Source organism: Rhizobium sp. BK456 (genome assembly GCF_014194045.1).
Taxonomy (GTDB): Bacteria; Pseudomonadota; Alphaproteobacteria; order Rhizobiales; family Rhizobiaceae; genus Rhizobium; species Rhizobium redzepovicii.
Genome location: NZ_JACIAO010000017.1, coordinates 56672 through 104673, shown reverse-complemented (window position 1 = coordinate 104673; position 48002 = coordinate 56672). Strand labels below are relative to the sequence as shown.

Sequence of the window (48002 nt, the reverse complement as noted above, 5' to 3'; positions counted from 1 at the left end):
CGCAACGAAGTGGAGGACGGCAAAGCCGTTGCCGGCGGCGCGAGCCTGGCAGGACCAAAAGCCGGGGCAGGACGAGATGGCCGCAATCAAAGGGGGAGGTTCAGACGGAGGCGGACATGGCAAGCGAGCCGGCGTCACGCCGAGAAGAACGCTTCGACGGCTCACATGTGCATCGGGTAGCTGGTCAATGTCTTTCATCTGTGCCTCCAGGCGGTTGACTGCTTGCTGGCGGAAGTGCCAGCACCTCGTCCGGGTTGATCTGGGATCACGTCTCTACTTTATTCACGGCTCCTCATATTCGCTCGAAGTCCCCCAGCGGCCAGGATCGGTCGAAGTAGCTCTCGGTCGGCTGGTAGAATCGAAAGTACGAGAACCAGTTCTTTCCCGGCACGGTCGGGATCCAGTTGTTCTCGTAGCCGGGCGGCGCCGTTGGCCGGCAGAAGATGTCGACGGATCCGTCCCCGTTCTTGCGCAGATCCAGCCGCGACGAGCGGTCCGCGATCTTCTGGTCGTTGAGAATGAGGGCGCGGGTATCGACGTCGTAGAGCGTCACCGACCAGAACAGCTTGATTGGCGGGTTTGGGGGGACACGCAGGCGATAGGAGACGCCGCCATCGAGCCATTCGCCTGCCCTGTCCTTGTAGGCGCTGAGATAGGCGGACGAAGGTCCAGGCTTCTTCGGCGCCATCGCTGGGCCAGCGCCAACGGCCTCGTAGAACCAGGATGCCCGTTCGTCGAGCAGGTTCCAGAACGCGTTCGGGTCGTCGGCGTCGAGCATGAGCGCGTAGTCCCAGTGCGTGTTGGGCCGATACTTCCCGTCCTTGAATCGCCGGTCCGCGGAATTCGCCTTCGCTATCGCCTCCCCGACCTGGGCGGCGTCGGTGAAAATCTTCGTCTGTCGAGCGTCCGGTGCGAATGCCCTGCCCTTCTCGATCCCGAGCGGCCGCAGCATGGCGTGGAAGAACGTGTCGCGCGCTTCCATGGGTTCGACCTGAATGACTTCGTCGACCCTGCGCCAGTAGTTCATGCCCCGCGGCGGCAGCCCGCTCCAGGTCTTCGATCCGATGTCGAGGATATCCATGCTCGGAGGGCTCTTCCGCTGCGCATACGGATACATTCGCAACTGCGACAGCGCCTGGCGTGCGGCCCCTGGATCGGTGTCCGTCAGACGCACGCCGAGAAACACGTTGACCGTTGAGGAATGACGCACCGTGTAGCCGGCGACGTCGCGCGGGGTCTTCGACCCCGGCGGCAGAACCAGGTATTTGCCGGGCTCCTCGGTGCCGGGGATGGTATTCTGCCACGCGTCGCTGATCGCACCCTGGACGCCCCGTTCGGGCATCTCCAGCACAAGTGGCCCGTCGCTCAGATCGGCGAAGCCCAGATAGTAGGGCGTCGTGGCGTTGGCGGTAAGGATTCCACGCCTGGCCTCATAAGAAAGGATGGCGACGATCTGACCGTTCTTTGCGCCGAGCTGTTCGTTGATGCCGATCTGCCACGACCTGAAGGAGACGGCAGGCAAGGCCCAGAGGTAGACTTGGCAGGCCCGCTGGAAGTCCCGCTCGTCATAAAGCTTGTCGATCGTGGCGTCGGTCGGATACCCGTTCTCGAAGTCGTGAGTGAACTCGAGCACGCCGATGCGGCTGTCGATCTTCTGCAGCCCTGTACAGTCGTGATCAAACACAGCCTGGTTGATCCGGATCGCTACGTCGGCACGATTTCTGTCGTGACTGCGTCAACGGTGCAAGTGAACATGCCTTACGCCACCGCCCGGCCGGAGCGCCGTGCCCTTGCGCGCGGCGCCGTCGGCGACTTCGTGTTCGTGGACTGCGAGCTGGTCAAGCTCCTTGGAAGATTGGTCGAAGTCAAACTACCGGACGCAGAGCGACTGACTGTCGAGCCGACTCTGGGCACGCAGCCCGAACCTCACCCGGTCGGCAGGGTGCAACTGCTGGCCTCGGTAGATCAGCGACAGAACAAACCATGCGCGGCATCCGCCACCATCCTCGCGTCGGCGATGCTGTCTACCTGGCTGATCCATCCATGTTCGGCGAACTGATGGCAAATTCACTGGTGGCGAGCGGCGCGAGCGCCCTCGACATCGGCACGCTAGATGCGGGCAGCGGCGTGCATTTGCGCCTGCCGCCTGAAAAGCTCTTCGGCCGCCACTGCGGCGTATTCGGCGCGACGGGCGGCGGCAAGAGCTGGACCTTAGCCACCATCCTCCAGCAGATCAAAGCCGCTGGCGGTAAATGTATTCTCTTCGATCCCACCGGTGAATTTGCAGACATCCCCGCCATATCGGCGCACTATGCCTTCGACAACGAAGAAGCCGGCAGCCAGCAGGTCCATTTCCCCTACCAGTTCATGACGGAAGACGACCTGTTCGCCCTGTTTCGCCCATCGGAACAAAGCCAGGGGCCTAAACTCCGCGAAGCGATCAAGAGTCTGAAGCTTGTCAAGAAAAGTGGGGGACAGCTTGAAGGCGTGGCGATCTATGAAAAGAAGCTGCTCACGAAAAGGCAAAAGGACCGCCGCCCGTTTCTGAAAGCTTTGGAACTTCACAGCGACGTCATTCACAGCCCGCTTTGCCAGTTCGACATCGAAAATCTTCCCGATCAGGTGCAGCAGGAATGCGTTCAGCCGACGAATTGGGACAACCCGAGCCACTGGGGTAACGTCCATGAACAAGCAGTAGGCTACTGCGAAAGCCTGATCGCGCGCATGCGCACGTTAATCCATTCCCCTGAGCTTGAATGCCTGTTCGGTAATGGTGGACAGTCGTTAGTAACGGTTCTGGAAGCATTCTTTGCGTCCGAAAGCCAGGACATCCTGCGAATATCCTTCAAAAACGTCCGGTTCGAGCACAACTCGCGCGAAATCCTTATGAATGTCATCGGGCGCTTTCTCTTGGCCCGCGCCCGGCAGAACACCTTTCGCGACAAGCCGATGATCACGCTGCTGGATGAGGCCCATCAATTCCTGGGGCGAGCCATTGGCGACGAATATGCCAGCGTGAAACTTGAAGCGTTTGGGCTTATCGCCAAAGAAGGGCGCAAATACGGACTGACCACGATCCTTGCCACACAGCGCTCCCCGCGATATTCCGGCCGATGTTCTCAGCCAACTTGGCACACTGATTGTGCATCGCCTGACCAACGAAGAAGATCGCAGTGCGGTCGAGAAAGCCTGCGGCGATCTTGATCGCAACGCCGCTCTGTTTATCCCGACTCTAGCGCCTGGCGAAGCCGTAATCGTCGGGCCAGACCTTCCCGCGCCGGTGCCTGTTTTGATTCACGAGCCCCCGTCGCCGCCCGATTCCAAAGGCCCAAAATACACGTCGTACTGGGCCAGTCGTCAGCCAAGGCGGACTAAGAGCGATGGGGTGAAAGCATCCTTACAAATCTCAATCACCCAAAGAAGATGCGGAAGACCGCGCCTGCTGTCCAGGAAGCGAATCATCTCAACACGCCCAATCGGCCTGGGCGAAATGCCGCAGAGCGAACATTTACCAATGAGATCAAAAAGCAAAGTGATGCTACCTAAGGCCGATAATCTTCCATTGCACGCAACCGTCCTTCATGTAAATTATCTATACTGGATATTGGGGGAAGTCTTGCCATCAACAACAATTATTTGGAATCCCGACGACTGGGAGATATTTGCGCTTGGCCTCCTGAATTGTCGGCATGGCGTGTTAAACGTTCACAAGGTGCCCGCCAAAGATCAGGGCGACCTTGGTATCGACTATTACTGCAACAAGGATAGCGTCGCATATCAGTGTTACGCGGTAGAAGAGCCGATCGGAGTCGCTGAACGCGCGAAGAAGCAAAAAGATAAGATCACCAGGGATCTGGGTAAGCTCCAAAAAAACAATGTTATTGTATCGAAACTCTTCCTCGGCGCGCCGATAAAGAGATGGGTCTTGCTCAGCCCATTACACGATAGCAAGGACGTCAACATACACTGCGCGAACAAGACGACAGAGCTCCGATCGAAAGCACTGCCTTACCTCGACACTGACTTTGAGGTCCTTATTCATGATCAAGCATTTTTCGGCGCTGACGCCCTAACGCTGAATGCGGCGCAACTATCGTTGATCAAACTCAGCATTCCGAATCCGACAAATCCGCAGATTAGCTCTTGGGGGAAGGAGGAGGGGTCACAAGATTTGCTGTCAACGGCTCGCACGAAGCTCGCGAAGCGTACAACTCCTCAAAAGCTTGAAGATGCGGTTGCGGACGCTACTCGTTATCATCTGCAGGGCGCGGCGCTTATGAGTGCACTTCGTTCTCAGGCACCAGAGTTACATGACAATCTTGCCACGGTGATTGCTAGCCGGAGGCGCCATTTAGAGTTTGCCGGCCCCACGGCGGTTTCGGCCAGTGGCATCCTGAACGACGAGATTATGAACCTGAAGGGAGCAATCAAGGGTGCGGCGCCAAACCTATCGCCCGAGAACGTCGATCAGCTCGTGTTTGGAACCGTCTCAGAATGGATAATGCAATGCCCATTGGATTTCCCAGATGTCCCGTGAAAGCCCTTTCTTAGATATCCTTAATACATCCAAGTTCACGTTCACCGTCCGCCCAGAGCCTGTCGCCGGCGACTTGCGGATGGCCTGGGGGATGGCGATACTACTCCTAAGCGTATTTTACAGTCGAGGGAAAAAGGCGAGTTTTCAGAAACTCCAATTTCTCGCTCATAATGTGCGACTCGAGGAGGGTCGAGAGGAGGCACTAGGATTGATCGCGGGACGGTATCGACCACTCGACGTATCCGTAAGGGTCGAGCCTTGGCTGAACCGCGCGGTAGCGCTGAGCCATTCGATGGGCCTCGTTAGCGTTAACAAAGGTTCGGTGGTTGTTCTGACGGACGAAGGTCGCAAAGCAGCTGAGGCAGTCGCCAAAGATAGCGGCGTGCTTGACGCCGAGAAAGCCTTCCTTTCCGAGGTGGCGCCCAAACTAACTGATGGATTTATGAAAACGGTCTGGCGTCCGGAGAACCTTGTATGACTTTTAAACTGAGACGCCTCAGGCTTCGTGCGCTCACAGAGCGGGGCTGGTACGGAGTTGAACTCGGGTTCACCGACGGGCTAAATGTTCTTTGGGCCGACAACACCATGGGTAAATCAACCTGCCTTCAAGGGATGATTTACGTTCTTGGTTTGGAACGAATGCTGAGCCCTCGCCGAGAGATCCCTCTTCCACACGCGATGACAAGCCATCTTGTGACAGATAGTGGCGAGAGCGTGCGAGTCGTTGAATCTGACGTGATGCTTGAACTGGAAAACTCAGTCGGCACAATAGCGACGGTCCATCGCCCGGTCGTCTCAAAACTCGACGACCGCCTGATAACAGTAAATTTCGGCCCTGGTCTGTCTGAACCTGAAGGCCAGTATCGGACCCAGCAGTTCTTCGTGCGAGACCCGGGTGCTGCTCAACGTGAGGACGGTTTTCATCATTTCCTCGAGAATTTTCTTGGCTGGGAGCTTCCTGTCGTTCGAGGCTACGAGAAAGAAGACGTCAAGCTCTATCTCGAAACCGTGTTCCCGCTGTTCTGGGTGGAGCAAAAGTCTGGGTGGTCCTCCATCCCCGCAGCCATCCCGACATATTTCCGCATTCGAGAAGTCCACAAACGAGCAGTGGAGTTCATCGCGGGGCTTGAGGCCTATGAGATCGAGCGCAAACGTGAACAGCTAAATCAACGCATCAGCGTTCTTACCAGCAGATGGGAAACAAATTGGCATGACCTCAGCCAGCTGCTGAACAGATCTGCGTCACGCATTGAGGCACTTGGTACGAAGCCAATCGTTGATTTGAATGCGATCGCGAAAGCGTTCGTGTCAGTGGCAACACAAGGTGGCTGGACGCCACTTGATGAGCATCTTAGATCGCTGAAGTCCGAACTCGACACTATTTCCCAAGCCGAAGTGCCGGTCGTGTCCGACAATGTCCCCGCCATAGAAGCCAAACTCGCCGAGGTGATCGCCCACGCGGAGAGCCTCAATGTCCAGCGCCTTTCATTAAACGGCGTGAGGCAGGTAAAACTAGCAGACGTTGACGCCCTGACACGGCGTATCCAGACTCTGCGAGAAGATCTTCAAAAAAACCAGGATGTTCAAAAGCTACAGCGCTTTTCAGGCGTTCAATGGTCACTTAGCCCTGACCGGTGCCCCACCTGCGAACAAGGCTTGCAGGACACTCTACTTTCGCAAAATGCGCTAGCATCGATCATGCCAATCGAAGATAATATCTCATACATCAAATCTGAAATCAGAATGTTTGAAGACATACTTCGGCGCGAAGAAGAGGAAAATCGAGAGCGTGAAGGATTACTCTCACAACTAAATCGAGATCTCAGCGAAGCGTACACGGCAATAAGAACACTAAGAGCTGATTTAGTAGCGCCGGCGACGAGCGTTTCGGCTTCAGCGATTGAAGAGCGACTTCTAATTGAACGGAAGATTCGAGATTTTTCCGAACTGCGGTCTTTCTTTGACGATGCGGTGAGCAGTTTCAGCACCCTGTCTGAGCAGTATACGACGCTTCTTCAACAGAGAAGCGCGCTTCCTGACGACGAGCTGTCCGACAGCGATAAGGCAAAGCTCAACCGTCTGTCTGAATTGCTACGTGCACAGGCGCGGCAGTTTGGATTTAAAACCTTTCAACCCGACGATCTTGCTATCTCCCAGGATACGTATCGTCCCGAAGTTGAGGGTTTTGAGATCGGTTTTGAGACATCCGCAAGCGACGCAATAAGATTGAAATGGGCGTATCAGCTTGGGCTGCTCGAACTCGCCGCTTCTTACAGCACGAACCATCCAGGTGTTTTGGTCTTCGACGAACCGCGTCAACAATCATCTTCGAAGGTCAGCTTCGAGCAGCTTTTGCGACGAGCAGCGACATCGAAGGCTCGTGGACAACAAGTGATTTTCTCCACGAGTGAGGATTTGTCGATCCTAGAACCGATAATAGGCGAGATTGACTGCACCAAGATCATTCTTAGAGGGCACGTCCTACAACCAATTTCGACAGGTGATTGACGCGAACCTGCCATGAAGCCGGCAGGAGCCGAAGATGAACAACTTCTCTGTCGAGCGAGGTCGACGAGCGGCAGACGAGATTGACCTAGGATGACAGCTCTCAGCTTTTACGCGGCTCTCCTTGACCAGATGGATCTGGCCCTCGAACATCTCGACAAGGGCGGCGTTCATGATGCCCGGTTTGCGTTGATGCTGACCGACAATGCGGTAGAGCTAGCAATCCATAGGCTCGCTACAGAAAAGCACGCTCACTTCAAGAGCTGGCACCATTTAAAGGAGGCGTACCCCCATAAGCTGGAGTTGGCCGAGGCTGTCGGACAATCCTTCGACGCGAAGCTAAAGTTTGCACGTATCGAGAAGATGGTCACAGAGGAACAGGCGCGGATAGTTGCAATAATGCATGAGTTCCGAAACGAGCTGTACCATGTCGGCCTCCAGCACGAAGCCATACTGCCAGCCATTGCTAATTTCTACTTCTCGGTAGCCTGCGACATTCTGAAAGCGTTTCCCGGGCGTGGTCTTTACTACGGCAATAAGATGGTAATCCCGGAACGCGCGAAGAAGTATTTCAACAGCAGCAGACTCAATCCGGCCGAACTAGGTGACTTTGAGAAGGCGTGCGCAACGCTGACGGATCGGTGCCATTTTGATAGAGGCAAGACGATCGGTGCGCTCGCGGACCATATGGATTTTATCATCACTGAGAACAATGTTTACCTCGATGTCATCTCAACTGGCGTGTTTCCTAAGGGGAAGGGGATCACGCGAGATCAGGCGACAATCAATTGCCAGACATGGCGGCTGGCCTTCTCGCCTGTGGGTCACAAGTTCGCAAGCGAGAATGGCTTTTCCGGCAGATCTATCCATGACCTTGTTGATTGGCTCGCCGCCAACTACCGCCTGACGATCAACAAGGATCCCGTTCCAGGATGGAAGCGGCGGGTTCAGCGCTTGCGCTCCAAGGCCAACACACATCTGGCCGTCGCCATCTATGTCGACTTCCTGAGAGAAACCTTGCAATTCCGCGAGGATCTCGCGGAGAGTTGCGCAGCCGCCGAGGCTGAAATTGACCGTCAAATTGACGAAATTCGTGCGCGCCGTCGAAAGGATTGATCCTCCTATGCTGAGATTCACGGACCCACAAGAGCCAACGATCGCTGATCGATGTATCCGACCACTTTGTTTCGCCGCCCTTGGGGACGAACACTATGGTCTGGATGGGTTCGAGCTCACGCTGCAGGATGGCGCGGTCGCTCGCCGTTTGCTGTTTGGACTTCAGGGTAGTGCCGTTCTCTTCCCGTACCGAGGGCGACATTTCGCCGTCTTCACACGCCACCAAATAGCAACGATCGCGGGTGAAACAGCAGCGGCTTTTAAGGACCGCTTGGACTATCTGGTAGTGCTGATGGACGATGGCACCGACAGCACCAATATTCCGTTCAACACATACCTATTCTCGCCTGGTTCCACAGAGGATGAAAGTGACTATGTAATCGGTGTGGTCGAGTATGAGATGCTACCATCATACTCAGGACATCAGTTCTTCTCCGTCGAACGTCGCCACATCGGTCGCGCTGGTGATTTAGCTTTAGCCTCAGGCTTGCCAAGCCATCTCCAGCGAATGGTGATGGAGAATGGAGGGATGCGGATCCATCCGATCTGCAAGTCGGGACACCTAGAGTCCCGCAGTAACTGCGGCGTGTTGCGATATCCTGAGGACTTAGAGCCTTTGGATGGCATGAGTGGTGGAGCGGTCTTCGTTACTCGATTAGCGGGTGATGGTCATTCCTTCGAGATCTTCTTGGATGGAATTATCCAGCGGGGCGGAGGAGGTTACGTTCGCTATCTCGGTCTCGAAATCATTTTGGACCGGGTAGATGATTACATCTCTCGCCTTCGAAATGTGGCCGCGGCAGACGATGCCTGAGACCTTCGACACGGTCCGAGAGTGAAACGACGGACGTGGTCCGCGTATTGAGATTTTGGGAGAATACGAAGAGCAATGACGCTGGAAAAACTATCGTCCCCGCAATCCGGTGTCAATGCCGCGTGAATTTTCCCCAAAAGTGCCGAAGTAAAATTCCCCACTTATGCCGACGTGGACGCGAGGGAAGATTGGGTATTTTTGGGTGGCCGACCGCGCGGCTTTTGTGGTGGGGCAAACGCCGGGGGTGCGATCAGGGCTTTGGATCGGACATGTTCCGGCATCAGCTCGGCATGCTGCCGGAGCCGATAGCTGGAGCCTTCGATCTGCACGACGACAGCATGGTGAAGCAGTTTGTCGAGCAGCGCCGTTGCGACGACAGGATCGCCAAAGACATCGCCCCATTCTGCGAAGCCGCGGTTTGACGTGAGGATCATCGCACCACGTTCATATCGGGCATTGACGAGCTGAAAGAAGAGATTGCCGCCGCCTTGGACGACCGGCAGATAGCCGATCTCGTCGACAATCAGCAAGCTTGGCCTGCAGAAGAAGCGAATGCGCTCCTGCAATCTACCTTCCCGCTCGGAGCGGGCAAGTGAGCCGATCAGATCGGCGAGCGTCGTAAAATACACACTCTTTCCGGCCTTCACGGCTTCGACACCGAGCGCGGTGGCGAGGTGGCTTTTGCCTGTTCCCGGCGGGCCGAGGAAATGAACGGCCTCGTGACGATCGACAAAGCCGAGCTGCGCCAGGGTGAGTATCCGATCGCGATCGAGCGAGGGCTGGAAGGTGAAGTCGAAGCCGGCGAGCGTCTTGATCGTCGCAAGCCTGCCCATCCGCAATGCGGTCTTGATCCGGCTATTCTCGCGTAAGGTGAGTTCCTCGGAGAGAAGGATATCAATAGCTTCCAGCGCGGAAAGCTCACCGTGCTCGAGACGGCGCACGACATGGTCGAGTGCTTCCAGTGCGCGCGGCATCTTCAGGCCGACGAGATCATGACGAATCCGATCGATCATGGACGGAATGGCATCGAGGGCGGCGCTCATGGGCGGTTCTCCTGTGCCAGGACTTTGCCGACGGCGTCGTAGAAGGCGAGCGACCGCTGCAACACGGTGTCGCCGGCGGGCTTGACGACAATGGCGTCGTCGCGCGTGCTGGACCGATGTTGCGGCGCGAGTGCTCGTCGATGATCAGGATGAACCCGGCGCTGTTTGCGGCCCTCCAGGACGGGATGAGCTGCGATCAGCATGCCGTTCTCGAAGATGCGGACCTCGTCGGCGAGAGAATGGACTTCCACCATTCGGCTTCGCGTAGCATCCGGAACACTGTAGGTGTTGCCGCCGACGCTCACCATGCCTTCCCGCGACACCCGGCGCTCCAGCTTCAGAACGGATTTGAACGGGGCCAGCGGTAACGGTCGCAGGTGCTTCCGCTCCTCGGCGAAGGCTTCATTGACGACGCGCAGGGTCGTGGCGTGCTTCCTTGGATTTGCGACGGTATCCAGCCAGTGCCGAAGCTGAGCATTCAGGTCGTCAAGGTTGCGGAACGAGCGGGCCAGGAAGAAGTCTTCGCGAATATAGCGAAAGGGCCGCTCGACCTTGCCCTTCGTCTTGGCCCGATAAGGTTTGCAGGCCTTCGGGTGGAAACCGTAATGGCGCGCGAGGTCGATGAGGGCACGGTTATAGACGATGCCTTCTGTCTGACCCTCACCGATGACAGCCGTCTTCATCCGGTCGTAAAGCACTTCCCGCGGAGCGCCACCAATGGCCTCGAAAGCCGCAATATGGCAACGCAGGACGGTCGGCAGGTTCTGATGCATGACGAAGCGTGCCCAGATGAGACGGCTATGACCCAGCACCATCGAGAACAGCCAGACGATCCTCGGGGTCATCGGCTCGTCGGTGAAGACGACATGGAACTGGGCGAAGTCGACTTGGGCCTGCTCACCAGGCGGCGTCTCGAAACGAACTTCAAAGCCCTGACTTGCAACGGGGCGTACATCGCGGAGAAAATCCGTCACAGCCGTGTAGCCGCCGGTATAGCCTCGCTCACGCAGTTCTCGAAACAATCGACTGCCCGTCAGTCCGGGGTAGGATTTAACCCGCTCCCGCAGGTATGAAGCGAATGGGTCGATGACCGTCGCCCGAGGCTTTCTTGGACCATAGGCCGGAGCCTCGAGGCCCCGCTCAAGTATTTACGCACCGTCTTGCGATCGATGCCAGTTTCTCTGGAAATAGCCGACACCGTCAGCCCCTGCTGATGCAGATCCAGGATCATGATCGTCTCCCTCAGCTTGATCACCAACATCCCCCTTCCGACCATCGGAAGGAGTATCGGCGAAGACTCGCCGCCGGTCTTCCGGGGCGCGCCCCGGAAGACCGGCGGCCGCAGCACCTGGGGAAGATTCAAACGGCACTATTGGGGAGTATTGCTCCGGTGCTGACAATCCGGAACGCTGGGCGAGCTGCTGACCGTAGCAAAGCTGAACACACTCGGACTGGCCGCCTATATGAGCCCCGAAGGCGCACCTGGGCACGATGTCATTGTTGTCGTCGGTGGGCAGCCGAAATCGATCGAGGTGAAGACGCGGCAGTTCCTGCGCCGGCCGACTGAGATCACCCGCTGGCCTGTAGAGATGCACAAGAAAGGCGACGCGGACTTCTTCATCTTCATCGAACTCGATCTGAGGACGATGGCACCAACGTTCTACGTCCTGACGAACGAGCAGGCTCGCGCAGTCCACAGGAACTATGAGGGCGGAGGAAATTGCTATCCTCCAGAAGTTCGAAAGCAGATCCGGCCCAACGACTTCTCCGTGTTGGGGTCCAGCATCGCGGTTCTTGAAAGCTAAGCGCATGAGCGAGACAACAAAGAGCCGTAGCCTGCAGATCAGTCCGAAGTACACGGTCGCGTTCTGGCGCGGCCTCGAACTGGATCCCGACAATGCGAAACAGGAGGAGTGGCTGAAAGCAGCCGATGTTCTAAGGGATCGCATACAGGGCCGATTTATCAAGCCAGCGCAGACCCTGATCGATGTCGATAAATCTAACCACCAGCAAACATATGGCTTTGCGATCCTCGCCCTGGATTGCCTCGTTCTCGAAACAATTCAAGGTTTCCGTGAGGGCGTGACCAACCACACACGTCAAAGCGGTCGGCTGTTTAGAGAGTTCCTGAGCAACTGGCAGCCATTTATCAATTGTCTCGGCGCTGGCATGGTGGCGACGAAGAAGGCTGACGAGTTCTATAGCCAAGGGCGATGCGCACTCCATCACAGCGGGGCGACCGAAAAGATGACGGTCGGGGTCAGCGGCCCAATAATGCGCTTCGACAATGGTCAGATCACTGTGAACCGCACACTATTCCATACAGAATTGGAAGCGGAGTTTGATCGATATCTGGCAACCTTGGCCGACCCGCACTCTGTAGATCTTCGAAAGAAGTTTCTCCTAAAAATGAACACCATATGTGGACTATAATAGCTGCGACGGCATCCGGTCCGTCGCACCTGCCAACTTGGAACCCAAGCCATTACCGTCGTAGCATTCTCATAGACCAATCACCGGACGGTCTTTGCCGAAGCCCCAAATGAGAGTAAGGATAAGGTGTCGGAACACCTGACCTGACGTCCGAGCAGGGCTCTAGTAGCCGTTCGCAACGAGGCTCTCATACTCCGAGACAAAGTCCTTTCTCAGATAAAAGCTGAGATATGCGTCCTTTAAGGTCTCGAAATACGCCTCCTTGTCCTGAAAAGCATTCCGCACCATCAAAGGCGCGGCCGGCCCTTCGTCACTATGATAGTCGTTGTACTTTACGATATCAGCAAAGCTGAAGCCAAGCTGCTGCAGATCGCGATAAATCGCAGCCCTGCTGTCGGACTTTTGCGCGGGAGATGGATCGCGGGAGTCCTCTGCAGGTAAGAAAATTCCGTCGAGATCTTGCGAGAGCTGCTTGTAGCTGAGGTAGGTTTCCACTTCTCTGCGATCAGTCAAGGAACTGCTTCGGAGCTTAGAAGCCGCGTCAACAAAATCCTTGTAGATTGCAAAATAAGCGAGGCTGACACCTGATCGTAGAGCGAACGCAACTGTTTCCTTGGCGCTCTCGGCGCTATCATATTGCCCACCGAGGATGAAGTACCCTTTCGACCTAATTCCTGCGGCTTTGAGACGTAAGATAAGCGCACATATATCGTCATTACTGAGTGCCGTCGAAGTCTTGTTCGCTTTCAGCTTCTTCCGCTGCGTCTCATTGCCATGTTCGATCCCGAAGGCCAACATGCTACAGCCTGACCGAACAAGTTGACCGATAAAATCGGGAACCTGCTTCTCATATTCGACGAAATCCTCAAAGCGGAAGATGCCCCGCCATCCGAAGCCACAGGGCGCGCCTTCACGAATCTTGACCAAACCCGCAAGGAATTCCTTCGCCCATTTAAGATCGTGCAAAACGGCAAGCTCGCTGTCAGCAGGTCGAGCTGCGATCTGGGGGAGAAGATTGTCGTCGATGAACTGGATACGCAGGTCGCGATGCTCTTGTGCCAATGCCAGCAGTTCACTCAATACAGATCCGGTGGAGCGCCTTCTTTCGCCCCCGCTTAGACTTCTGCGCTCGGTGCAAAAAGTGCACTTCCACTCGCAGCCTCGCGACATCACGACATGCGCTTCTTTATGGGTGCGGTTTTTCTTGCGGGTGGGGGCTGGCTCGTAAGCGCCATCGGGACCTCGGAAGACGCGCCTGTCGAGTATCGCAATCGGTTCCCAGTTATCCGGCAAAGCGTTCTCGATCGATCTAGGATAAAAGTGCCATTTCCCGCAGTGTGTGTCTAAGAGTCGTTGATTCTTTGGATTTGCGATCACGTCCGCGATTTCCGGCCACGCGCCTGCACTCCCCGTCAGAGCCACCAGATCGACGAAATTCTGCTCCGCATTTCCCCTGACGACGAAATCCCAGTCAGCTTGACCTGCTCCTAAAACCGAAGTCTGCCAGACGCCCAGATTTGCGGCCGGTCCGCCTATGGCAATCATGACATCGGGGGATCGAGCTTTGATGTCCGCGACGATTTGCTGAGTGGACTTTACTGTACTCAAAACCACATTGAATCCCACCCAATCGAACTCGCCCGCGCGATCCGCCAACTCTTCGGTCAGTGATGGAAAGCGGTGACAGTCGGCAATCTCGACAAAATGTCCGGCACGACTGAGCGCGCTCGCAATGAGACCGAGGCCCAACGGAGGCGTGGTAGTGCGAGATGCATTTTTTCGTTCGGCGCTACCAGCGATCTCGATCGGCGGTAGCACGAGCAAGACTCGCCTCAGGTCTGCTGCTGCGGCTTTTCGAACATCTTCGACTTCCGGGTGGAGGCGCGCTCGAGGTGTGTCTGTCGTCCGATAAAAACTAACGCCCAGCAGTTCTCGCGACCTCGGAAAATCATTCAAGGTGAAAGGCGTGGAGCCGCCGCGCCAACCTTGCATAACCTCCTCGTGATAGAGCCTAATGAACTCGCGCTGAAGCCAGGGATGGGATCCATCGTAGCGGACAGCCGAGTCGATAATCTCGCCCAAACGCGTTGTCAGCTTCTTACCGGCTGCGAGCGGTCGGCTCTTATACGTAGCCTCGACACGTGAGCGAAACGAGCGCGAGAACGCTACATCCAGGCATGCCCAGCGAATCGTTTCGTCTTCATCGGTAGAGAACGCCTCAAGTACGCGAAGCGCTTTGTCGACCGGCAGGGCACCCAGCATTGCCGCGACCGGGAAGCGCTTGTCGCCTCGCCAACGTCGAGGAATTGAACCGGTTCCGAGCGACTCCCTGATGAAGTCCAGCGTGAAATCAGGGGAGTAGTTCCCTTGGAGGACGCTCTCGCTTGCTAGCCACAGGAACGTAGCAATGTGCTGAGGTTCGACTTCCGCAAAATTTAGCTGCTGAGCCTGAAAAGCGGTTATGACGGCAGCGAACCGAGGCAACTGGCTGTAGTAATCGCTCTGTCCCAACACGTCTAACAAAACTGAATGCTTCAGGCACAATCGGGCAAGTCGTGTCTGAAAATCGTCATCCGCCAGTCCCATGCGAATGACCTCATCGATTTTTGTGGTCACCTCATAGTCGTGGGACTGGAAATCGTTGGCAAATCTGCCGAGGTAGAAAAAGAATTCCCGTAGCAGGAAACCATCGCTGGAAATCTGCCGCCAAACATTTGGCCTGACGAGATTGATAAAGTCGTTGATCGATCCCGATACGCTCGACGCGGCCGCCAGGAAACGCCACATGACATCCAGTTCCCCCGAGCTGCGCAGGGAGAAGGTCACGGCACCTTGACTTTCCAACATTGTATCAAGCGTCAGCGACAACTGGTCCAGATATGCGAGAGCTTCAAGCCCGACTACTCCCTGTTCGATCTTTCCCCGAGCACTGAGAATGTTGAGGGCGGTACAGACGCGCTCCCATTCGGCATAGACTAAACCGTTCGCGACGATCTCCTCCGCCTGGCGTATCAGCCCGTCTTCAGTCTCAGGATCTTGCAGGGTAATCTTGGCGACTGCCTGTCTTTCCTGCCATGCCACTGATGTCGCAAGTGGCCAATCGCACGCGCTCGCAAACGCTTTCGCGCAGGCTGACCATGTATAATGCGCCCTCAAGAACGATGCAAGTTCCATGGCACCATGCTTGCGTCGACTATAGTTCCCAGCGAGGCCAAGAATCGCTTTGCTCATTGTCTCAGCATCGACGGCCTTTTCGCCCGTGAGGGAAATTTCAACCACCCCCTCGCTGCTAACACCGACATTCCCGCCCCAAACGTTAGCCTTCAAGAACTGAAAGAGGCCGGAATGGCTGGAACAGATCAGTGGTACGCCGAGACTGAGAGCTTCCCACCCGGAAAGCCCAAAGCCCTCGTGCCAAGATGGCATCAAGGCGAAATGAGAACTCGCGAGTGTCTTGAATAGACGTCCCGTGTCACCTGTGTAGGAAACCGGATCTAGTGAGATATGCTCGCCATACTCAGAGAGGTTTGCTGGCTCTGCTGTTTCGGGGCCAGCTCCAAACAAAGTTAGGCAACCTCTGTTTAGAAAACGGCTATCCCTGCCCTGATGGACCTCTTTCGCCTTTCGATAAGCAGTGGCGACCGCCGAGATTGCTAGCTGCGCATTCTTAACCCTGTCGTCCTGCTGGCCGAGACGGCCGCTCATAAAGATCTGCCACGCCGGTTCGTTATTTTCAACGGCGGGCTCTATCGGCGGCACACCGGGGATGAGCATGCTCACCCGCTTTTTGCCATTTGCGCCGTAGGAGCTCTCAGCGAGAAGTGGCCCAACCGCTAGGACGAGGTCCGCACGATCAGCCAGTTCAGTCTGCCGAGCTTCCTTCTCCCCTCGCTCTTCCGGGGAAAGTCCTTTTTGCAGGTCGTACTGCTTATAATGCATATGCTTGATGACAGCAGATCGGACCGTCGGAAGGTTGAGCCCCCTAAGATGGCCAACGGTGTCGATTGCCAAAAAACCTGTATGCACGTCATGTCCGACGACGATGACGTCGTTCTGTAAGTTGTTCGAAGCTGCGAGTGCAGCGTAGATATGGTTCGCGATGGCCTCCGAGGACCCGAGTTCTTCTCCCGTTTCGACGATAACCTGATCCTCGACCGAACTTGCCCTCGGCCCCTTCACGAGACAGTAGCACAACCCTGTCGAGCCCAGCTCCACGGCGACGGCCTTGGCAAGGTCCTGATTGAAAACGTTGATACCGCCGTGTGCGCGTCCCCAGTTCGTGGCAAGAAAAAATGCAGAGTAACTCATCGTGTACCGCCGGCACCTGAACGATCATCGGATTCGCTTTCGATCTTGATTACCACAGCCTGACTCGTGCGAAAATCCATTTGGCAACCGAGTTTAGGCCAGAAGAAGAATCGGCTCATCGCGGAAATTGTGAGTATTTGTCCTCGGGTTGATTAGGGCCTGCCTTTTTTCTGCGCTCGAGTGCATCGACAGAATTTAGCTTCATGTGGTTTTCCGAAGGCGCGGCGGAGTGGATCGAGGAGGTGCCGGACGTAGTGTCGGACATGCGGCAGTGCCAATCCTGCTGAGCACCAAGGCGTGCGCTGCGCCGTATGCGCCGTCCACGCCCCATTGATTTTTCGGTTTCCGCTACTGGGTAGTGCTGGCTGATGGCTTGATGTGAGCTCACCGGGTAGTATCTGACGAGCTTATTGTGAGGCTTTGATGCGGGCGTCATAGGCCCATGGCATCAGGGCATCGATGTCTTTGGCGAGGTGGCCGTTGGCGGCAGGAGCTTCTGGGGATGGAAGCCCTCGATCCCGTCCGGCGGTATGTGAGGATCGGTGAACAACCGTCGACGTGGGGTTACTCCCGCCGCCGGCTCTACGCGCATGACGCACTGTTCCGTGAGAACTCCGATGTCTACGAGGTCCTTCACGAATTCGACTTCGTCTACACGGCAGACAAGAGGCTGTTCTTCTTTCTGGCGATCTTTGGAGAAGAATACGGGATCGCTATGAGCGATCCCGACCCTGCCAGTTGTTTCGACTTTCTTGAACAGCAAAATGGCGGAAGCCCGTCTACCCTTCGACGGGCTAGCAGCATTTATGACGTAGATCGAGCGTTTTTCAATTATTTTGATCATGCCGACACCGCGCTTATTTTAATGCTTAGAAATGCGATCCATCACAGAGATCACGAACTGTTCTCCAGCTGGAACAATACGATGGCGCAGGATGGAGGCCCCGATCGGTTCCGCGGCGCCGAATTTTTGATCGCGAGCCACACCTTGGTAGGCGAGGCACATGTCGGACGCCAACTCTACAAGGCCGAAGATTTCCTGTTTCGCCTCGACCCCAGTCAAAATTCACCTGCTCTAGAAGGCAAAATGAGTGCTTTGAACAGAAGCAAGCTTCTGGGACAATTGAAAGCTGACCTCAGCTTCAACGAGTTTTTCTCGAAGGCACGGCGAGAGGGCTACCCTAACAAACAGCTCTATTTCAACGTTATACCTTTCTTCATATCGGCAGTTTGCCGCGTGTTTCGAAGCTTACGGGCAAGAGGCGTGCGGTTCGTGGGATACGATGCGAATGCATATGAGATGCATTTCACGGACGACCTGAAAGTAGACTTGTCATCCCTGTCCTACGCTACCATCAGGATCAACTGAGTTGATTCGACCGGGCAATCATCGGCTCAATGTGGAGTGTTATTTCGTTTAGCCACTTCGCTACGAAATCCCCCACGCTCGAAACCTCCCCCTCCCCGTCATCTCCCTCAAGCCCAGCTCCAAAACAATCCGCCGCGCCGCCTGCGGCGTGACCTCGAGCGTCTTCGCCACCACTTTCGCCGACACGAGCGGCTTCGCCATCACCAGCTCTACCAGCTCCGGCAGTTTTGAAGACGTCCGGCGCCCCTCCAGTTTTCGGTCCATCATCTTTTTCGCCAGCGCCAGCCGATCATGTTCTTTCATGCCGATCTCTGCAGCCGCCAAAAGACCATGGGCGATGGCCAGCAGCCGCGTTTCCCGGTCGCGATGCCGGCGCCGATCGACGGGAATGGTCTTGAGACCAAGGTTGATGGCAGCGAGATGAGCACCTGACGTGATGCCTGCCTGGCGCAATATCGAGGCGGCCAGCAGCCGGCCGAGCCAGGGTGCATGCTGGAGGACGGCAAGCTCGTTCCAGGCATCCAGGGCGACGATGGCCTGCAGCATCGCCGGCAAGTTTTCGGCCTGCCGCAGCACGCCGCGCCATTCCTCCAGCCGCGCGTCCTCGTCCCAATCGAGATCATAGACCAGCGGATCGGCCGGAGCCCGGCCGGGCTTTTTGGCTCGTTCGATCGCGGCGTCAGAGCGCGCGAGCAGCGCATCAATGGCGGCATAGTCGACGCCGGGCAAATTCTCCGCGTCATCACCCTCGTCCCCCTCCCCTTCCGGATCGATGGCCACCGCTGGCCGAACGACGCTGGCCGGCTCCACCGCCTCAGCGCCGACCGGATCGATGTCCGACGTCTGTCGCAAAGTTCGGATACCCTCTGCGGATAACGCCCAGCCGGGGAGATGGGCGGCAATGCGCCGGCGGGTACGCAGCACGTCGCGGGCGATTGTCAGCTCGTGGGTGGGTGTGCGAATATCCTTCGTGGCGTCGTGGAGGACGAGGTCTTCGAGGTGAACGAGTTCGCCGTCGATCCACAAAGAGGCGCAAGCATCGGTGAATTGGGAGCGTTCGAGGAAGCCCGCGCCGACCGGCGAACGAGCAATACGTTCGTCCAGACGCGCCAATTCGATACCGGCGCGAAAAGCCGGCTCCATCAGGGCTGTCATGCTGATTTTCGACAACTCGTAAGCCATTGAAATCATGGTAAATGATTTGCTAAACGAACTCTATCTCAAAGTTATCATTCCTCACTCCTTATGATGCCCTAGGCCACGCCTAACCATCGATAACTGACGTTTATCGATGGTAGTTGATCTGGAGTCGCAAATCAGAAAGAATCGGGGCAAATCATGGCCCTGGAGGCCGCCGAAACCCTCCTTTTGGAGCGCCTGTGGCCAAACCCAAAAAATCACTGACCGCCGTCGAGCGACGCGCCGAAGAACTCGACACCATCGCCGCGGTGCTGCCGATCGAGCGCCGCGACGAACTTGCCGAACTGTTGACCGACCAGGATGTCGAGACGGTGCGCCATCTCGTCAACCAGGGCATGGGCGACAATACGCTGCGCGCCCTGACTTCAGATCTCGCCTATCTCGAAGCCTGGGGCATGGCTGCCACCGGTCGCTCCCTGCCCTGGCCCGCCCCCGAGGCGTTGCTATTGAAATTCGTCGCACACCATCTTTGGGACCCGCAGCAACGGGAGAACGATGCCGACCACGGAATGCCGGCCGATGTCGACGAAGGCCTTCGGAGCCAGGGGTTTCTCAAATCTGTCGGCCCGCACGCGCCCGCGACGGTGCGCCGGCGGTTGGCGAACTGGTCGACGCTGACCAAATGGCGCGGCCTCGACGGCGCCTTCGCCTCCCCTGCCCTCAAGTCGGCCATCCGCCTGGCCGTGCGCGCGGTCCCCCGGACCCGGCGCCGCAAGAGCGCGAAAGCCGTGACCGGGGATATTTTGGCAAAACTTCTCGCCACTTGCTCAACCGACAGCCTGCGTGATGTCAGGGATCGCGCCATCCTGATGGTCGCGTTTGCCGCCGGTGGTCGCCGGCGCAGCGAGATCGCCGGGCTGCGCCGCGAGCAGCTGACCGTCGAGCCACCGATCGAGGTGTCCGACGGCCCTCCCCTCCCCTCTTTGGCCATCCATCTCGGCCGCACCAAGACGACCACCGGCGAGCAGGACGACGTTGTTTATCTCACAGGCCGACCAGTTGAGGCGTTGAGTGCCTGGCTGGTGGCGGCGAAGATCGACAAGGGCAGCGTGTTTCGGGCGATCGGCAGGTGGGGAACCGTCTCGCGCCGGGCGCTCGATCCGCAGTCGGTCAATGCGATCCTGAAGCAGCGGGCACAGATGGCAGGGTTGGAGAGTGGAGAGTTTTCGGCGCATGGCCTGCGGTCTGGATACCTCACTGAGGCCGCCAACCGCGGCGTTCCCCTCCCCGAGGCGATGGAACAGTCCCGGCATCGATCCGTGCAACAGGCATCGAGTTACTACAACAACGCGACCCGGCGCAGCGGCCGGGCAGCACGCCTCCTTTGATGGCCGGAGTCGGCCCAAAGCAGACCTCTTTGATCCGTCAACCAGTGGGCAAATGCAGTCGCGGCTCGCTGGTCCTGAACCAGGCTTTCGCGATCTTGCTGTCCTTGATCTCGTAGATGCAGAGCACGTCGATTTCCCCCTTTCCTTGAGGAAAGGTTCGTCGGACTGCACACGCCGGCCACGGTGTGCCGGCGGCTGGTGAACTGGTCGACACTCACGAAATGACGCGGCCTCGACGGTGCCTTCGTCCGCAGCCGGTCAATGCCATCATCAAGCAGCGGGCGGGGGTGGCGGGGCCGGAGCCTAGGGAGTTTTCGGCTCATGGGTTACGCTCGGGATATCTCACCGAGGCAGCGGACTGTGGCGTGCCCCTCCCCGAAACGATAGAGCAGTCGCGCCACCGTTCCGTTCAACAAGCGTCTAGCTACTACAACGGCGCCACCCGACGCACTGGATGGAACGCATGACTAATTTCATAAATACCATAGCAGGATTGCCGCCACTGCTTTCAAGATTCGGCGATCCAGAAGACGGCGTTTGGAGCAGTCATTGAGATAGCCGTCGAATTCCATGAGGCTACACACCCGCTACGTCGCGTGTTTCTGATCCACCCCGTCGACTGAGTCGCAAAAGCCGGGCACGTAAATGTGCCGAATTATCAACGTCGATTGGCTGGATGGCAGCTACCCTGGCACGGTGTGTAAAGATTCCAGTTGATGGATTCGGGCCATTTTGTTTCCGCGGCGGCACTAACACTCTGTTTTCAAACCACATACCGGCCGCGAAGTGTGCTTTCCAGGCGCGGGCTTTAAGGTTTTGTTAACCCTAAATAGCTTGCCAGTCTGTTAGAATCGATGCTTATTGTCAGCAGCGGAGTGATTAGGAAATTCCGCTCAAAAGCGCTATTTCAAGAAATCAGGTCCGGGGATGCCCAAAATCGCTGAAAAATTACCGCCAAAAGATGAAGACCTGATGGGGTTGATTGAGCGCCATTCTCGTTCTTTGTCGGCGCAACTGCAAGATCATCAGCTCGCGACCTTTCCCCCCACCGCGGAAAAAGGCATTCGCACGTTTCAGCCGGCAGAGGCGGCAAAACTGGTCGGCGTGAAAGAAGTATATCTTCGTCAGCTCGCAAACGAGCTTGAGGGTCTGCAGGTCAGCACCAGTCCTACCGGCCGTCGGTCGTATTCCGTCCAAGACATGCACAAGATCCGGAAGCATCTCGACCAGGTGGGCCGTGGCAATCGCCGCTATCTTCCACACCGCCGCGACGATGAAGCGTTGCAGGTTATCTCGGTCATGAATTTCAAGGGCGGGTCCGGCAAAACCACGACAGCTGCTCATTTGTCCCAATATCTCGCGCTTCGCGGCTACCGCACGCTCGCAATCGATCTTGACCCGCAGGCGAGCCTGTCCACACTCTTTGGCAACCAGCCAGAAACCGATGTCGGCGAAAACGAGACGCTTTATGGTGCGATTCGATACGACGACGCTCGCCCAATGGCCGAAATTGTTCGCGCGACCTACATTCCTGATCTTCATCTTATCCCCGGCAACCTCGAGCTTATGGAGTTCGAACACGATACGCCGCGGGCGCTGATGAAGCGGAAGATCGGCGATACCATGTTCTTCCACCGGATCAGCGAGGTGCTTGACCAAGTGGCGCCCAATTACGACGTTGTGGTAATCGACTGCCCGCCACAGCTCGGCTACCTCACCCTGTCTGCGCTGACCGCAGCAACGTCTGTTTTGATTACCGTGCATCCGCAGATGCTCGACGTAATGTCGATGAACCAGTTTTTGTCGATGACATCCGACTTACTTCGGGAGATCTCCTCGCACGGTGCGCGCTTCGACTATAACTGGATGCGTTATCTCATCACTCGTTTCGAGCCGAGTGACGGGCCACAGAACCAGATGGTCGGGTATCTCAGGGCGATTTTCGGAGAAAATGTTCTGAACTTCCCAATGCTGAAGACAACGGCCGTTTCCGATGCAGGTCTCACGAACCAGACCCTTTTCGAGGTTGAGAGAGGCCAATTCACCCGGGCGACCTACGATCGCGCGCTGGAGGCGATGAACAACGTCAACGAAGAGATCGAGTCGCTGATCAAGAAAGCATGGGGAAGAAAATCATGAGCAGGAAGGACATCCTCCGCACCCCAAAGCCAACCGCTGCCGTCGAGGTGCCGGTTGAAAGACCGATTAAGAGCCGAACGATTCTTCCGCTCCTGGGCTCCCACCCAGCGGAAGGGGCGACGCCGACATCTTCGCGTCTCACGAGCCAGGTTGGCGGCGCTTTTGCAGAAGGCAAGGCGAGGTTCGAGCGTGCCGAAGAGATCGAAAAGCGCCTGGCAGAAGGCCAGACCATCATTGAGCTCGATGCGGGTATGATCGATCCATCTTTCGTTCAGGACCGCATGCCGGGTGATATTGAAGGTCTTGTTGAAGCAATCCGCGAACAAGGCCAGCAAATCCCTATTCTGGTGCGCCCTCACCCCGATGCACCGGGCCGTTATCAAGTCGCATTTGGGCACCGTCGTTTGCGCGCAGTCTCGGAACTTAACTTGCCCGTCAAGGCGGTTGTCAGGGAACTGACCGACGAGCAACTGGTAATAGCCCAAGGTCAGGAAAACAATGAACGCCAGGACCTGACATTCATCGAAAAGGCACGTTTTGCCTCCCGGCTGACCGAGCAGTTTTCACGAGACGTGGTGATGGCAGCGTTGTCAGTCTACAAAAGTGATCTCTCGAACATGCTGTCGGTGGTGACCCGCATCCCCACGGAAATTGTCGACGCAATCGGCTCGGCGCCCGGAATTGGGTTGAAAAGTTGGGTCGGTCTCGCCGATCTTCTGGCGCGCGACAACGACCTCGAACAGGCGTCGACCTTCTTGCGATCGGCGGAGGCGAAATCCCTGCCCTCGCCCGACCGGTTCAAGTCGCTTGTCGCCCACCTCAAACCGGCACCAGCAAGGCGAGGCCTTCCAGACCTTTTGACGACGCCCACGGGCGTGCGTCTGGCGCAGGTGACGAAGAGCAAAACCAAGTTGGACCTCTCGATCGATCGACGCGAGATGCCTGATTTTGCAACCTTCGTCCTCGAACGATTGCCCGCACTTTTTGAGGAGCATCGCTCCAAGAGCGGCGCTACAGACCAATTGAAGAACGGAGATTAAGCGGAAAAAGAAAAAGGCCCCCAAAACGTCGCCGTCGTGGAAACCTCTTTCAGATCTAAGCACCCTGAGAATCGCACTTCCACGAATATTCGTCAAGAGTCTTGGCACCGATTTGGTGAGCCGATTTCTTTTGCCTTCTGAAGGGTGAAAGACGATGCAGACTGGAAGTGTGACGACGCCCTTTGGGCGGCGGCCGATGACGCTCGCTCTTGTGAAGCGGCAGGTTGCGACCAACGAGATCAAAGCCGGCAAATCAGTCGAGAAGTGGAAGGTCTTCAGGGACGCTTCCGAAGCCCGGGAAGAGCTTGGTCTGCAGTCAAACAGCCTCGCTGTTCTTGACGCCCTCCTGAGTTTCTACCCGGAAAACGAATTGCGCCAGGACGCACAATTGGTCGTGTTTCCTTCAAACGCACAATTGATCCTTCGCGCCCACGGCATGGCCGGCGCGACACTTCGGCGCCATCTTGCATTGCTCGTGGACTGTGGATTAATCGTCCGGAAAGACAGCGCCAACGGCAAACGTTATGCTCGAAAGAATGGCGCGGGCGAGATCGAGAGCGCCTTCGGGTTCGACCTGTCGCCAATCCTTGCCCGATCGGAAGAGTTGGCCCTCGTCGCGCAGAAAGTCGTGGCGGCGCGTTCGGCCTTCAGGAAAGCCAAGGAGAATCTAACTATTTGCCGCCGTGACGTTCGAAAGCTTATTTCGGCGGCAATGGAGGAGGGCGCCGATGGTAACTGGGCCGCTGTTGAAGCAATGTACGTGGAGCTTGTCGGCCGCATTCCGCGCTCTCCAACCATGACAGACGTAACGGATGTTCTCGACGAGATGGAACTCCTTCGCGAAGAGGTCCTTAATCAATTGAGTAATCAGTCGAATTTACATTTTAATAGCACCAATGATGCTCATATTGAGCAGCACATACAGAATTCAAACCCCGATTTCTTTAATGAACTTGAACCTAGCTCTGAAAAAGAGCAGGCCGAAAAGCTGAGCAAGTCCGGCAGGACAGGTGTTGAGCCGCTAAAATCTTTCCCGCTTGGTATTGTGCTGAAGGCCTGTCAGCAGATGGCCGACTACGGGCCGAACCGAGCAGTGGGAAGCTGGCGAGACCTCATGTCGGCCGCCGTAGTGGTTAGATCAATGCTGGGGATTAGCCCGTCCGCCTATCAAGATGCCTGCGAGGTCATGGGGCCGGAAAACGCAGCGGTCGCCGTTGGTTGTATTCTTGAGCGCGCAAATTTGATCAATTCGCCAGGCGGATATCTGCGTGATCTGACGCGGCGAGCGGAGCGGCGCGAGTTTTCTCTCGGGCCGGCTATCATGGCATTGCTTCGTAACAACGGCGAGAAGGTCCTTCAAGCAGTCTAAAACGCTGTTAGTTGCGACTAACGGCGCTAAACCACTGAAATAACGGGCGTTTCTGAACTACGTGGGTTTCCATCGTCTATTTCTGCGAATTTCACGGTTTGGCAGCAAACTGCGTTCTACTGTAATACCGGGATTCGTATACTGGATGCCCTGAGAAGTGAAAGTTTAGTGTTGGTTGTAGAGTTGCTGGTGTGAAGCTTGGGTAAATCGTAGCCCCACCGCCGTCCAATCACCCAAATGGTCTGACCTTCAGTTCTAATAGTTTCACGGGGAAGACAGATGCCCGCGTTGGTTCGCTGGAATTGCTCAATGGGCGTCGACGATGGGACCTCATTGGTCGTTAGTCGGGACTAACCGCATGAAACCACTGAAATCACTCGGTTTTCACAAACGGGGGCTGCGTCAAATATCGGCTCAAGGTCTCCGGATTGTAACGCGATCTTCCTTCGTGTCCATGAACGCGTCGCGGGACCGTCTGTTCGGGCCCGGGTGAATCCCGCCGCCACTGGATAGTTTTTCACAGTCTTCGAGCATGGCCTTACCGTTGGGCGCCTAGGCTATGCTACGTTACGCAAGTGAATGTGAATCGGCTAAGCGTTCATCGTCGATGACTTGGGCGCTAATACAGCTGGACCGCGCCGAGGGTCTCTCTCAGGCGAGAGACCCGGTTTCGGGCTTCGAGAGTCGTAGCGAGCGCGAACCGCAATCCTCGGAACCCAAGGGTGTCTGGATGAAAATTATTCGCTGAGCAATGATGTGGCAATGTTATGATCGTGATCCGGTCATCAATGTGGTTTCCACAACAGACGGTGAGGGCGGTACTACGCCCTGAAGTCCCTGCCGACAAAGCTGTGACCGTGAAGTCCCATTCCTCCTGTCCATCGAAAGGGGAGCTGCTTGGCTGCCGATCGAGGGCACCGCTCAGTTATGTTGCCGATGATAGTTCGTATGCGATGGTGCGGACATCGTCTGGGTTCGCATAGGGTCAAAGCGGAACCTGTAAGGCTTTCATCTTGTTCACCGCGCGGCGTGAAGCAAAAGCGAATGTAGCGCGTCGTAGTCTGCTTCCTCTTGACATCCGTCGCGTGCTCCAGCCCAAATTCCCAATCGAACTGGACCGCAGGGTGGATCTTCAAGCGGTTTCGGAGGATTTCATTGCTGAACTCGACAAGTGAAACGTAATATCGACCGCCGTGCTCAACGACTAGGTGATACCAAGTCAGGTCTGAACGGTAGGCTGTGTGACAGGCCACCGCGAAATGTTTTCACTCCACTTTTCCGCCAGGGCGTCGTAAAGTGCCGCTGCGAATGGAGCCCAGGTTTCGGTCTGAGCAGCCTTGCGCGTCCTTATAAGCTCCAAAATGTCCATCGGCGTCGGCTTCTTAGCGGCCGGCTTTGGCTCGTCACTGCTGAGCAGCCAGGCGTTCTGCTTCAGCTATTGCTGCCGACTTGGTTTTGAGCGGCCCGATATCATGCCCTTCGGTGTCAGGGAGCCATTTAGCGAGGAACCACCAGCCGCCTGGACGACGATTGGACTCCTCACGGCGCCGATCTTCTTGGCTAAGAACCAGCTAAGTCGATTCCATCCTGCTCCCATAAGATGCAATCGCTGCCAATCTTATCGAAGCATTTTTGCCGTGCGCTATGCCCGGGGGCAATAACTCGTCGATCGGATGGGTGGCCGTTGACGGTGGTGGTGAGCACGTCGGAGACATGGCCTAGCGGTTCGACATCATTGAGCTTGGCGGTCTCGATGAGCGAAGCGATGTTCGCCCAGTGTTCTGTTCGGAACCTGCAAACAATGCATCCTTGCGATGGAGGGCTATTGGCCTGACGGATCGCTCGACTGTGCTGGAGCAGATCTCGACCCGTCCCTCGTCTGTGAACCGGGTCAGCCAACGCCATATTTACAGGGCACACTGGATTGTTTCGCCCAGCTTTGTTCTGACTGATGAGAGTGTGGTGTTGGGTGATGCGAAGGCCATCGATGATCGGACGGCTCTTTTCTCGCCTGGTGGTACGACCATCATCCTGCGTCCGGCAGCGTACTTCGTCTTCAATCCTGTAAAGTACGGCGATGTGAGTGGCGCAGCAAAAGTAACAGCTGTTACCTTTTGGACGTTGCGTGCCGACAGGGCTGTGACCGGTCTCCTCCTTCAAGAAGGTCAACCACTAAAAGCGACACAGCTTGCGTGAACGTTACGGATAGGTGCTGAGCGGGCGGCGCAATGAGGATTGCACGCTCAATTGATCAAGCATTTCGCCCTCAGTCTCGGGGTTTTCCCTGCCTTGCCGCTTACAAGCTCGATACGAAGCAGATTGCGTTCGTCATCGCTGACATGAAGGGCTGCGCCAATCACTCGCCCCACGGACGGAAGGAATCGGCTTTCGAGTGGTTCAAGCGGCGCATGAGCATAGATGAAGTTTCATGAATTATAGACGCCCTTTCTATAACTCACTTTAATCCATCACATGAGCGATAAAGAGGAAAACTATCGCTCGTATGCTGGATCGAAGCTGACGCGGAGACCTAGAGAGCATCTGGGAGGTTAGAATCGACTATGTCCAAAGGATAGCAGACCCATATGTCGCCAATCCAACGCGCTTCGTTCGGCTGCGTTATAATAGCACTCATAAGCGTTTGCGCTCGAGCGGCGCGCTTTGTCCGACAGCGCTCTGACTGAAGACGGCTGCTATGTCCGGCCACCACGCGGCGGTCGCTCATGCATCTGGTCGAACTGCGCAGCAACCACTCGAAGCGAAAGGTCGGGATCGGCGATCGCGATCGCGGCAACCAGCTTCATCAGATTGTCCTTCGGCGGCGGGCGAGCAGCTCTGGCTCGGCAAGCCTTTCAAGTACCACCCGGTGAACCTCCGGCGCAAGCGTTCGGCCGTCCAGCTGTGGTCTTTGCGTTTAGGGATCACCACGACGTTGCCCCAACTATGTTGCGGTCGCAGCTTGTGAACGGTCGGCAACCATTTCTGCGCCAAAGATCAGTTCGTCCAAATGAGCCCGATTGCGAGCGGCGGAGACAGCACGGATAGCCTACGGTCGCCGCTCGCGAAGTCTTGTATTCCGGCGAGCCTCCCCCTCACTTTAGCCGCCATCATGCCCTCTTTGGTTCGCATCGCGATGAGCGCACGCTCGAGCTGGGCTTCGCCACGCAATACCTGGAGAGAAGACATGCCTTGCGGCGTCGGGGTGTCAATTGGATCACAAAGGGACCGGAGGTGAACGCCCATTTCTCTAGGTCTTGGACGACAGCAACAAATGGCTAACGGAGCGCGGTAGCCGATCCAAAGGGACGACAACGAGCACGGCGCTCGAGACAAGTTCGCGGAGAAGCTTTCTCAGGATGGCCCTTACCCTTGATGCCCCGGAGCCGTGCTCATGTGAATGCGATAGCAACCAGCCGGTCGCAACTCGAGCAGCTGGGTGTCGTTGACTTCGTCTTCTGTCGACACCCGCGCGTATCCAATTAGCCTCCGGGGACCGGATTGGGATTGGGGACTGCATATCTCGCTACGGAACTCAGATGTCGTCCATAGCGGCGGCTTGTACAGCATGCGGCACTAAAAAATCGGAGTTTCGGAAACTTCAAACTCTTGCTCAAGTATCCCCATCCTGATATATGACTACTATAGTCACAACGGAGGCCCATATGAGAGAAATCCAGCTCAAGGATGCCAAGGCAACTTTTTCTGCGGTTATCGATCAGGCTGTCCATGGTAATCCGGCTATCATCACTCGGCACGGCAAAAAGGAAGCTGTGGTTCTTTCGTTCGAGGAGTATGAAAAGTTGTCCCGCATGCCAAGCTTTGGCCGCTTGTTGGCAGCGTTCCCCGGCGATGAAACTGATATCCCTGCTCGCAGGAGCAAGCCGACCCGCGCCGTTGATCTCTGATGTTCCTGGTCGATACGAACGTCATATCCGCCCTTGCCCCGTCCAAACGGCAAAGTCCCGGCCAGCTTGTCGAATGGCTCGATCAGGCAAGTTCGAAATTGTTTTTGTCGGTCATTTCGGCCGCTGAGGTCAAATTTGGGATCGCCAAAGCCGAGCGGGAAGGCGCGACCACCAAGGCACAGCGGATAAAAGAGTGGTGGGAGAGCATAGAATATCTCTACGCGCAGAAGCTGTTGCCGTTTGATCTGAAATGCGCGCATGCTGCTGGCCGGATTCTCGATGACGCTCGCGCCCACAAGCCGGGTTTTGAAGACATTGCGATAGCCGCCACGGCTAAAGTGCACGGGTTGACGGTCTTGACCCGTAATATGCGCCATTTCGGCCCCTTGGGCGTTCAGGCACTCGATCCGTTTGAAACATTGCCGGAGTTATAGGTAAGGGGCTTTTTCTGGACTCGAGCAAATGGCTGACCGATCGGGCCAGACGATCGAGGCGCACAACGACGAGCACGTCTCCGGCTGCGAGTTCCTTCAGCAGCTTGGTGAGCGCCGGCCTTGTGCGGGACGCACCCGATCCGTAACTCTTGAATGCGCTGACAGCCGGCCGCGCGCAAATCATCGACCCGGGCATCATTGAGCTGATCGTCGGTCGAAACGCGGGCATATAGTTCCGGCTCGGTGAGTTTGGCGCGGTCGGCATCCGATTCCAGGTCGAGATAGATTGATGGGCGCTGTTCGGCTATGGCGAGCGCCAGCGTCGTCTTGCCTGACGCGGGCCAATGATCGCAACGGCGGGGCTTGAATCGATCAACTCATCTGCAAGGACGACATGTCGATGTTTGGGCTGTGTCAGTTGGCGCGCCGCGCGGCGTTCACATTGTTTTGTGCCTAATGGCTTGCCGCGCCGGTCGCGAGGGCGACTATCTGGGACAGCCGCACGAAATTCCCCGCCTCGGCATGGATGCTCGGCGTCAGTCGCCACTCTCCTCCGTGACAGCAAATCGCTGCATCCGCGCGTCGCATACGAACATCATATATCACACCATTTGAGCCGCCCGCCCGCCTCGACGTGTCGCGCTGTTGTAGTAACTTGACGCTTGTTGAATCGAGCGGTGGCGGGACTGCTCAATCGCCTCCGGCAGGGGGATGCCACGGTTTGCCGCCTCGATATCCAGATCGTAGCCCGTGCGCGGAAAACTCGCCAACCTCCAGCCCGGCCATCGCCACCCGCCGCTTGACGATATCATTGATCGCCTTCGGATCCAGCGCCCGGCCAGAAACATGGCCCCATCGATCGATCCCCCGAAACACACTGCCGCTGTCGATCTTCGCCGCCGCCAGCCAGGCATTCAGCGCCTCGACGGGCCGGCCGGTGAGGTAGACGACCTCGTCCTGGCTGGCGCCGGAATTCTTGGTGCGGCCGAGATGAATGGACAGCGAGGGGAGGGGTCCTCGCCGGCAACGGGCTGCTCGATCGTCAGCTGCTCCTTGCGCAGGCCAGCGACTTCGCTGCGCCGGCGGCCGCCGGACGCGTAGGCGACCATCAGGATCGCCCGATCGCGGAGATCGCGCAGATTGTCGCCGCCGCAGGTCGCCAGCAATTTCGCCAAGACGTCTCTTGCGAAGACGTTGTCTTGGCGCGGCTCGGATCGCCAGCTGAATGGCTGATTTGAGGGCAGGGGAGCCGAAGGCGCCGTCGAGACCGCGCCATTTGGTCAGCGTCGACCAGTTGGCCAGCCGTCGTCCGACGGTCGCCGGTGCATGTGGTCCCGACGTTCTCAGAAAACCGCCAGTCCGCAACGCCTGCTCGACTGCGGCCGGCATGCCGTGCTTGGGATCGGTTTCGCGCCGCGCCGGATCCCAGAGATGATGGGCGACGAATTTCAACAACAGCGCTTCCGGCGCCGGCCAGGGCAGGGGACCTTCGGTCGCCATTAAGCACCAGGACCCGAGGTAAGCGAGATCGGAGGCGAGCGCCCGAAGCGTGTTGTCGCCCATGCCCTCATTGACCAGATGTTTGAGCGTCTCGAGGGTCGGTGAGAATCTCGGCGAGCTTGTCGCGCCGGTCGATCGGCAGCACCGCGGCGATGGTGTCGAGGGTTTCGGCGCGAAGAGCGATGGCGTCTGTTGCCGTATTCGCAGCAAGAATGTCGAAAATGCCTCCTGAGGCGCGAAAATCGGGTGTCAATACGGCCGATTGGCCGTACCTTGATGCCGTTTTCATTGATTTGCGGCTTTAAATCAATCACTTCCGATAAGCATTACTTATCGGAAGTCAGAAGCGACCTTGCAGACTATCCAGTAACGGACGCTAACTATGAGATAGTGTCTGTTTAACAGGTCGTTTACCATAAATTCGATGCCTTATGATTTGTCGAAGTTGCCCATCACTAGCATGCTGCGGCCGATTTCCGACGACCGCTCGAACGCATTAACGAAGAGTTCAAGAAGCACAGAAGTGGCGCCATGGGTCGGGCGCCGTACGAGGGGTCAATGATGGGCGTGGTGCAGCGGTCCTTTTGGCCGAGGCCGAACGCTGTGCCTTGGTCCGTGATACCACCCTTTCGCCCCCATTTTTTGGAGGAGGAGTGGTCATCGGCATGGCCACGGCCGGATCCGGACTTCTTGCCACCACCGCGTTCCTTGTTAACGGTGGCCCAGGCGCGGCCCTCGGCTTGCTTCTAGGAAATGCCACGGTCTTCGTAGCCTTACTCGATGTGGTCAGCCTTGCGCTTTTGCTAGTCGGTATAGGCGGACTTGTCACCTTGAGGCATGGAACATCTCCTTGGATGATATGAGATTTGACGCATGGAAAACGGTTTTCGACCAAAGTTCCGCTGACTGTGAATCGTGATCGGGTCTGCGACCGACGCTGGGAGAAGGTCCACGTCGTACCTCTTTGATCAACCTCCTTCAGGAAACCGACATGCCGAAATTGCGAAACCAACACCCGGAAGCAAGGGTTTGTTGCAGCTCCATTTTTGACAAGACAAAAGGGGCATCGATATGAAACAGACCGTCGGCGATTTTGTTGTTTCCCGTCTTCACGCTTGGGGCGTCCGCATGTTCGGCTATCCCGGCGGCCGCATCAACGGCGTCTTCGGCGCGCTGAACCGTGCAGGCGGCAAGATCGAGTTCATCCAGGTACGCCATGAGGAAATGGCTGCCTTTATGGCCTCTGCCTACGCAAAGTTTTCCGGCGAGCTTGGCGTCTGCATCGCAACCTCTGGCCCGGGGGCGGCACATCTCGTCACCGGCATGTATGATGCCCGCGCCGACCATCGGCCACTTCTCGCGATCGTCGTTCAACAGGCCCGCGGCGCGCTTGGCGGGCACTACCAACAGGAAGTCGATCTGGCCGCCCTGTTCAAGGATGTCGCGGGGGATTTCGTTCATCAGGCGTCCACGCCTGCGCAGGTTCGTCATCTGATAGACAGCGCCGTTCGAATCGCATTGTCGAACCAAACCGTGACAGCCTTGATCCTGCCCAACGATTTGCAGGAATTGCCCTATGAGGAACCGGAGCGCGTTCACGGGACCGTCCGTTCCAACAACGAGGACCTTTACCAGGTGACCTGGGAGCGACGTGTGATGGAGGGCGATCCGAAGTTCAAGGCCTCGCAGAGCATTCGCAATCTGCCTAACCACCGGTTTGCCGAGCTCATTGGTCTCAAGGGTGTGTTTATCGATCGCGCGGAAGATTTGGGGCCGGCTTGGGACGACGCGCTTGCGTCGGACCGCCCTGTTCTCCTTGAGGTCAAAACCGACCCCGAAGTCCCGACGATGCCGCCGCATCTCACGTTTGAGCAAGTGAAGATACTCACAGCCAAGCTGATGAAGGGTGATCCAAATCAGGAAGGCGTCATTCGCGGCACGGTGCGGCAGGTGTTGAGCTCAGTCCTGCCCGGCAAGCACGAATAATCGCGCATTAGGCCTCAAGCTAATGCAGAATTGGGAGTGTGTTCGGTGCCGGCCGCTAAACCGCCAGGTTCGTCCAATAGTTGGTAGCCAACGCTATTCGGCTGCATGGCGGAGCGCAGACCGCTCCGGAGGTTCGACCTGCCCGATGATCTCGAATTAGGAGGGTATCGCGTGCTGGTCGGTACCGAGCCAATGCACGCGTCCAGTAATCGGGGTCTCTTCCAATGACGGTCGAAACCTGGACGACGGTCGCCCGCTCCTCGAAATACCGAGAGGACTTCGCTCAGCAAAAACCATCCGCGACCAAACGCGCTGCAACCATCTTACCTACTCCCTTGTAATTCGCGAACAAAGTGAGAACGGTCTCCCCTGTGGAAGGCGCGGGGCTTCAGAACGTTTCTTGCGTTTTCTCTTCAGGCAAGCCCCGTCCGCCGTCCGCCCAGCCCAATCTGCTTTCGACGCCGTAATGCCCCGATGGCCGGACCCTTTCAGGATAATCGAGCGAACCCACGGTCACACGTATCAACTCGTCATTGTCGTACTGAAGGTAAAGAGGTGTCCCACACAGATCGCAAAAACCGCGCGTTGCAATGGAGGAAGAGCGATATGACCGGGGCCGACCTTTTGTCCATCTGAATGCCTCGAGACTTGCCTGAACAAGGACGGCGAATGGCCCGCCGGTCGCCTTCTTGCATATGTCGCAATGACAATAGCCAGTGTGCGTTGGATTGCCGCGGAATTCATATCGGCATGTTCCGCACAGGCACCCGCCGATCCATGTTGTCTTTTCGCTCATGCTCGCGAAATGCTCGCGCTCGTTCTTTGTTCCCTGATCGTACGACGTGTTGGCGATACGCCATTCGCCGATGGCGGGCTTGTTCCAGGGCGTGCGCTAGTCGGGAACGCCAGTCGCGCGTCTCTTGAGAGCCACGGACCGGGAAGCGGAGCAGCGACTGTAAACAGTCGATCGCCAAGGAACGAAATTGGTCGTCCGAAGTTGAGCTGCGAGCCAATAACGGAGTGCCACGATGGTTGAACATCACCTGCCGAGCCGCCAAGCCCAAGAATGGCCCGAAGTGCCTAAGACGCAATATGCCGAAGGGGGCCATCTCGACTACCCGCCGGTCGCCGATGCCGCAATTGCGCAACACCGGACGAAATTGTCACTGCCTGACTACACGCTTTTGATGAAACAAGCCCTTGAGGGCCGTGCTTAAGCTGCTGCGCCCCGCCGGCAGTTCCTGCTAACAAAGTTCGGCTGGAACTAAAGGCGCATGTGCTGACGGGGACGTGGATGCCCGTAACCTGGGGCAGACCGTTGACCTGCGCAAAGACGGTCTTGGCTATCAAGTCTTCAACACTAGCAACGATTCCAAGTGCCTCATCCCAATTCGGCGTTCCTTGCTCGCTTCTTCCCAAATGTCCCTCCCAGGCGGCCGGTGGGCGAGAACGAAGGCCTGCTGTCGAACCGGAAGATCCGAGAGCCGCTCGGCTTCAAAGAGGAACACAATTGGCGCAAGTATGTGAATGACAGATCCCGTAGGGAGGTCTCCCGCCATTGACTACGCTGAGCGCCAAGCCTCGCTCCAACACGGCAGTCGGTTCGCTAGGCTGCTACTTCAGTGGAACCGAGGCGCAGGCGGATCGCGACCCTATTCCTGCGCGAAGCCAAGCCAGTTGGTCCATGTAGTGCTGACGTAATGCAGATTGGCGCGCAACGATCGGCTGCGGCCAATCTGCGACATGCCCTTTACACGACGAACAAGTTCTTCACCTTACGACCTCACAGTTAAATGATCAGTTCAACACGACGATTTATGGCTATAGCGACGCTCTTCCGGGATGGCGACGATACACGCCGCGTAGTTTTTGTGAACGCCGCCGATATTCCCTCGTTGGCAACGTCGCGGCAGGTTCTGCCCGATTGAGCCGCACAGGTTATACCGGAAGCCGCCGCATGTTTATTTGGCATGGCGAGATCAATCAGCTGAAGGTGTGCCAAGATTTGCTAGCGTGACGATCCTCGGGCGAGGCTGGAATGTCGCCAGCCCGTGCGGTTGCCGCAGACGGAGGAGTTTTTCTTTTTCATTGTACACGTCGGAACCTTTTGTGCGGCCGTGCGTCGGGCGGCCGGATCGAGGGTTAGAAGAGCTTTTCGGTGCACGTTCAATGGCCCGCCGGCAACGCGGTGCTCTTTTTGAGAGTGCGATTGCAGATGTCCGGTCTGCCGACTGCGAGGGAGCATTGCAGATGAATTCATACGTCAATGCGGCCGTGGGGGCGCTCCTCGAAACGATTTTCGTTCTGATGTCGGTCTCCATCGCGTCCGAAGGGATCTTCCACTCCGAAGCGCCGGAAAAAGAAGGTTTCGCGATCGTTGCCGAAGAGGCGCCCGCCGCTGGTGGTGAGGCTGCGCCTGCCGCTGCTGTCGCGCAATTGCTCGCTTCTGCCGATGCCAAGGCCGGTGAAACGGTCTTCAAGAAGTGTCAGGCATGTCATGACGGCACCAAAGGGGGACCGAACAAGGTCGGTCCCAACCTCTTTGGTGTCGTAGATCGCCCGATCACCTCGCATGAGGGCTTCGCCTATTCCGCTGCGATGAAGGATTTCTCCAAAGGCGGCAGCGAGAAATGGACCTTCGAGACCCTCAACAAATTCCTGTTGGCGCCGAAGAAGGACGTTCCGGGCACGGCGATGGGCTTTGCCGGTCTGGCGAAGGATCAGGACCGCGCCGACGTCATTCTTTACCTGCACACGCTCGCCGATTCGCCGGTGCCGCTGCCGGATGCGAACGCCGCAACGCAGTGACGCAGTGACGCGGCACGATCGCACGCCCGACACGTAGAGAGCCGCTCGAGGCGCCGGTTGGGTAGACGCGCGCCCCTTTTGTGCCTCTTTCAGGAGTTCGTGTTCGGCATCAGCGGGCAGTCTCCAGTACCTTCGTGATAATCCGTCGACGCCCGGACACGAGATTCGGCGGTTGCGCCCATCCATCATCGCAGAACTGCCACCCGAAGCAGAGAGGGGTCTCGCCATATGGTCGGTTAGATCGGTGGACTGCCGACAACTTCGCCTTCGCTGATCCACTTCACGCCGGACGGCCCTCGGTCCATACCGTGCGGAACCGTATCTTCTCCCAGGAGTTAGGTTATCCCTTGGAGAGAACATGCGTCACATCGAGGAATCGAAAACCATCGCAAATGCGCTCCAGCAAAGGCAGGCTGTTTTGTTCGTTGCGCGGGCGTTTCGATGAGCGTTGGGCTGCCCTCTTGGGAAAGCCTGGTCGATTACCTGTCGGCGGATCTCGGCCTGGGCAAGCCGTCAGCCGGTGCGCAGAAGACGACCTACCAGGCCATCGCGGAGTATTATCGCTTAAAGCACGGATCGTTCGAGCCGCTCGTGGCCTGGATGGCTAAGGAATGGCGGGTGTCACCGGATTGTCTTCGCGCCTCGCGCCTTCACAGGCTGGTGGTCGAACTCGACTTCCCGATCATCTACACAACGAACTACGACTCCAACCTGGAGAAGACCTACGAGGCTTGTGGTCGTCCCTTCGCGAAGATCACCGGTGCCGCCGACATGGCAACAGCGCGTCCCGGCGTCACGCAGATCGTGAAGTACCACGGCGACTTCTCAAACCCGGACACGCTGGTGCTGACGGAATCGGATTATTTCGATCGCTTGGCGTTCGACGCACCATTGGACATCAAATTCCGAGGAGATGCATTTGCGTCAACCCTGCTCTTTATCGGCTACAGTATGTCGGACCTTAACATCCGTTTCCTGCTTCATCGCCTTTGGTCGATATGGCAGCGGACGGGGGAGGCGATGCAGCGGCCGCCGCTGTTTCTTTTCATGCACGAGCCCGACGAAGTCCAGCGGCACGTCTTGAAAAGATGGGACGTCACCGTTCTCGCGGGAGAAGGCAAGGATAGCGAAGACTCGCTCGGGGACTTTCTGGAGACGCTCTTGGCCCAAGCAAGGCAACCATGAAGCCCCGAGTAGCGCAAGAGCTGCTGCTGATCGGGCTTTACGGCACTCGGGCGTCCACCATCAATACGCAAGGTGAAAGGAGAATGATACAATGACTGGGAAAACGCCACAGCAGAAAAAACCGTTTCCCTCTGCTAGACCCGAAAAATCCCCTCAGGAGGAAGGTCTCGACTTCGGCGATGTCGACTTTAGCAAAGGGGGCCGACAAGGCAATGCGGTCGTCCACAAAGGAAGGTCGACAACATTTGTGAGCAGCGCCCCTGGAAAAGAGAGCTCCTCACGGTAGGATTGGCGATGGCGATGCCCGTTTTGATCGGTGATGTGGACCGGACTCAGGCGGCGGATCGAGCCATGACAGGTCCGGCAAGCGCAACGGCAAGAGAGGCGATGATGATTTTCTTCATGGTTTCTGATCTCCAGGTTGCAGGCAGCAGAACTTTGAAAGCGCGAAACTGGTCGCGGCGCGCGGATCAATTGTCGTCTGCCCCCTTGTGGAATTCCAAAAGAGCTGTGTCGAACGGTTGATGCGAAAGACCAGAATCGTACGACAACAAAGCAGCCGCTTCCGGGCTAGTAAATCTGGGAGGCAGCGGACGAGGCCTCACCTATCAATTGTAAGTGCTGCGAGCCTCGTCCCGATCGATCATCGTCGCGCGAAGTTGGAGGAGTTCATCGACAATCCTCTCAAAACAGTCATCGTCGGCCCTGGCGATCGATAACGTCGAAGCGCGGATCGTCTGAAGCAGACGATTGAGCGCCGGGTATCGGTCGCCACCGCTTGCAGCGTCGCGATCACAGATTTCTTGAAGCTCATCAACGATGTGCCGCACGACATTCTGCCGCTCGACGCTGTTGAGGGTAGAGGGATCGACGGCTTCCCATTCGCGATGGCCGATATCCATCACGACACACAGGTTTCGCTAGGACCAGACGACGGCGGCAGGCAAGACTGCGCTTCCAAATGCATATATCGCACTAGGCCGCTAAGTCTATGTTGATCTCGGATGCCGCACTCAAACCAGGAAACAAGCTCCCTAGCAACATGCCGCGCTGCCTGACTGGCCATGCCACAGGATTTTTCCTGGCACCACCCCTGCAAAATAGCTTGCAACATGGCGATGTCGGCAGGTTGTAGAGCTGGCTTCGTAATTCCGGTGTGCTGCGTCATGTGTTCCTCCCCAGGAATATAAGCGCATCCTAATTTCAAGAATTTCGATTTCAACCGCTCGTGCGGAACCGTACGAATCTGGATCGCCCCCGACCCATCCTGGCCACACGATCGGGTTTGGCAGGTCGAATTAGGCTTTTGCGGCGACATGATGCGGGGCAGCGTTAGCGTATGTCGCATGCGTTCGCCGGGCAAGGCCCGGCGCCCTTTACATTTCCGCTGGGAATGGAAGGAACTGAGGTGGCGCGCTCAAGGTGACTCGGGACGGAAGGTGACAGCACTGTCTGGGCAACTAGCGATCGACGGGGCTTCATATTAAGATGTCCGACTTGAAACAATCCTTGGCCGCAGCATCTGCTAGTGCTTTGCCGAACGGTAGGGCACACTGCGATCGACACGGGTAGATGACGAGTCATAACGGTTCGAGAGAGATGGAGAGCGGAAAGGCCGGCGAGTTTCCCGGCCGTCTCCGGCATCATCGTACCCAGCTCATCGCGGGGGCGACGGTCATCGTTTTCTGCATGGTCGGATATTCGATCACGCAACTTACCGGCGAAGTTCGCTACGACAACGTCGTTAATGCGCTGGCTACTACCCGCGCCAGCGCGATCCTACTCGCAGTTCTCTTCACTGGTCTCAGTTTCTTTGCGCTGATCTTCTACGACCTGAACGCCATCGACTATATCGGCAGGAAGTTGCCCTTTCCGCATGTCGCGCTGACGGCTTTCAGCGCTTACGCGGTCGGCAATACCGCGGGTTTCGGCGCGCTTAGCGGTGGCGCGATCCGCTACCGGTCCTATTCACGTCTCGGCCTCACGCCAGAGGAGATCGGCCGCGTCATCGCCTTCGTCACGCTGTCTTTCGGTCTCGGGATTGCGAGCTTCACGGCGATCGCGCTGATGATCATAGCCGATGAAATCGGGCCGCTGATCAACACCAATGCGCTGCTACTGCGAATCATTGCCGGGGTGATCCTGACGGCGCTCGGCGTGGTGGTCTATCTCGGACGTGATGAGAGGGTGGTCAATCTCGGACCGATCGCCGTCTGCCTCCCGGATTCGCGCACATGGTCGCGCCAGTTCCTAGTTACCGCATTCGATGTCGCTGCGTCTGCGACCGTCCTTTACGTTCTCCTGCCCCAGACCGCGATCAGCTGGTCTGTGTTCCTGGCGGTCTATGCGATCGCGGTCGGGCTCGGCGTGCTCAGCCACGTTCCGGCCGGTCTTGGGGTTTTCGAAACCATCATCATCGCCTCGCTCGGCAGTGCAGTGAATATCGACGCGGTTCTCGGTTCGCTCATCCTCTATCGCCTGATCTACCACGTTCTGCCGCTGTTGCTCGCCGTGCTGTTCGTGTCACTGACCGAGCTTCGCCGTTTCGTCGATCACCCGGCCGCCGCGAGCATCCGCCGTATCGGCAGGCGTCTGACGCCGCAGCTGCTTTCGGCCTTTGCGCTTCTTATCGGCGTGATGCTGATCTTTTCGAGCGTGACGCCGACGCCGGACGAAAACCTCACATTCCTAGCGAACTACCTGCCGCTGCCGATTGTCGAAGGTGCGCATTTCTTCTCGAGTCTGCTCGGCCTTGCGCTTGTCGTCGCCGCGCGCGGCCTCGGCCAGCGGCTTGATGGCGCCTGGTTGGTATCCATTATTTCCGCCATTCTGGCGCTGGCGCTGTCGCTGCCGAAGGCGATTGCCCTCGCGGAGGCAACCTTCCTGGCGATCCTGATCTTCAGCCTGTTCGTCAGTCGCCGGCTGTTCACCCGTCATGCCTCGCTCCTGAACCAGACGCTGACGGCGGCTTGGTTTACGGCAATTGTCGTCATTATCGTCGGCGCGGTTGTCATCCTGCTCTTCGTCTATCGGGACGTCGAATATAGCAACGAGCTCTGGTGGCAGTTCGAATTCGCTGCTGAAGCGCCGCGCGGTCTGCGGGCAGTGCTCGGTCTCACCATTATCTCCACGGCGGTCGCGATCTTCAGTTTGTTGCGCCCGGCGACCTCTGGACCCGAACCGCCAACCGAAGAGGCGTTACAGCGCGCCGTCGATATTGTCAGGACGCAGGATTATGCTGACGCCAATCTCGTTCGCATGGGCGATAAGTCCATTATGTTCTCTGAAAGGGGCGATGCCTTCATCATGTATGGACGCCAGGGCCGCTCCCGGATCGCGCTTTTCGACCCTGTAGGGGAGCGGCAAGCGATCCCCGAGCTTGTCTGGAGCTTCGTCGAGGAGGCGCGCGCCGCCAGCTGCCGCGCGGTGTTCTATCAGATCTCGCCGGCCTTGCTTTCGCACTGCGCAGATGCGGGGCTGCGGGCCTTCAAGCTCGGCGAACTTGCAGTGGTTGATCTGCGTACCTTCGAGCTGAAGGGCGGCAAATGGGCGAACTTGCGCCAGACGGCGAGCCGCGCGAAGCGCGATGGTCTGAGCTTCGAGGCCATCCCACCGGAAGACGTGCCCATGATTCTCGACGATCTGGCTGCGGTCTCCAGCTCTTGGTTGGAGAACCATAATGCCAAGGAGAAGGGCTTCTCGCTTGGCGCTTTCGAATTGGAGTATATCAGCTCACAGCCCGTCGGAGTCTTGAAGAAGGACGGCAAAATCGTGGCTTTCGCGAATATTTTAGTCACTGAAACAAAGTCAGAAGGCTCGATAGACCTGATGCGTTTTTCGTCCGAGGCGCCGAAAGGATCGATGGACTTCTTGTTCGTTCAGATCATGGAGTATCTCAAGGCCGAGGGCTACATGCAGTTCAACCTTGGCATGGCGCCGCTTTCGGGCATGTCGAAGCGCGAAACCGCCCCGGTTTGGGACTGGATCGGCGTCACCGTCTTCGAGCACGGAGAGCGGTTCTACAATTTCAAAGGCCTTCGGACATTCAAATCAAAGTTTCATCCGCACTGGCAACCGCGCTATCTTGCTGTTTCAGGAGGGGGCAATCCGATGATCGCGCTGATGGACGCGACCTTTCTCATTGGAGGCGGATTGAAGGGAATCGCCAGGAGTTGATCAGAGATTTCTCCTGGCAGTGGCGCTACGCGCGTTGTTTGGCGGTTAATCGTTAGATTGATGAGATTGGCTTAGAAATTGACCTGCCACTGAAGGTTCATCCGGCTGCGATCAGAGCCTCAGCGGTTTTTGAAGCGCTTGGAAACCTTATGGACGGGATCGGCCCCTGGCAACGCCAGTGCGGTCAGAGCATGGCCCATCTCATAGGGCGACGATTTCGCGCTCCTTCGGATTGAGCAGCCGGTTCCGTTTTTCGAGGCCGGCTACGATGCGCTCAACCGCGCTGTTGAAATCTTCAATGGCGACCGCATCTGCCTTTCGCCGGGTGGACAAAAGCGCCGCCCCGTTGACAAGATTAGCGAGATCGGCGCCCGTAACCCCCCGTGTCAAGGCAGCAATCTTCTCGACTTCGACTTCCCCGTTCCAGCTTCGCCTTCGTCAGATGCACCTTGAGGATCTGGATACCTCCCGCCTTGTCAGGGGGGTCCACCAGTACCTGGCGATCGAAACCTCCGCCCGGAGGAGGGCGGGATCGAGGATTTCCGGCCGGTTGACCGCTGCAAGCAGCACGAGACCGGTAGAAGAGTCGAAGCCATCGAGCTCCACCAGAAACTGGTTCAGTGTCTGCTCCTTCTCATCATGTCCGCCCGCCATCGGGCCAATTCCGCGAGCACGCCCGAGGGCATCAAGTTCATCGATAAAGATGATTGCAGGCGCCTTCGCACACGCCTGTTCGAAAAGATCGCGGACGCGAGCGGCACCGACGCCCACGAACATTTCGACGAATTCAGAACCGGAGATCGAAAAGAAAGGTACGCGGGCCTCACCTGCGACCGCTTTCGCCAGCAGGGTCTTGCCGGTGCCGGGTGGGCCGGCCAGCAAAACACCCTTCGGCATGCTGCCGCCAAGCCTGCCGTAAGCTGCCGGGCCCTTAAGGAAATCAACGATTTCCTTTAGTTCTTCCTTTGCCTCATCGACGCCGGCTACGTCATTGAAGGTCACGCCGGTGTCGGATTGGACGTAGACCCTCGCTTTGCTCTTGCCAATCTGCATCAGGCCGCCGCCGATCCCGCCGCCCAAGCGCCTCAGCATGAACATCCAGACGCTGGCGAAGAGAGCCACCGGGATGAGCCAGGACAGGAGATCACGCAAAAAGGTGCTTTCGATCTGGCCGGCTACGACCACGCCGTGTTGTTGAAGCTGCTGAGCGAGATCCGGCTCCACACGGGTAGTCAATATGCATTGTCGTTCCGCGGCTGGTTGTAACGCCCCTGGATAAATCTGTCAGAGACGGCAACTTCGGCGATTTTGCCGTCACGGAGGTCCGCTTCGAACCGGCTGTAGGAATGCGGGCCACCTAAGTCGCCGTTGCAAAGAAATACTGGATCGCCATAGGATGAAGAAGGCGGCGATCCAATACCAGATGTTGAATTGCGTTTTCTTGTTCATCTCCATGCCGCCGCTCCCGTCACCGGATGACCAACAGCAAGCGGCCGCCATCGCGGATCAATTCAAGCGCCACGGTGGCTGGTTTCTTGGCAATGGTCCGTCGTAGGTCGGCGACCGAGGCAACCGGAACCCTGTTCACCGCGACGATTATATCGCTGGGTCGAAGGCCGGCGCGAGCGGCCGCGCTGCCAGGCGCCACGCTCTCGATCACCACGCCGAAGCCGCCAAACTGAGATCCAGCCTCGGATGCATCTCTCATTTTGGCGCCTTCGAGCGGCGTTCCGGAGATGTCTGCCACGACCTTGTCCTCGGCCGCGATCGTGACGGCGATCACCTGCTCGTCATCGCCACGCTTCACCCTCAGACTGACCTTGCTGCCCGCGGGCGTCAGCCCGATGCGGTTCCTAAGGTCGGTCGAGCCATGGATGGGACGCCCGTCGATTTCAGTCACGACGTCTCCAGTCTTCAGTCCGGCGCGTTCGGCCGCGGAGCCCGGTTCGATATTCGCGATAAGCGCGCCTCGCAGGTCGCCGAGTCTGAGAGCTTCAGCCAAGTCTGGCGTAAGATCCTGGATGCCGATGCCGAGTCTACCGCGCTGGACCTCGCCATGGGCGATCAGCTGGTTCATCACCGTTGCGGCCATGCTGCTGGGAACCGCAAAACCGATACCGACGTTGGCGCCGGCGGGGCTGAGGATCGCCGTATTGACCCCGACCAGCTTGCCGTCGAGCGTCACCAGCGCGCCGCCGGAATTGCCCGGATTGATCGAGGCGTCGGTCTGGATGAAATCCTCATAGCCCTCGATGTTCAAACCGCTGCGTCCAAGTGCGCTGACGATGCCGGAAGTCACCGTCTGGCCGAGCCCAAATGGGTTGCCGATGGCGATGACATAGTCCCCCACCTTGAGCGCATCGGAATCTCCGATCTGGATCGCCGTGAGGTTTTTTGCGTCGATCTGGAGCAACGCGATGTCGGTATCCTTGTCACTGCCGATGAGTTTTGCGGGCAATCCGCGTCCGTCTTTCAGCGTGACGGAAATTTCAGTCCCGCCATCGACGACATGATGGTTTGTGAGCACATATCCTTTCGAGGCGTCGACGATCACTCCGGAGCCGGCACTCATCCTGGCCCTCTCCTGCTGCTCCGGCAGATCGAAGAAGGGGCGGAAACTCGGATCGTTATAAAGAGGGTTGTCTTCCGTCGTTTTCTTTGAGACGACTGCTATATTGACCACGGCCGGGGTGACTTGTTCAAGCATGGGAGCCAGCGTCGGCAAGCGGGAGGAAGAAGCTGCCGATGATCCCGCCGTCTCCGGGGTGGCCGGCGTGACCGTTATCAAAATGGCGCCAAGGGCAAAAGCAATTGAGGTTACAGTCCCGCGGATCCTCGGGGCGAGAATTGACATGGTTTGCTCCTTGAAATGGTTTCACCATTCAACGGGCTGTTTAACAAAGAAGCGGGCCGGGGGTTCCCCGACCCGCGTTCGGTTGGGTTAAGCGGTCGACAGCGGATGGTTATGGCTAAACCAGATGCTGCCGGCGGCAAGTACCGCGACGACTATGCCGGCCACCACATGCACCCACATGGCTGCGGTGACGGCTGTAAAGCCAAGCGCCCATGGTGCGACCACCGCCCATATGCCGAGCACAAGATTGAGCCACTCCTCTGCCTCATAAAAGGCGTAGAGGGCTGCGGCGGCGATCAAGACGATGGCCGCACCGACGATCCAGGCGTTCCAGGCGACGTAGGTTTCACCCGTGAAACCGAGCAGCCAGGGTGCGAGGAAAAGCGCCAGGCCGGCGACGATATTGACGATATCGAAAGCCATCCGGTTTTCGCTCGACGTAGACTTCAGCATCATTCATTCCTCCTTTCCTTGGTTGGCATCATCAGTGAACCGCCTCCCGCGAATCGGAGGCGGGTGCGGCCGCGGCATGCCTGCCACCGCCGCGAAGCTGGATTGAGGGTTCGCGCGGAGGATGCGGCTTTGCCTCTGCTGGTTCGATCAGAAACAAGGCGAGTTCACCCGGCAGAAAGCTGCTCTGTGCGATCTCGTTTAGTGCGATTACGCTCGCGGTAGCGCGGGGCATTTCAAACCTCGGCTCCGCTCCTCGATTGAGTGAACGGCTGCGCGCCGCCGCTGCCACCGCCAGTGCGAACCTGTTCGCCAGAACTCTCTTGCAGTCGAATACAATCAGGGGATCCATGGCTGTAACTCATGCTGCGTTTTGCTCAGTCGCGAGCTGAGGATCCTGACGCTGGACATCCCGTTCTAGCGCCAGCAGTGCCTGGTCGACCTCTTCGAGGCGCGAAGGCCGATTTTTCTCCGGCATGCCCTCGTTGGTCGCTTGATCGATCAGGTACTCGGTCCAGGCCCAGTTCATCAGGATCGAACGCTTCTCCTCAAGCGACAGCGTTGAATCCCGAACGACCTCCATGGGCGCCGACCCTGTCGCGAGACCAGGAGCATCGTTGCGGCTCGACGCCTCGTCTAATGCCTGTTCATAACTCTCCTGAAGGTCCGTTAGGCCAAGCCGCTCCAACGTCGCGTCGGAGAAGGCGTGAGACGGCCGGTTCGATCGCGCATAAGTTCTCCGCTTCGGCGGAACGGCCGCCTTGCTCGCCAGACGTTCAACGATGTATGTGAGACCTTGGCGTTCGGCGTAGCGGATCGCGGATTGAAGCGTCGGAAACTTCAACGCCACTTGAGGGAGTGTGTCAGTACTGCCCGTGTAGCCCATCAGCGGCTCGATGAACGGCGCTTTGCGGGGTTCAAAGACAAGCCGCCAGCCTGTCGTTCGCGCGTTGCCTGATGTCATTGTGGAACGTGATGGTTTGAAGATGCGTGCAATTGCATCCGGAAATACTGAGCGCCCGAAAGACAGAGGCTTCCGCCGGTTATCATTCGAGGGTAGGATATTGGCCGTACCTGAATGATGGATCTCCCTAATAAACTCGATCATTTTATCCCTCCTTGTTGGCGAGGAATGCCGGCGGCCGCCTCAAGGCCGATCGCCGGGCGGTGTGGACCCATTAGCTCTTGATGGCGATACGCTTGACCTGTGACTGCGCCTTTTCGGTCTTAGGCAGAGTGACGGTCAGAACGCCGTTTTTGAAGGTGGCGTCGATCTGGTCTTCCTTGACCTCGGAGCCGAGCGGGATGCGCCGTTCGAAGCGGCCATAGTAGCGCTCCGAAAACTGCTTCTCCTTGTCTTCCGTTTCCGAGCGCTTCTCACCCTTCAGCGTCAGCACGCCGTCATTGAGGAAGACCTCAATGTCCTTTTCCTCAAGACCGGGTACTTCGGCCGTCACCTTGATTTGCTTGTCGGTGTCGGAGATCTCGACACTCGGCCAGCCGGCGCCAAAGCCGCTGGCGCCGCGAAGTGAGGGCAGGCCAAGGCCGAAGCCGCGGAAAACATCATCGAACAGCCGGTTGACCTCGCGGTGGAGCGACAGGAAAGGATCGCGCTCGTCATCGCGAAGAAGACTCGGCATCTGATGGCCGTTGTTGCGGCCCCGGGGAATCAAATCACGAATACTCATAGTTTTCTCCTTTCGTTCGCATTGCACTTCTTCCGGGACCGGGCCTGGCCCGGCGCCGTCGGATTTCCTCACGGTAGTGTCAGGCCGCCTTCGTCTCGGCTTCGATCTGCTTGAGCTCGGCCTTCGGCATTGCATGACTAGTTTGGATCTCGATCTGTCGCGGCTTCATCCCTTCAGGAATCTCGTGCTTGAGATCGATGGTCAGCAGACCGTTGGCCAGACCGGCGTCGACGACCTTAACATGATCGGCCAGTTCGAACCGACGCTGGAACGAGCGTCCGGCAATGCCGCGATGCAGGTATTGAACATCTTCGCCGTTCGCCTTCTGCCCTGATACCATGAGCAAGTTCTGCTCCTGAGTAATCGCCAGCTCATCCTGCGAGAAGCCCGCCACTGCCATGGCAATGCGGTAGTCGTTCTCACCGGTTTTGACGATATCGTAGGGCGGCCAGTTGTCGATTGTCTCGGCGCGGCCTGCAGCCTCAAGCGCGTTCAACATCCGCTCGAAGCCGATGCTCGACCGGAACAGGGGAGAGAAATCGCGGTTTGTCCTCATAGCCATATCCTCCTTGCAAGCAACATGACACAAGGAGACGCCAAGAGCGACCGGCGTCTCCTGGGCTTTGTGCCGATCCCTATTTGACGATCGACAATACTGATATAATTCCGTGGCTTGTGGTTTCAAGACTGCCAGAACCGGGACTAGAAAACCCGCGACGGCGAGCTGCCCTGAACTCCTCCGGGGACGTTTGGATCGTGATGATCCAGGCCCCGTGGAAAGGACGACTTCTGTCGACATCCACATAAAGTGATGATGGTCCCCGGCGATCTAAAAAAACCGCTCAAATGCGCAGCAGGAACCGGTGCCTTCCTGTTGAACCCGGCCGTATCAGACTGATAATATTCCGCGAGCCTAGCGCCTTTTGCGACCATCAGGCCCCTGCCACGGTCGAGCCGCGCAGTGCGCAAGCCTGGGAGTGGGCAAAAAGCCTTCCCTCTGCGCGGGCCACCTCAGAGGGATCATGACTTGCCAAACGAGCAACCGTTTGCGATCCCGATCAAGTAACTTCATTCCAATGCACCAGTTCCTTTGAGCCGTAAAAAGCCAGTGTTAATTCTGCAAAAAACCTCTGCACTGCTATGCTGACAGAAAACCGCTCCCTTAGTCAGTTTGTTGTCCCTTTGCACCCTGTGACGCGGGCGCTAGGATGATGGAAAATCCTCGTCCTCACCTGTCATTTCCAATGCGGCGTTGATCGGCGCTTCCGGCAAGCAGGCACCAGGAACTCTCTGGTAGGAAAAGGTTTCAATCTTCGCAAACCCTGGAGGCGCGATGGCAGAACGATCTGAAGCTCGCTTGATACGTCGAGTTGGGTTGTGTACACCCAGCCACGTTGGAGGCGGATGAGGTCTGCAGTTTGGGCGAGCCCGTTGGGATCGCGATCAGCCAGATGCACTGTCGCGCCGTGTGCTATCGCCCGACCGATCCCAGAGCCCGCACCGGTGACCGCGACGACATTGTTTAAGAAAAGCGAGGACATGACTTCTCCTTGCCAGCCGATCGCAATCGGCTGGTCCAGTTGGAGCTGAATTCAACAGTGAGTTAGGTGGGTTTAGCCGCGGGCTGCGCCGAGAGCTGCGGCAGTGCGGGCGACGATCTCTCCCTGATGGAAGGTACCGGCGAGATCGATCTGCGAAGGCTGGCGTGATCCGTCAGCACCGGCCACAGTAGTTGCGCCATAAGGAGCGCCGCCAACGATCTCCTCACTGCTCATCTGGCCCTGATGGCTATAGGGCAGGCCGACAATGATCATG

Annotated in this window: 39 protein-coding genes and 8 pseudogenes (1 of these 47 cut by a window edge); 24 read left to right on the top strand and 23 right to left on the bottom strand. The window is 57.4% G+C overall.

Features of this window, described 5'->3' with window-relative positions; all coding sequences use genetic code 11:
* Together FHX03_RS34245 and FHX03_RS32490 are read right to left on the bottom strand one after the other, a co-directional pair.
* On the bottom strand, positions 1 to 198 hold a 198-nt coding region (locus FHX03_RS34245; protein WP_210298800.1), incomplete at its 3' end, for a hypothetical protein.
* 94 nt (positions 199 to 292) lie between these two features.
* Positions 293 to 1684 (bottom strand): DUF1254 domain-containing protein, encoded by a 1392-nt coding sequence (locus tag FHX03_RS32490; RefSeq protein ID WP_183857269.1) that lies wholly within the window; start codon positions 1682 to 1684, stop codon positions 293 to 295.
* On the opposite strand from FHX03_RS32490, the gene FHX03_RS32485 reads away from it, so the two are divergent.
* From FHX03_RS32485 to FHX03_RS32455, 6 genes are all read left to right on the top strand, one after another.
* Positions 1673 to 2059 (top strand): hypothetical protein, encoded by a 387-nt coding sequence (locus FHX03_RS32485; RefSeq protein WP_183857287.1) that lies wholly within the window; start codon positions 1673 to 1675, stop codon positions 2057 to 2059. The genes FHX03_RS32490 and FHX03_RS32485 overlap by 12 nt on opposite strands.
* The gene (locus FHX03_RS32480) at positions 1984 to 3204 is read left to right on the top strand and encodes an ATP-binding protein (protein ID WP_210298799.1); all 1221 of its coding nucleotides are present in this window, start codon (positions 1984 to 1986) and stop codon (positions 3202 to 3204) included. Before FHX03_RS32485 ends, FHX03_RS32480 begins: the two co-directional genes overlap by 76 nt.
* A gap of 1322 nt (positions 3205 to 4526) precedes the next feature.
* Complete coding sequence (locus tag FHX03_RS32470; RefSeq protein WP_018327609.1) at positions 4527 to 5015, top strand: hypothetical protein; 489 nt, start codon at positions 4527 to 4529, stop codon at positions 5013 to 5015.
* Positions 5012 to 7045, top strand: coding sequence for a hypothetical protein (locus FHX03_RS32465; protein WP_183857268.1), 2034 nt, complete (start codon positions 5012 to 5014; stop codon positions 7043 to 7045). The genes FHX03_RS32470 and FHX03_RS32465 overlap by 4 nt, the downstream gene beginning before the upstream one ends.
* 90 nt (positions 7046 to 7135) lie before the next feature.
* Complete coding sequence (locus tag FHX03_RS32460; protein WP_183857266.1) at positions 7136 to 8158, top strand: hypothetical protein; 1023 nt, start codon at positions 7136 to 7138, stop codon at positions 8156 to 8158.
* Positions 8112 to 8972 (top strand): hypothetical protein, encoded by an 861-nt coding sequence (locus tag FHX03_RS32455; RefSeq protein ID WP_183857264.1) that lies wholly within the window; start codon positions 8112 to 8114, stop codon positions 8970 to 8972. The genes FHX03_RS32460 and FHX03_RS32455 overlap by 47 nt, the downstream gene beginning before the upstream one ends.
* 161 nt (positions 8973 to 9133) lie before the next feature.
* Here FHX03_RS32455 and istB read toward each other — a convergent pair whose 3' ends face one another.
* The gene (istB, locus tag FHX03_RS32450; RefSeq protein ID WP_183857262.1) at positions 9134 to 10015 is read right to left on the bottom strand and encodes an IS21-like element ISRel3 family helper ATPase IstB; all 882 of its coding nucleotides are present in this window, start codon (positions 10013 to 10015) and stop codon (positions 9134 to 9136) included.
* Positions 10012 to 11270, bottom strand: a pseudogene (gene istA, locus FHX03_RS32445) (IS21 family transposase). Before istA ends, istB begins: the two are co-directional and overlap by 4 nt.
* A gap of 208 nt (positions 11271 to 11478) precedes the next feature.
* Here istA and FHX03_RS32440 point away from each other — a divergent pair.
* Positions 11479 to 11820 (top strand): hypothetical protein, encoded by a 342-nt coding sequence (locus tag FHX03_RS32440; protein ID WP_183857260.1) that lies wholly within the window; start codon positions 11479 to 11481, stop codon positions 11818 to 11820.
* Between the two features lie 4 nt (positions 11821 to 11824).
* On the top strand, positions 11825 to 12448 hold the full coding sequence (locus tag FHX03_RS32435) for a hypothetical protein (protein ID WP_183857258.1): 624 nt from the start codon (positions 11825 to 11827) through the stop codon (positions 12446 to 12448).
* Between the two features lie 162 nt (positions 12449 to 12610).
* On the opposite strand, the gene FHX03_RS32430 is transcribed toward FHX03_RS32435, so the two are convergent.
* Positions 12611 to 16756 carry a B12-binding domain-containing radical SAM protein gene (locus tag FHX03_RS32430; RefSeq protein ID WP_183857256.1) on the bottom strand — a complete coding sequence of 1382 codons (4146 nt, stop codon included), beginning with the start codon at positions 16754 to 16756 and terminating at the stop codon, positions 12611 to 12613.
* Between the two features lie 502 nt (positions 16757 to 17258).
* On the opposite strand from FHX03_RS32430, the gene FHX03_RS32425 reads away from it, so the two are divergent.
* Positions 17259 to 18125, top strand: a complete 867-nt coding sequence (locus tag FHX03_RS32425) for a hypothetical protein (RefSeq protein ID WP_183857254.1) — start codon at positions 17259 to 17261, stop codon at positions 18123 to 18125.
* A 60-nt stretch (positions 18126 to 18185) separates the two neighbouring features.
* Here the strand turns inward: FHX03_RS32425 and FHX03_RS32420 are convergent, their stop codons facing one another.
* Entirely contained in the window at positions 18186 to 19316 is a 1131-nt protein-coding gene (locus tag FHX03_RS32420; protein WP_183857252.1) for an RHE_PE00001 family protein, read from the bottom strand.
* Between the two features lie 188 nt (positions 19317 to 19504).
* On the opposite strand from FHX03_RS32420, the gene FHX03_RS32415 reads away from it, so the two are divergent.
* The 5 genes and pseudogenes from FHX03_RS32415 to repC all read left to right on the top strand — a co-directional run bounded on the left by FHX03_RS32415 (position 19505) and on the right by repC (position 25201).
* Complete coding sequence (locus FHX03_RS32415; protein WP_183857250.1) at positions 19505 to 20653, top strand: site-specific integrase; 1149 nt, start codon at positions 19505 to 19507, stop codon at positions 20651 to 20653.
* Positions 20654 to 20886: 233 nt separating this feature from the next.
* A pseudogene (locus FHX03_RS34820) lies at positions 20887 to 21120 on the top strand (integrase); the annotation flags it as partial.
* 460 nt (positions 21121 to 21580) lie between these two features.
* Positions 21581 to 22792, top strand: a complete 1212-nt coding sequence (repA, locus tag FHX03_RS32410; protein WP_183857248.1) for a plasmid partitioning protein RepA — start codon at positions 21581 to 21583, stop codon at positions 22790 to 22792.
* On the top strand, positions 22789 to 23832 hold the full coding sequence (gene repB, locus FHX03_RS32405; RefSeq protein WP_183857246.1) for a plasmid partitioning protein RepB: 1044 nt from the start codon (positions 22789 to 22791) through the stop codon (positions 23830 to 23832). Before repA ends, repB begins: the two co-directional genes overlap by 4 nt.
* 154 nt (positions 23833 to 23986) lie before the next feature.
* Positions 23987 to 25201 (top strand): plasmid replication protein RepC, encoded by a 1215-nt coding sequence (gene repC, locus FHX03_RS32400; protein WP_183857244.1) that lies wholly within the window; start codon positions 23987 to 23989, stop codon positions 25199 to 25201.
* Positions 25202 to 26919: 1718 nt separating this feature from the next.
* Here the strand turns inward: repC and FHX03_RS32395 are convergent.
* Positions 26920 to 27063, bottom strand: a complete 144-nt coding sequence (locus FHX03_RS32395; protein WP_312865357.1) for a hypothetical protein — start codon at positions 27061 to 27063, stop codon at positions 26920 to 26922.
* On the opposite strand from FHX03_RS32395, the gene FHX03_RS32390 reads away from it, so the two are divergent.
* On the top strand, positions 27050 to 27397 hold the full coding sequence (locus tag FHX03_RS32390; RefSeq protein ID WP_183857242.1) for a hypothetical protein: 348 nt from the start codon (positions 27050 to 27052) through the stop codon (positions 27395 to 27397). The two genes, FHX03_RS32395 and FHX03_RS32390, sit on opposite strands and share 14 nt — an antisense overlap.
* A 500-nt stretch (positions 27398 to 27897) precedes the next feature.
* On the opposite strand, the pseudogene FHX03_RS32385 reads toward FHX03_RS32390, so the two are convergent.
* A pseudogene (locus tag FHX03_RS32385) lies at positions 27898 to 28768 on the bottom strand (recombinase family protein); the annotation flags it as partial.
* Between the two features lie 95 nt (positions 28769 to 28863).
* Here FHX03_RS32385 and FHX03_RS32380 point away from each other — a divergent pair.
* Both FHX03_RS32380 and FHX03_RS32375 read left to right on the top strand, forming a co-directional pair.
* A complete protein-coding gene (locus FHX03_RS32380) occupies positions 28864 to 29106 on the top strand; it encodes a type II toxin-antitoxin system Phd/YefM family antitoxin (protein WP_183782189.1) in 243 nt (80 codons plus the stop codon).
* Positions 29106 to 29540, top strand: coding sequence for a type II toxin-antitoxin system VapC family toxin (locus tag FHX03_RS32375; RefSeq protein ID WP_183782192.1), 435 nt, complete (start codon positions 29106 to 29108; stop codon positions 29538 to 29540). The genes FHX03_RS32380 and FHX03_RS32375 overlap by 1 nt, the downstream gene beginning before the upstream one ends.
* 22 nt (positions 29541 to 29562) lie before the next feature.
* Here the strand turns inward: FHX03_RS32375 and FHX03_RS35160 are convergent.
* The 3 pseudogenes from FHX03_RS35160 to FHX03_RS34810 all read right to left on the bottom strand — a co-directional run.
* Positions 29563 to 29958 (bottom strand): annotated as a pseudogene (locus FHX03_RS35160) (recombinase family protein); the annotation flags it as partial.
* Positions 29959 to 30142: 184 nt separating this feature from the next.
* Positions 30143 to 31254, bottom strand: a pseudogene (locus FHX03_RS32365) (site-specific integrase).
* A 294-nt stretch (positions 31255 to 31548) separates the two neighbouring features.
* A pseudogene (locus tag FHX03_RS34810) lies at positions 31549 to 31822 on the bottom strand (plasmid stabilization protein).
* Positions 31823 to 32111: 289 nt separating this feature from the next.
* Between FHX03_RS34810 and FHX03_RS32360 the strand changes: the two are divergent.
* Positions 32112 to 33026 (top strand): thiamine pyrophosphate-binding protein, encoded by a 915-nt coding sequence (locus FHX03_RS32360; protein WP_183857240.1) that lies wholly within the window; start codon positions 32112 to 32114, stop codon positions 33024 to 33026.
* Between the two features lie 388 nt (positions 33027 to 33414).
* Here FHX03_RS32360 and FHX03_RS32355 read toward each other — a convergent pair whose 3' ends face one another.
* On the bottom strand, positions 33415 to 33822 hold the full coding sequence (locus FHX03_RS32355; protein ID WP_183782198.1) for a GFA family protein: 408 nt from the start codon (positions 33820 to 33822) through the stop codon (positions 33415 to 33417).
* Positions 33823 to 34054: 232 nt separating this feature from the next.
* Between FHX03_RS32355 and FHX03_RS32350 the strand changes: the two genes are divergently transcribed.
* The 5 genes and pseudogenes from FHX03_RS32350 to FHX03_RS32335 all read left to right on the top strand — a co-directional run bounded on the left by FHX03_RS32350 (position 34055) and on the right by FHX03_RS32335 (position 37544).
* Positions 34055 to 34243, top strand: coding sequence for a hypothetical protein (locus FHX03_RS32350; RefSeq protein ID WP_183782201.1), 189 nt, complete (start codon positions 34055 to 34057; stop codon positions 34241 to 34243).
* A 73-nt stretch (positions 34244 to 34316) separates the two neighbouring features.
* Positions 34317 to 34588 (top strand): annotated as a pseudogene (locus FHX03_RS34805) (hypothetical protein); the annotation flags it as partial.
* A gap of 688 nt (positions 34589 to 35276) precedes the next feature.
* Entirely contained in the window at positions 35277 to 35834 is a 558-nt protein-coding gene (locus tag FHX03_RS32345) for a c-type cytochrome (RefSeq protein ID WP_183782265.1), read from the top strand.
* A 441-nt stretch (positions 35835 to 36275) separates the two neighbouring features.
* Positions 36276 to 37019, top strand: a complete 744-nt coding sequence (locus FHX03_RS32340; protein ID WP_183857239.1) for an SIR2 family protein — start codon at positions 36276 to 36278, stop codon at positions 37017 to 37019.
* Between the two features lie 294 nt (positions 37020 to 37313).
* Positions 37314 to 37544: a hypothetical protein gene (locus tag FHX03_RS32335; protein WP_183782205.1), complete on the top strand. Its 231-nt coding sequence runs from the start codon at positions 37314 to 37316 to the stop codon at positions 37542 to 37544.
* A gap of 83 nt (positions 37545 to 37627) precedes the next feature.
* On the opposite strand, the gene FHX03_RS32330 is transcribed toward FHX03_RS32335, so the two are convergent.
* Together FHX03_RS32330 and FHX03_RS34800 are read right to left on the bottom strand one after the other, a co-directional pair.
* A complete protein-coding gene (locus FHX03_RS32330) occupies positions 37628 to 37921 on the bottom strand; it encodes a hypothetical protein (protein ID WP_183782268.1) in 294 nt (97 codons plus the stop codon).
* Complete coding sequence (locus FHX03_RS34800) at positions 37921 to 38187, bottom strand: hypothetical protein (RefSeq protein WP_246699333.1); 267 nt, start codon at positions 38185 to 38187, stop codon at positions 37921 to 37923. Before FHX03_RS34800 ends, FHX03_RS32330 begins: the two co-directional genes overlap by 1 nt.
* A gap of 404 nt (positions 38188 to 38591) precedes the next feature.
* Here FHX03_RS34800 and mprF point away from each other — a divergent pair, with 404 nt between their 5' ends.
* The gene (gene mprF, locus FHX03_RS32325) at positions 38592 to 41195 is read left to right on the top strand and encodes a bifunctional lysylphosphatidylglycerol flippase/synthetase MprF (RefSeq protein WP_183782207.1); all 2604 of its coding nucleotides are present in this window, start codon (positions 38592 to 38594) and stop codon (positions 41193 to 41195) included.
* Between the two features lie 140 nt (positions 41196 to 41335).
* On the opposite strand, the pseudogene FHX03_RS32320 reads toward mprF, so the two are convergent.
* The 9 genes and pseudogenes from FHX03_RS32320 to wrbA all read right to left on the bottom strand — a co-directional run.
* Positions 41336 to 42644: pseudogene (locus tag FHX03_RS32320) on the bottom strand (ATP-dependent metallopeptidase FtsH/Yme1/Tma family protein); the annotation flags it as partial.
* 19 nt (positions 42645 to 42663) lie between these two features.
* The gene (locus tag FHX03_RS32315) at positions 42664 to 44049 is read right to left on the bottom strand and encodes a DegQ family serine endoprotease (protein WP_183782209.1); all 1386 of its coding nucleotides are present in this window, start codon (positions 44047 to 44049) and stop codon (positions 42664 to 42666) included.
* Between the two features lie 87 nt (positions 44050 to 44136).
* Complete coding sequence (locus FHX03_RS32310; RefSeq protein WP_183857284.1) at positions 44137 to 44502, bottom strand: SPW repeat protein; 366 nt, start codon at positions 44500 to 44502, stop codon at positions 44137 to 44139.
* 31 nt (positions 44503 to 44533) lie between these two features.
* On the bottom strand, positions 44534 to 44851 hold the full coding sequence (locus FHX03_RS32305) for a DNA-directed RNA polymerase subunit omega (RefSeq protein WP_183857237.1): 318 nt from the start codon (positions 44849 to 44851) through the stop codon (positions 44534 to 44536).
* Between the two features lie 9 nt (positions 44852 to 44860).
* On the bottom strand, positions 44861 to 45607 hold the full coding sequence (locus tag FHX03_RS32300) for an NADH dehydrogenase ubiquinone Fe-S protein 4 (RefSeq protein WP_183782213.1): 747 nt from the start codon (positions 45605 to 45607) through the stop codon (positions 44861 to 44863).
* 70 nt (positions 45608 to 45677) lie between these two features.
* Positions 45678 to 46187, bottom strand: a complete 510-nt coding sequence (locus FHX03_RS32295) for an Hsp20/alpha crystallin family protein (RefSeq protein ID WP_183857235.1) — start codon at positions 46185 to 46187, stop codon at positions 45678 to 45680.
* A 79-nt stretch (positions 46188 to 46266) separates the two neighbouring features.
* Positions 46267 to 46743 carry an Hsp20 family protein gene (locus FHX03_RS32290; RefSeq protein ID WP_183857282.1) on the bottom strand — a complete coding sequence of 159 codons (477 nt, stop codon included), beginning with the start codon at positions 46741 to 46743 and terminating at the stop codon, positions 46267 to 46269.
* A 679-nt stretch (positions 46744 to 47422) separates the two neighbouring features.
* Positions 47423 to 47728 (bottom strand): SDR family NAD(P)-dependent oxidoreductase, encoded by a 306-nt coding sequence (locus FHX03_RS32285; protein ID WP_183782221.1) that lies wholly within the window; start codon positions 47726 to 47728, stop codon positions 47423 to 47425.
* A gap of 72 nt (positions 47729 to 47800) precedes the next feature.
* Positions 47801 to 48002: the 3' portion of an NAD(P)H:quinone oxidoreductase gene (gene wrbA, locus FHX03_RS32280; protein ID WP_183782224.1), read on the bottom strand. Its footprint extends 407 nt past the window's final position; only the last 202 of its 609 coding nucleotides appear in the window; its start codon lies off the right edge, out of view; it ends in the stop codon at positions 47801 to 47803.

Bases quoted from the DNA above. Each gene is read 5' to 3' on its own strand.
- FHX03_RS32480 (WP_210298799.1), top strand. From the start codon at position 1,984: ATGCGCGGCATCCGCCACCATCCTCGCGTCGGCGATGCTGTCTACCTG.
- FHX03_RS32470 (WP_018327609.1), top strand. From the start codon at position 4,527: ATGTCCCGTGAAAGCCCTTTCTTAGATATCCTTAATACATCCAAGTTC.
- FHX03_RS32465 (WP_183857268.1), top strand. From the start codon at position 5,012: ATGACTTTTAAACTGAGACGCCTCAGGCTTCGTGCGCTCACAGAGCGG.
- FHX03_RS32460 (WP_183857266.1), top strand. From the start codon at position 7,136: ATGACAGCTCTCAGCTTTTACGCGGCTCTCCTTGACCAGATGGATCTG.
- istB (WP_183857262.1), bottom strand. From the start codon at position 10,015: ATGAGCGCCGCCCTCGATGCCATTCCGTCCATGATCGATCGGATTCGT.
- FHX03_RS32440 (WP_183857260.1), top strand. From the start codon at position 11,479: ATGAGCCCCGAAGGCGCACCTGGGCACGATGTCATTGTTGTCGTCGGT.
- FHX03_RS32435 (WP_183857258.1), top strand. From the start codon at position 11,825: ATGAGCGAGACAACAAAGAGCCGTAGCCTGCAGATCAGTCCGAAGTAC.
- FHX03_RS32430 (WP_183857256.1), bottom strand. From the start codon at position 16,756: ATGAGTTACTCTGCATTTTTTCTTGCCACGAACTGGGGACGCGCACAC.
- FHX03_RS32425 (WP_183857254.1), top strand. From the start codon at position 17,259: ATGGAAGCCCTCGATCCCGTCCGGCGGTATGTGAGGATCGGTGAACAA.
- FHX03_RS32420 (WP_183857252.1), bottom strand. From the start codon at position 19,316: ATGATTTCAATGGCTTACGAGTTGTCGAAAATCAGCATGACAGCCCTG.
- repA (WP_183857248.1), top strand. From the start codon at position 21,581: ATGCCCAAAATCGCTGAAAAATTACCGCCAAAAGATGAAGACCTGATG.
- repB (WP_183857246.1), top strand. From the start codon at position 22,789: ATGAGCAGGAAGGACATCCTCCGCACCCCAAAGCCAACCGCTGCCGTC.
- repC (WP_183857244.1), top strand. From the start codon at position 23,987: ATGCAGACTGGAAGTGTGACGACGCCCTTTGGGCGGCGGCCGATGACG.
- FHX03_RS32380 (WP_183782189.1), top strand. From the start codon at position 28,864: ATGAGAGAAATCCAGCTCAAGGATGCCAAGGCAACTTTTTCTGCGGTT.
- FHX03_RS32375 (WP_183782192.1), top strand. From the start codon at position 29,106: ATGTTCCTGGTCGATACGAACGTCATATCCGCCCTTGCCCCGTCCAAA.
- FHX03_RS32360 (WP_183857240.1), top strand. From the start codon at position 32,112: ATGAAACAGACCGTCGGCGATTTTGTTGTTTCCCGTCTTCACGCTTGG.
- FHX03_RS32355 (WP_183782198.1), bottom strand. From the start codon at position 33,822: ATGAGCGAAAAGACAACATGGATCGGCGGGTGCCTGTGCGGAACATGC.
- FHX03_RS32350 (WP_183782201.1), top strand. From the start codon at position 34,055: ATGGTTGAACATCACCTGCCGAGCCGCCAAGCCCAAGAATGGCCCGAA.
- FHX03_RS32345 (WP_183782265.1), top strand. From the start codon at position 35,277: ATGAATTCATACGTCAATGCGGCCGTGGGGGCGCTCCTCGAAACGATT.
- FHX03_RS32340 (WP_183857239.1), top strand. From the start codon at position 36,276: ATGAGCGTTGGGCTGCCCTCTTGGGAAAGCCTGGTCGATTACCTGTCG.
- FHX03_RS32335 (WP_183782205.1), top strand. From the start codon at position 37,314: ATGGCGATGCCCGTTTTGATCGGTGATGTGGACCGGACTCAGGCGGCG.
- FHX03_RS32330 (WP_183782268.1), bottom strand. From the start codon at position 37,921: ATGGATATCGGCCATCGCGAATGGGAAGCCGTCGATCCCTCTACCCTC.
- FHX03_RS34800 (WP_246699333.1), bottom strand. From the start codon at position 38,187: ATGACGCAGCACACCGGAATTACGAAGCCAGCTCTACAACCTGCCGAC.
- mprF (WP_183782207.1), top strand. From the start codon at position 38,592: ATGACGAGTCATAACGGTTCGAGAGAGATGGAGAGCGGAAAGGCCGGC.
- FHX03_RS32315 (WP_183782209.1), bottom strand. From the start codon at position 44,049: ATGTCAATTCTCGCCCCGAGGATCCGCGGGACTGTAACCTCAATTGCT.
- FHX03_RS32310 (WP_183857284.1), bottom strand. From the start codon at position 44,502: ATGCTGAAGTCTACGTCGAGCGAAAACCGGATGGCTTTCGATATCGTC.
- FHX03_RS32305 (WP_183857237.1), bottom strand. From the start codon at position 44,851: ATGGATCCCCTGATTGTATTCGACTGCAAGAGAGTTCTGGCGAACAGG.
- FHX03_RS32300 (WP_183782213.1), bottom strand. From the start codon at position 45,607: ATGATCGAGTTTATTAGGGAGATCCATCATTCAGGTACGGCCAATATC.
- FHX03_RS32295 (WP_183857235.1), bottom strand. From the start codon at position 46,187: ATGAGTATTCGTGATTTGATTCCCCGGGGCCGCAACAACGGCCATCAG.
- FHX03_RS32290 (WP_183857282.1), bottom strand. From the start codon at position 46,743: ATGAGGACAAACCGCGATTTCTCTCCCCTGTTCCGGTCGAGCATCGGC.
- FHX03_RS32285 (WP_183782221.1), bottom strand. From the start codon at position 47,728: ATGTCCTCGCTTTTCTTAAACAATGTCGTCGCGGTCACCGGTGCGGGC.